The 56,681-nt window shown below is 63.6% G+C and carries 57 protein-coding genes and 3 tRNA genes (2 of these 60 only partly in view); 26 read left to right on the top strand and 34 right to left on the bottom strand.

All coding sequences use genetic code 11. The features are described from left to right. The 7 genes from HBA99_RS08210 to HBA99_RS08180 all read right to left on the bottom strand — a co-directional run. A protein-coding gene (locus HBA99_RS08210; RefSeq protein WP_044104318.1) for a GNAT family N-acetyltransferase crosses the window boundary here: on the bottom strand, positions 1 to 471 show its 5' portion. 69 nt of this gene lie to the left of the window's left edge; only the first 471 of its 540 coding nucleotides appear in the window; the start codon lies at positions 469 to 471; its stop codon lies beyond the left edge, outside the window. Between the two features lie 20 nt (positions 472 to 491). Next, entirely contained in the window at positions 492 to 1,103 is a 612-nt protein-coding gene (locus tag HBA99_RS08205) for a maleylpyruvate isomerase family mycothiol-dependent enzyme (protein WP_057968510.1), read from the bottom strand. Between the two features lie 18 nt (positions 1,104 to 1,121). Further along, positions 1,122 to 2,402 carry an ATP-dependent Clp protease ATP-binding subunit ClpX gene (gene clpX / locus HBA99_RS08200; RefSeq protein WP_030095103.1) on the bottom strand — a complete coding sequence of 427 codons (1,281 nt, stop codon included), beginning with the start codon at positions 2,400 to 2,402 and terminating at the stop codon, positions 1,122 to 1,124. 242 nt (positions 2,403 to 2,644) lie between these two features. After that, entirely contained in the window at positions 2,645 to 3,298 is a 654-nt protein-coding gene (locus HBA99_RS08195; RefSeq protein WP_046253161.1) for an ATP-dependent Clp protease proteolytic subunit, read from the bottom strand. Continuing rightward, a complete protein-coding gene (locus HBA99_RS08190) occupies positions 3,295 to 3,888 on the bottom strand; it encodes an ATP-dependent Clp protease proteolytic subunit (protein WP_109398847.1) in 594 nt (197 codons plus the stop codon). Before HBA99_RS08190 ends, HBA99_RS08195 begins: the two co-directional genes overlap by 4 nt. A 141-nt stretch (positions 3,889 to 4,029) precedes the next feature. Then, positions 4,030 to 5,499, bottom strand: coding sequence for a trigger factor (tig, locus tag HBA99_RS08185; protein WP_057968508.1), 1,470 nt, complete (start codon positions 5,497 to 5,499; stop codon positions 4,030 to 4,032). 66 nt (positions 5,500 to 5,565) lie between these two features. Further along, positions 5,566 to 5,639, bottom strand: a tRNA-Pro gene (locus HBA99_RS08180). A 142-nt stretch (positions 5,640 to 5,781) separates the two neighbouring features. Here HBA99_RS08180 and HBA99_RS08175 point away from each other — a divergent pair. After that, positions 5,782 to 5,855 (top strand) — tRNA-Gly (locus HBA99_RS08175). Positions 5,856 to 5,876: 21 nt separating this feature from the next. Continuing rightward, positions 5,877 to 6,710: a hypothetical protein gene (locus HBA99_RS08170; RefSeq protein ID WP_070951277.1), complete on the top strand. Its 834-nt coding sequence runs from the start codon at positions 5,877 to 5,879 to the stop codon at positions 6,708 to 6,710. Positions 6,711 to 6,716: 6 nt separating this feature from the next. Here the strand turns inward: HBA99_RS08170 and HBA99_RS08165 are convergent, their stop codons facing one another. From HBA99_RS08165 to HBA99_RS08155, 3 genes are all read right to left on the bottom strand, one after another. After that, positions 6,717 to 7,379 (bottom strand): TetR/AcrR family transcriptional regulator, encoded by a 663-nt coding sequence (locus HBA99_RS08165; protein ID WP_030095098.1) that lies wholly within the window; start codon positions 7,377 to 7,379, stop codon positions 6,717 to 6,719. A 78-nt stretch (positions 7,380 to 7,457) separates the two neighbouring features. Further along, positions 7,458 to 8,255 (bottom strand): Fpg/Nei family DNA glycosylase, encoded by a 798-nt coding sequence (locus tag HBA99_RS08160; protein ID WP_057968507.1) that lies wholly within the window; start codon positions 8,253 to 8,255, stop codon positions 7,458 to 7,460. A gap of 6 nt (positions 8,256 to 8,261) precedes the next feature. Beyond that, positions 8,262 to 8,741, bottom strand: a complete 480-nt coding sequence (locus HBA99_RS08155) for a ribose-5-phosphate isomerase (RefSeq protein ID WP_030095096.1) — start codon at positions 8,739 to 8,741, stop codon at positions 8,262 to 8,264. 47 nt (positions 8,742 to 8,788) lie between these two features. On the opposite strand from HBA99_RS08155, the gene HBA99_RS08150 reads away from it, so the two are divergent. Further along, a complete protein-coding gene (locus tag HBA99_RS08150; protein ID WP_057968506.1) occupies positions 8,789 to 9,745 on the top strand; it encodes a M48 family metallopeptidase in 957 nt (318 codons plus the stop codon). Here the strand turns inward: HBA99_RS08150 and HBA99_RS08145 are convergent. Beyond that, positions 9,742 to 10,359, bottom strand: coding sequence for a mycothiol-dependent nitroreductase Rv2466c family protein (locus HBA99_RS08145; protein WP_030095094.1), 618 nt, complete (start codon positions 10,357 to 10,359; stop codon positions 9,742 to 9,744). The two genes, HBA99_RS08150 and HBA99_RS08145, sit on opposite strands and share 4 nt — an antisense overlap. A 103-nt stretch (positions 10,360 to 10,462) precedes the next feature. Here HBA99_RS08145 and pepN point away from each other — a divergent pair, with 103 nt between their 5' ends. After that, positions 10,463 to 13,024 (top strand): aminopeptidase N, encoded by a 2,562-nt coding sequence (gene pepN, locus HBA99_RS08140; protein WP_070923849.1) that lies wholly within the window; start codon positions 10,463 to 10,465, stop codon positions 13,022 to 13,024. A gap of 43 nt (positions 13,025 to 13,067) precedes the next feature. On the opposite strand, the gene HBA99_RS08135 is transcribed toward pepN, so the two are convergent. From HBA99_RS08135 to HBA99_RS08120, 4 genes are all read right to left on the bottom strand, one after another. Further along, positions 13,068 to 13,937, bottom strand: coding sequence for a hypothetical protein (locus tag HBA99_RS08135; RefSeq protein WP_070951278.1), 870 nt, complete (start codon positions 13,935 to 13,937; stop codon positions 13,068 to 13,070). A 112-nt stretch (positions 13,938 to 14,049) separates the two neighbouring features. Further along, the gene (locus HBA99_RS08130; protein ID WP_030095091.1) at positions 14,050 to 14,517 is read right to left on the bottom strand and encodes a DUF5130 domain-containing protein; all 468 of its coding nucleotides are present in this window, start codon (positions 14,515 to 14,517) and stop codon (positions 14,050 to 14,052) included. After that, entirely contained in the window at positions 14,504 to 14,770 is a 267-nt protein-coding gene (gene ctaJ, locus HBA99_RS08125) for an aa3-type cytochrome oxidase subunit CtaJ (protein ID WP_030095090.1), read from the bottom strand. The genes HBA99_RS08130 and ctaJ overlap by 14 nt, the downstream gene beginning before the upstream one ends. A gap of 31 nt (positions 14,771 to 14,801) precedes the next feature. Further along, a complete protein-coding gene (locus HBA99_RS08120; RefSeq protein WP_109418737.1) occupies positions 14,802 to 15,353 on the bottom strand; it encodes an HNH endonuclease in 552 nt (183 codons plus the stop codon). Between the two features lie 237 nt (positions 15,354 to 15,590). On the opposite strand from HBA99_RS08120, the gene HBA99_RS08115 reads away from it, so the two are divergent. Continuing rightward, positions 15,591 to 15,998 (top strand): globin, encoded by a 408-nt coding sequence (locus HBA99_RS08115; protein ID WP_057968502.1) that lies wholly within the window; start codon positions 15,591 to 15,593, stop codon positions 15,996 to 15,998. 52 nt (positions 15,999 to 16,050) lie between these two features. Beyond that, entirely contained in the window at positions 16,051 to 17,640 is a 1,590-nt protein-coding gene (locus HBA99_RS08110) for a glycoside hydrolase family 13 protein (protein ID WP_057964980.1), read from the top strand. Here the strand turns inward: HBA99_RS08110 and HBA99_RS08105 are convergent. The 5 genes from HBA99_RS08105 to ssb all read right to left on the bottom strand — a co-directional run bounded on the left by HBA99_RS08105 (position 17,637) and on the right by ssb (position 25,919). After that, positions 17,637 to 18,284 carry a DUF8185 domain-containing protein gene (locus tag HBA99_RS08105; protein WP_070951279.1) on the bottom strand — a complete coding sequence of 216 codons (648 nt, stop codon included), beginning with the start codon at positions 18,282 to 18,284 and terminating at the stop codon, positions 17,637 to 17,639. The two genes, HBA99_RS08110 and HBA99_RS08105, sit on opposite strands and share 4 nt — an antisense overlap. Beyond that, the gene (locus tag HBA99_RS08100; protein ID WP_070916371.1) at positions 18,281 to 18,709 is read right to left on the bottom strand and encodes an acyl-CoA thioesterase; all 429 of its coding nucleotides are present in this window, start codon (positions 18,707 to 18,709) and stop codon (positions 18,281 to 18,283) included. Before HBA99_RS08100 ends, HBA99_RS08105 begins: the two co-directional genes overlap by 4 nt. Before the next feature lie 37 nt (positions 18,710 to 18,746). Beyond that, the gene (locus tag HBA99_RS08095) at positions 18,747 to 23,417 is read right to left on the bottom strand and encodes an NAD-glutamate dehydrogenase (RefSeq protein WP_070952290.1); all 4,671 of its coding nucleotides are present in this window, start codon (positions 23,415 to 23,417) and stop codon (positions 18,747 to 18,749) included. Positions 23,418 to 23,644: 227 nt separating this feature from the next. Then, positions 23,645 to 25,318: an energy-dependent translational throttle protein EttA gene (gene ettA / locus HBA99_RS08090; protein ID WP_030095083.1), complete on the bottom strand. Its 1,674-nt coding sequence runs from the start codon at positions 25,316 to 25,318 to the stop codon at positions 23,645 to 23,647. 118 nt (positions 25,319 to 25,436) lie between these two features. Continuing rightward, positions 25,437 to 25,919 (bottom strand): single-stranded DNA-binding protein, encoded by a 483-nt coding sequence (gene ssb, locus HBA99_RS08085; RefSeq protein WP_070951280.1) that lies wholly within the window; start codon positions 25,917 to 25,919, stop codon positions 25,437 to 25,439. Between the two features lie 190 nt (positions 25,920 to 26,109). Between ssb and atzF the strand changes: the two genes are divergently transcribed. After that, positions 26,110 to 27,723: an allophanate hydrolase gene (atzF, locus tag HBA99_RS08080; protein ID WP_057968499.1), complete on the top strand. Its 1,614-nt coding sequence runs from the start codon at positions 26,110 to 26,112 to the stop codon at positions 27,721 to 27,723. On the opposite strand, the gene HBA99_RS08075 is transcribed toward atzF, so the two are convergent. Then, positions 27,720 to 29,726 (bottom strand): bifunctional copper resistance protein CopD/cytochrome c oxidase assembly protein, encoded by a 2,007-nt coding sequence (locus tag HBA99_RS08075; protein WP_070951281.1) that lies wholly within the window; start codon positions 29,724 to 29,726, stop codon positions 27,720 to 27,722. The genes atzF and HBA99_RS08075 overlap by 4 nt on opposite strands. A 73-nt stretch (positions 29,727 to 29,799) precedes the next feature. On the opposite strand from HBA99_RS08075, the gene HBA99_RS08070 reads away from it, so the two are divergent. Further along, positions 29,800 to 29,873: transfer RNA gene (locus HBA99_RS08070), tRNA-Arg, on the top strand. Between the two features lie 47 nt (positions 29,874 to 29,920). Here the strand turns inward: HBA99_RS08070 and HBA99_RS24810 are convergent. Beyond that, positions 29,921 to 30,661, bottom strand: coding sequence for a site-specific integrase (locus HBA99_RS24810; protein ID WP_234795993.1), 741 nt, complete (start codon positions 30,659 to 30,661; stop codon positions 29,921 to 29,923). Positions 30,662 to 31,079: 418 nt separating this feature from the next. After that, the gene (locus HBA99_RS08060; protein ID WP_070951282.1) at positions 31,080 to 31,694 is read right to left on the bottom strand and encodes a helix-turn-helix domain-containing protein; all 615 of its coding nucleotides are present in this window, start codon (positions 31,692 to 31,694) and stop codon (positions 31,080 to 31,082) included. A 586-nt stretch (positions 31,695 to 32,280) separates the two neighbouring features. Here HBA99_RS08060 and HBA99_RS08055 point away from each other — a divergent pair. The 12 genes from HBA99_RS08055 (at position 32,281) to HBA99_RS08000 (ending at position 43,828) form a co-directional block, all read left to right on the top strand. After that, positions 32,281 to 32,718, top strand: coding sequence for a hypothetical protein (locus HBA99_RS08055; RefSeq protein WP_070949951.1), 438 nt, complete (start codon positions 32,281 to 32,283; stop codon positions 32,716 to 32,718). A gap of 134 nt (positions 32,719 to 32,852) precedes the next feature. Continuing rightward, positions 32,853 to 33,029, top strand: coding sequence for a hypothetical protein (locus HBA99_RS08050; protein WP_165614025.1), 177 nt, complete (start codon positions 32,853 to 32,855; stop codon positions 33,027 to 33,029). Further along, on the top strand, positions 33,026 to 33,601 hold the full coding sequence (locus HBA99_RS08045; protein ID WP_070949952.1) for a hypothetical protein: 576 nt from the start codon (positions 33,026 to 33,028) through the stop codon (positions 33,599 to 33,601). The genes HBA99_RS08050 and HBA99_RS08045 overlap by 4 nt, the downstream gene beginning before the upstream one ends. 33 nt (positions 33,602 to 33,634) lie before the next feature. Further along, complete coding sequence (locus tag HBA99_RS08040) at positions 33,635 to 34,426, top strand: helix-turn-helix domain-containing protein (protein WP_070951283.1); 792 nt, start codon at positions 33,635 to 33,637, stop codon at positions 34,424 to 34,426. A gap of 346 nt (positions 34,427 to 34,772) precedes the next feature. Beyond that, complete coding sequence (locus tag HBA99_RS08035) at positions 34,773 to 35,006, top strand: hypothetical protein (protein ID WP_131822798.1); 234 nt, start codon at positions 34,773 to 34,775, stop codon at positions 35,004 to 35,006. Then, positions 35,003 to 35,287 carry a hypothetical protein gene (locus HBA99_RS08030; RefSeq protein ID WP_070951285.1) on the top strand — a complete coding sequence of 95 codons (285 nt, stop codon included), beginning with the start codon at positions 35,003 to 35,005 and terminating at the stop codon, positions 35,285 to 35,287. The genes HBA99_RS08035 and HBA99_RS08030 overlap by 4 nt, the downstream gene beginning before the upstream one ends. Before the next feature lie 144 nt (positions 35,288 to 35,431). Next, positions 35,432 to 35,971 (top strand): HK97 family phage prohead protease, encoded by a 540-nt coding sequence (locus HBA99_RS08025; RefSeq protein ID WP_070949956.1) that lies wholly within the window; start codon positions 35,432 to 35,434, stop codon positions 35,969 to 35,971. Positions 35,972 to 35,976: 5 nt separating this feature from the next. Then, positions 35,977 to 37,461 (top strand): phage major capsid protein, encoded by a 1,485-nt coding sequence (locus HBA99_RS08020; RefSeq protein WP_070949957.1) that lies wholly within the window; start codon positions 35,977 to 35,979, stop codon positions 37,459 to 37,461. Between the two features lie 91 nt (positions 37,462 to 37,552). Beyond that, positions 37,553 to 41,602, top strand: a complete 4,050-nt coding sequence (locus HBA99_RS08015; RefSeq protein ID WP_070951286.1) for a phage tail tape measure protein — start codon at positions 37,553 to 37,555, stop codon at positions 41,600 to 41,602. Position 41,603: 1 nt separating this feature from the next. After that, a complete protein-coding gene (locus HBA99_RS08010) occupies positions 41,604 to 42,815 on the top strand; it encodes a hypothetical protein (RefSeq protein WP_070949959.1) in 1,212 nt (403 codons plus the stop codon). After that, positions 42,815 to 43,069 carry a hypothetical protein gene (locus HBA99_RS08005; protein WP_081342951.1) on the top strand — a complete coding sequence of 85 codons (255 nt, stop codon included), beginning with the start codon at positions 42,815 to 42,817 and terminating at the stop codon, positions 43,067 to 43,069. Before HBA99_RS08010 ends, HBA99_RS08005 begins: the two co-directional genes overlap by 1 nt. Positions 43,070 to 43,483: 414 nt before the next feature. After that, complete coding sequence (locus HBA99_RS08000) at positions 43,484 to 43,828, top strand: helix-turn-helix domain-containing protein (RefSeq protein ID WP_070949960.1); 345 nt, start codon at positions 43,484 to 43,486, stop codon at positions 43,826 to 43,828. On the opposite strand, the gene HBA99_RS07995 is transcribed toward HBA99_RS08000, so the two are convergent. Continuing rightward, positions 43,825 to 44,328, bottom strand: coding sequence for a hypothetical protein (locus HBA99_RS07995; RefSeq protein WP_070951287.1), 504 nt, complete (start codon positions 44,326 to 44,328; stop codon positions 43,825 to 43,827). The two genes, HBA99_RS08000 and HBA99_RS07995, sit on opposite strands and share 4 nt — an antisense overlap. A 71-nt stretch (positions 44,329 to 44,399) precedes the next feature. On the opposite strand from HBA99_RS07995, the gene HBA99_RS07990 reads away from it, so the two are divergent. Further along, entirely contained in the window at positions 44,400 to 44,660 is a 261-nt protein-coding gene (locus HBA99_RS07990; RefSeq protein ID WP_070949961.1) for an early set domain-containing protein, read from the top strand. A 7-nt stretch (positions 44,661 to 44,667) separates the two neighbouring features. Beyond that, positions 44,668 to 44,871, top strand: coding sequence for a hypothetical protein (locus HBA99_RS07985; RefSeq protein WP_070949962.1), 204 nt, complete (start codon positions 44,668 to 44,670; stop codon positions 44,869 to 44,871). Positions 44,872 to 45,126: 255 nt separating this feature from the next. Here the strand turns inward: HBA99_RS07985 and HBA99_RS07980 are convergent, their stop codons facing one another. The 8 genes from HBA99_RS07980 to HBA99_RS07945 form a co-directional block, all read right to left on the bottom strand. Next, complete coding sequence (locus HBA99_RS07980) at positions 45,127 to 45,294, bottom strand: hypothetical protein (RefSeq protein ID WP_165614026.1); 168 nt, start codon at positions 45,292 to 45,294, stop codon at positions 45,127 to 45,129. Between the two features lie 42 nt (positions 45,295 to 45,336). Beyond that, positions 45,337 to 45,531: a hypothetical protein gene (locus HBA99_RS07975; protein WP_070952291.1), complete on the bottom strand. Its 195-nt coding sequence runs from the start codon at positions 45,529 to 45,531 to the stop codon at positions 45,337 to 45,339. Positions 45,532 to 45,574: 43 nt separating this feature from the next. Then, entirely contained in the window at positions 45,575 to 45,763 is a 189-nt protein-coding gene (locus HBA99_RS07970) for a hypothetical protein (RefSeq protein ID WP_070951288.1), read from the bottom strand. Positions 45,764 to 46,035: 272 nt separating this feature from the next. Next, complete coding sequence (locus HBA99_RS07965) at positions 46,036 to 46,644, bottom strand: hypothetical protein (protein WP_234798037.1); 609 nt, start codon at positions 46,642 to 46,644, stop codon at positions 46,036 to 46,038. A gap of 104 nt (positions 46,645 to 46,748) precedes the next feature. Beyond that, positions 46,749 to 47,729, bottom strand: a complete 981-nt coding sequence (locus HBA99_RS07960) for a GNAT family N-acetyltransferase (protein ID WP_070951290.1) — start codon at positions 47,727 to 47,729, stop codon at positions 46,749 to 46,751. Positions 47,730 to 47,880: 151 nt separating this feature from the next. Next, a complete protein-coding gene (locus HBA99_RS07955) occupies positions 47,881 to 48,714 on the bottom strand; it encodes an LLM class F420-dependent oxidoreductase (protein ID WP_070951291.1) in 834 nt (277 codons plus the stop codon). Positions 48,715 to 48,718: 4 nt separating this feature from the next. Further along, positions 48,719 to 49,609, bottom strand: a complete 891-nt coding sequence (locus tag HBA99_RS07950; protein ID WP_070951292.1) for an aldo/keto reductase — start codon at positions 49,607 to 49,609, stop codon at positions 48,719 to 48,721. Between the two features lie 77 nt (positions 49,610 to 49,686). After that, the gene (locus tag HBA99_RS07945) at positions 49,687 to 50,517 is read right to left on the bottom strand and encodes a helix-turn-helix domain-containing protein (RefSeq protein WP_070952292.1); all 831 of its coding nucleotides are present in this window, start codon (positions 50,515 to 50,517) and stop codon (positions 49,687 to 49,689) included. Between the two features lie 191 nt (positions 50,518 to 50,708). On the opposite strand from HBA99_RS07945, the gene HBA99_RS07940 reads away from it, so the two are divergent. The 3 genes from HBA99_RS07940 to HBA99_RS07930 all read left to right on the top strand — a co-directional run bounded on the left by HBA99_RS07940 (position 50,709) and on the right by HBA99_RS07930 (position 53,040). Beyond that, positions 50,709 to 51,458, top strand: coding sequence for an SDR family NAD(P)-dependent oxidoreductase (locus HBA99_RS07940; RefSeq protein WP_070951293.1), 750 nt, complete (start codon positions 50,709 to 50,711; stop codon positions 51,456 to 51,458). Between the two features lie 77 nt (positions 51,459 to 51,535). Then, positions 51,536 to 51,880, top strand: coding sequence for a DUF732 domain-containing protein (locus tag HBA99_RS07935; RefSeq protein ID WP_070951294.1), 345 nt, complete (start codon positions 51,536 to 51,538; stop codon positions 51,878 to 51,880). Between the two features lie 98 nt (positions 51,881 to 51,978). Further along, positions 51,979 to 53,040 (top strand): hypothetical protein, encoded by a 1,062-nt coding sequence (locus HBA99_RS07930; protein WP_070951295.1) that lies wholly within the window; start codon positions 51,979 to 51,981, stop codon positions 53,038 to 53,040. A gap of 7 nt (positions 53,041 to 53,047) precedes the next feature. On the opposite strand, the gene HBA99_RS07925 is transcribed toward HBA99_RS07930, so the two are convergent. After that, positions 53,048 to 53,737, bottom strand: a complete 690-nt coding sequence (locus tag HBA99_RS07925; RefSeq protein ID WP_057964991.1) for a hypothetical protein — start codon at positions 53,735 to 53,737, stop codon at positions 53,048 to 53,050. Between the two features lie 45 nt (positions 53,738 to 53,782). Here HBA99_RS07925 and HBA99_RS07920 point away from each other — a divergent pair, with 45 nt between their 5' ends. Beyond that, on the top strand, positions 53,783 to 56,131 hold the full coding sequence (locus HBA99_RS07920) for a Tex family protein (RefSeq protein ID WP_070951296.1): 2,349 nt from the start codon (positions 53,783 to 53,785) through the stop codon (positions 56,129 to 56,131). Positions 56,132 to 56,424: 293 nt separating this feature from the next. Here HBA99_RS07920 and HBA99_RS07915 read toward each other — a convergent pair whose 3' ends face one another. Next, a protein-coding gene (locus HBA99_RS07915) for a hypothetical protein (RefSeq protein WP_070918557.1) crosses the window boundary here: on the bottom strand, positions 56,425 to 56,681 show its 3' portion. 316 nt of this gene lie beyond the right edge of the window; only the last 257 of its 573 coding nucleotides appear in the window; its start codon lies off the right edge, out of view; the stop codon is at positions 56,425 to 56,427.

Below are 56,681 nucleotides of genomic sequence, written 5' to 3'. Positions count from 1 at the left end.
GATCTCACGCTTCTGGCGGTGGTGCTCGTGGGCACCGATCTTGGCGAGCGCCTTCTGCGACCGCAGATTGTCGGCAGCCACGTGGAACCACACCAGGTCGGCGTTGATGAACGCGTAGTCCAGCATGAGCGTCTTGAGCTCAGCATTCACCGTGCCGCCCCAGTACTCGCGAGTGAGGAACGTGTACCCGATCGCGACCTCGCGCTTGTCCGGGTCCCACTCGTAAAAACGGGATGAGCCGATCATCTCCCCGGTGGAGTGATCGATGATGACAAGCGATTTTGCGGCGAGGGCCTCCACAAACCATTTCTCGAAGACCGGCCGCTGGTGACGGTCCGAGCTCGGGTGCTGCGCCCAAATGAGCGGATCGCTGGCCGCACGGTAGAGCGGCTCAAGGTCGTCGTCTGCCAATGGACGCAGGGTGAGCGTTGGCCCCTCCAGCGTCGGCTGGCTCATGAACTCGGTGGACATCACTACCAGCTTACGAGGGTTTACGAAATATGTTGCGCCAGGGTCGATTTACCCGGGCCTTCGAGATCTGCGAGCGCGCAGGGCCGCGCGGCCATCGCCATCAGCAGCGCCTCAGCGGGGCCGGTGACCTCGGGCCCGCTGCCGCGTGACCAGTCGAGGTCGGTAGCCACAAGCCGCACACCGCGGGCGCGCAACGCGCCCCGGATCGGGGGTGCCCAGCGCGCGAAATCCATGGCGACGCGCATCCGCTCCCCCGGAATCTCGCGCGGGATCCCCAGCGGGCGACGGATGTCCTGTTGATGGACGATGCCGTCCAGCAAGGCAATCCGGCCGCCAAATCCCGATGTCAACACTCCCGGTACTTCCGCCGCCCGAACCATTTCCAGCAACTGCGCGGGGGTCCGCCCGGCCAGTTCGGCAACACGGTTCGCGTTGGCCTTATTCGGGTTGAAACCCGCCTTGGCCACGCGCGAGTAGAACTCTGCCCGGCTGAGGTCCTCGTACCCGATCATGTGTGTCACCACATCGCGCACCCGCCACTGGGTACACAGCGACGGCGCATCCCACTGTTCGGGGGTTAGACCCGCCAGAAAATCGGCGAGGTCGATACGTTCGGCCCGCGCCAGCTCCATGGCGCTCAGCACGGCGAACTACGCGGACTTATCGCGCCGTTCGGCACGGGAGGGCTTGCGCGGCACGATCGTCGGCAGCACGTTGTCGATGACGGTCTCCCCGGTCACGACAACCTTGGCGACATCGTCGCGGCTGGGGATGTCGTACATCACCGGCTGCAGCACTTCTTCCATGATGGCGCGCAGACCACGAGCGCCGGTGCCACGATGGATGGCCTGATCGGCGATGGCTTCCAGCGCATCCTGGCTGAACTCCAGCTCGACGCCATCCATGTCGAAGAGGCGGGTGTACTGCTTCACCAACGCGTTCTTCGGCTCTGACAGGATCGTGATGAGCGATTCGCGGTCCAGGTTGGTCACCGAGGCGACGATCGGCAGGCGACCGATGAACTCGGGGATCAGCCCGAACTTGATCAGATCCTCGGGCATGACCTCGGCGAAGTGGTCGGTGGTGTCGATATCGGCCTTCGACTTGACCTCGGCACCAAAGCCCAGGCCGCGCTTGCCGACGCGGTCCGACACGATCTTCTCCAGGCCCGCGAAGGCGCCGGCCACGATGAACAGCACGTTGGTCGTGTCGATCTGGATGAACTCCTGATGCGGGTGCTTGCGGCCGCCTTGCGGGGGCACCGAAGCCTGCGTGCCTTCCAGGATCTTCAGCAGCGCCTGCTGCACACCCTCGCCGGAGACGTCGCGGGTGATCGACGGGTTTTCGCTCTTGCGGGCGATCTTGTCGACCTCGTCGATGTAGATGATGCCGGTCTCGGCACGCTTCACGTCGTAGTCGGCCGCCTGAATCAGCTTGAGGAGAATGTTCTCCACGTCCTCGCCCACGTATCCGGCCTCGGTGAGGGCGGTGGCGTCGGCGATGGCGAACGGCACGTTGAGCATCTTGGCCAGCGTCTGGGCCAGGTAGGTCTTGCCGCAACCGGTGGGGCCGAGCATCAAGATGTTGGATTTGGCCAGCTCAACGGTCTCACCACGGGCGTCGCGGGCCTTATCGCCGGCCTGGATGCGCTTGTAGTGGTTGTAGACGGCGACTGCCAGCGTCTTCTTCGCGGTGTCCTGGCCGATGACGTAGTTCTCCAGGAACTCACGGATCTCCGCGGGCTTGGGCAGCTCATCGAGCTTGACGTCGTCGGCGTCGGCCAGTTCCTCTTCGATGATCTCGTTGCAGAGGTCGATGCATTCATCGCAGATGTACACGCCGGGGCCGGCGATGAGCTTCTTGACCTGCTTCTGGCTCTTTCCGCAGAACGAGCATTTCAGCAGGTCGCCGCCGTCTCCGATACGTGCCATGGTGGCCAGTCCTACTTCCTGTCACATGGTGGTGGATCGTGGTGTCAGCACGTCCTCTGACCTGTTGGTCACGACGCTACCCGCTATACCGGACACCCCGCGACCGATAAACCGAATAGCACCGACGGCATTTACACCCTGCCGTGCTGGAGAACATATCGCCTCGCACCGACCGAAGCCGCCGATGACGCGCACCCGAGACCGGTGTGTTGCAACTGTTATCCGAGCCCGCCGGCAGGCAGCTACGAAGCTGCCTGCGCGGAGAGCTTGCGGTACTCCAGGACGACGTCGATGATCCCGTACTCCTTGGCCTCCTCGGCCGTGAAGATCTTGTCGCGGTCGGTGTCCTTACGGATGATCTCCGCATCCTTACCGGTGTGCCGGGACAGGGTCGTCTCCTGCAGCACCCGCATGCGCTCGATCTCCTTGGCCTGGATCTCCAGGTCGGTGAACTGACCCTGGATCACACCGGACAGCGCGGGCTGATGGATGAGGACGCGCGCGTTCGGCAGCGCCATCCGCTTGCCGGGGGTACCGGCGGCGAGCAGCACCGCGGCGGCCGAGGCGGCCTGGCCCAGCACCACTGTGCGGATGTCGGAGCGGACGTACTGCATGGTGTCGTAGATCGCCATCAACGAGGTGAACGAACCACCCGGGGAGTTGATGTACATGGTGATCTCACGGTCGGGATCCAGCGACTCAAGCACCAGCAGCTGGGCCATGATGTCGTTGGCCGAGGCGTCGTCCACCTGCACGCCGAGGAAGATGATGCGCTCCTCGAACAGCTTGTTGTACGGGTTCGACTCTTTGACACCGAAGCTCGAGTGCTCGATGAACGAGGGCAGGATGTAGCGCGCTTGGGGCGCCAACTCGGGGTTGAGGTGCTTCGAGATCACTTGGATGCTCCCTTGCTGCCGTTGAGATCGCCGCGGGTGATGATCTTGTCGACGAACCCGTACTCCAATGCCTCCGGCGCGGTGAACCAGCGGTCGCGGTCCGAATCGGCCTCGATCTGTTCGACACTCTTGCCGGTGAATTCGGCGTTGAGGCGGAACATTTCCTTCTTGATGACCGTGAACTGCTCGGCCTGGATCGCGATGTCCGAGGCGCTTCCGGTGACACCACCGAGCGGCTGGTGCATGAGGATGCGGGCGTGCGGCAGCGCGTGGCGCTTGCCCTTGGTACCGGCCGCCAACAGGAACTCACCCATCGAGGCCGCCATGCCCATCGCGTAGGTGGCGATATCGCACTCCGACAGCTCCATGGTGTCGAAGATCGCCATGCCGGCGCTGATCGACCCACCCGGAGAGTTGATGTACAGGTGGATGTCCTTGGTGGGGTCCTCGGCCGTCAGCAGCAGAATCTGCGCGCACAGCTTGTTGGCGATGTCGTCGTCCACCTGCTGGCCCAGGAAAATAATGCGCTCGGAGAGCAGACGCTCATACACCGAGTCGATCAGGTTGAGCCCGGCTGTCGCCGAACGCATTTCAGTCACTGTGCAACCTGCCTTCGTCTAGCTCTTCGGGATTTCGCTTAAGAAACCAATTCCGTGTACTGCCGACATTAACCAACATCGGGTGCTGCGCACTCCCCGCCACGGGCGAGTTCGCTCAGAGCGTGACGCGGACTACTCGGCGTCGTCGTCCTTGCTCTTCTTCTTGGCCTTCTTCTCGGCCTTTTCGGACTTGTCTGTTTTCTCGCTGTCCGCGCTCTTCTTGGCCTTGACCGGCTTCTCCTCGGCATCAGGCTCGGCAGCGGCCTCGTCAGCCCCACCGCGACGCGGCCCCAGCACGGAGTCGACGTCCACGTTCGCGCCGGTGGAGTCGGTCACCTTGGCCTGGCGGATGACCTCGGCGATGGCCTTACCGCGGCGCACGTCGACGTACAGGCCGGGCAGCTGCTGCTGCTGGGTCAGGTACTGGATCAGCTGCTGCGGCTCGATGCCGTACTGACGCGACATCAGGACCAGACGCTCGGTGAGGTCCTGCTGGTCGACGTTGATGTCGAACTTGTCGGCGATCACGTCGAGCAGCAGCTCGGTCTTGATCGACTTGGTGGCGGACTCGCGCATGTCCTTGTCGAACTCTTCACGCGAGGTGCCCTGCTCTTCGAGCAGCTCGTTGAGGCGCTCCTCGTTGTGGTCCAGACCGTGGACGGCCTCGTGCAGGCTGTTGCCGATCTGCTCTTCGAGGATCTTCTCGGGCACCGGGATCTCGATCTGGTCGAGCAGCGCGGTGATGGTCTCGTTACGGATCTCGTCGGCCTGCGCGATGCGCTTGCGACCCTTCACCTGCTCGATGAGGCTGTCCTTGAGCTCGCCGATGGTGTCGAATTCGCTTGCCAGCTGGGCGAAATCGTCGTCAGCGGCAGGAAGCTCACGCTCCTTGACGGAGCCGACCTTGACGGTGACCTCGGCATCCTGTCCGGCGAATTCGCCGGCGGCCAGCTTGGTGGTGAACACCTTCTCCTCGCCGGACTTCAGGCCGATGATGGCCTCGTCGAGGCCGTCGATCAGCTGTCCGGAGCCGATCTCATGAGACAGGCCAGTGGTCGAGGCCTCCTCGACCTCCTTGCCGTCCACGGTGGCCGACAGGTCGATCGAGACGAAGTCGCCGTTCTCGGCGGCACGCTCGACACCCTTGAGAGTGCCGAACCGCGCGCGCAGCGCTTCCAGCTCGGCGTCAACCTCGGTGTCCTCGACCGTGACGGGCTCAACCGTGACCGCGACGGTGCTCAGGTCGGGCAGCTCGATCTCGGGACGCACATCCACCTCGGCGGTGAAGGTCAGCTCCTGGCCGTCCTCGATCTTGGTGACCTCGATCTCCGGCTGTCCGAGCGGCTTGACGTCGGACGCGGTGACGGCCTCGCTGTAGCGGCCCGGGAGCGCCGAGTTGACGACCTGCTCCAGCACCGCGGCGCGGCCGACGCGTGCCTCGAGCAGCTTCGCGGGGGCCTTGCCGGGGCGGAAACCGGGCAGGCGGACCTGCTGGGCGAGCTCCTTGTAGGCCTTTGAAAAATCTGGTTCGAGCTCTGCGAAGGGAACCTCGACGTTGATGCGAACCCGGGTCGGGCTCAGCTTTTCGACGGTGCTCTTCACGTGCAGTGCTCCTTTATGGTTCGCGGCAGATCGTCGTGACCTGCGGTTCTTCGTGCTGTCGTGCTGTCGGGGTGACAGGATTTGAACCTGCGACCCTCCGCTCCCAAAGCGGATGCGCTACCAAGCTGCGCTACACCCCGTCGGACCTGCGTCCATACTTCGTCCAAGACTCCGTACGAGACCAAGCGATCTTACGGCCTCGACATGCAACGGCATGAATTGGATTTGATCCGCCCCGGCGCTGTACATTCGTCAGCGCGTGCGGGACAACCTCGCAAGCATGCGGGTGTAGCTCAATGGTAGAGCCCTAGTCTTCCAAACTAGCTACGCGGGTTCGATTCCCGTCACCCGCTCCACACATCAGTACCGTAGGTGCCATGGAAATCATCCTGGGCCTGCTTCTCCTCGGCGTGATCGTCGGCGGCGCGATCATCTACACACAGGGATCGAGCCGCCGTCGTGGCGACCAGCTCGAGGACGCCAAGGCCGACGCCCGCCGCCTCACCGAACGCCTCGGCGGTCAGGTGCTGGGACTGAGCGGGAACGATGACGCGTCCCGGCAGGCACTCGCCGACGCCTCCGAGCGCTATACCGCGGCGTCCTCAGCCATCGAGCAGGCCCGGACCCCCGCGCAGGCAACGCTGGCCAAGGAAAGCGCCATCGAGGGGCTGTACTACGTACGAGCGGCTCGCCTGGCCATGGGCATGGACCCCGGACCCGAACTTCCCTCCACCGCCGGGCAGAGCAAGGCCGGATCCGTCAGCGAGGATCGGCGGATCAACTTCGAGGGACGCGAGATCGAGGCTTCCCCGGAGCCGTCGGGCCGCACCCCCAACTACTACCCCGGCGGCACCGTCGCCGGACGTCCCGTACCCGCGGGCTGGTACTCCGAACCATGGTGGAAGCCCGCTCTTGTCGCCGGTGCCTGGGGCGTGGGTTCGGCGCTGCTGTTCAACTCGCTTTTCTCCGGCATGCACGGCGTCGGGTACGGCGCCTCGGGCTTCGAAAGCGGTTTCGGCCAGGGCTATTCGGACGGATACGACGCCGGCCTGAACGCAGGCAACGACGGCGGCGCAAATCAGGGCGGTTGGGATCAGGGTTCAGGCGGAGCCGATCAAGCCGGCTGGGATCAAAGCGGCGGAGGCTGGGACCAAGGCGGTGGCTGGGACAGCGGCGGCGGCGACTTCGGTGGGGACTTCGGCGACTTCTAGGGCGCGCTATTGCGCGTTGACGGGCACATTGGGCGCCAGCAGGATCGGCGCGAATGTCTCGCGCGCCAGCGCACGCACCTCTTCGGTGTTACCGAGGTCGATCGTTGTCGCGGGCGAGGCCATGTATCCCAACACCAGATGAATCAAGACGTCGACCTGCCGCCTGGAGTCACCCGGCGGAATACGCCCTTCGGCCCGCATCTGGTCGATCTGCGCGGCGAGATAGTTCCGTGCCAGCTCGATGGGGGCAGGGTCGCCCTGAGTGATCGCTTCTATCGCCGTCATCCGGGCGACGAGTGAATCACCGCGCAGCAGAGGGTGATTCACAACCTCGATGCAGACCGCGAACCCCTCGGCGACCCGCTCGCCGATGTCGTCGAAACCGCCCGCGCGTTCCTGCAGTTCGTCCAGGAACTTCTGCATTTCTTGAGCAAGAGCCCGCTCGAACAATTGATCCTTGCTGGAGAATCGCCGAAATACTGTGGCGCGGCCCACTTTCGCCCGCCGCGCTACCTCATCAATAGTGGCCGTCTGTGTGCCTCGCTCGGCCAGTACTTCAATGGCGGCGTCCAGCAACCGGATCTCGATATCGTCGGGTTCGGGGTGCGAACCCAGTCCGCGCACCGCGCGCGCCATGAGCTTTCCCAATGGCGCACCCGGTCGCGTCATGAGCTCCCCTTTCGGGTTATTGGTACTCGCGGTCCCACTCAGTGCAGCTTACAACTCGACACGTCACCGCGGCTGACATCACGCGTTTTGACATGAGGGACACCAGAACAGGTTTCGCGCGTCCATCTCCGCGGTGAGGATCGGAGTGCCGCACACCCGGCACGGCGCACCCGCGCGCCGATACACGTAGGTGCGCGGGCGGTCCGGTGCGTACGAGGGCTCGCCATGGTCGTATTCGGGGTCAACGACAACGATCTTCCCGACGCGCAGCCCGACTCGCATGCGGTCCACAAGGTCATCCCACAACGCGGCGAGTTCCTCGGATTGCAGGTGGCTGCCGGGCCGGTACGGGTCGATCCGCTGGCGGAACAACACCTCGCTGCGATACACATTGCCGACCCCGGCGATGATCTTCTGGTCCATCAGCAGCGCACCGATTGGCCTGTGCGACTTAGCGATCCGCTCGAAGGCGGATGACGGGTCGGATCGGGGGCGCAGCGGGTCGGGACCCAGGCGCGCCAGGATGGCGTCGACCTGCGGCGCGTCGATGAGCTCACATGCCGTCGCGCCCCGCAGATCGGTACCGAACTGCGGGCCCTCGATGCGCATCCGCACCTGCCCCACCGGCACACCCATCGGCACCGGCAGCTCGGTGAACGTGCCGTACAGCCCCAGGTGCACATGCACCACACCGGCCGGGCCGTAATCGTGGAACAGATGCTTGCCCCAGGCATGGGCCTTCACCAAGGTGCGTCCGTTGACCGCGGCCGCCCCTTCAGCGAATCGGCCTTGCGGACTACTGACAGCCACCGCCGAACCGGCGAACCGGCGCTGGTGCAGCCGCGCCAGCCGGTGCAGGGTATGCCCCTCCGGCACAGGCGTTTACGCGTTGGCGCCCGGTACCGGCGGCGCTTCGTGGGTGGTCTCGTACTCGGCCAGGATGTCGATGCGGCGCTGGTGCCTCGGCTCCTCGGACCACTTGGCCGCAAGGAAGGCATCGACGATGGCCAGTGCCTCCGGCACGGTGTGCATGCGGCCGCCGATGCCGATCAGTTGGGCGTTGTTGTGCTCGCGGGCCAGTACCGCAGTCTCCAGGCTCCAGGCCAGCGCACATCGGGCGCCGGGGACCTTGTTGGCCGCGATCTGCTCACCGTTACCCGAACCGCCCAGCACGATGCCGAGGCTGCCCGGATCGGCGACGGTGCGCCGCGCGGCATCGATACAGAACGCCGGGTAGTCGTCCTGCGGGTCCAGCTCAAAGGCACCGCAGTCCACCGGCTCGTGGCCGCGGCCACGAAGATGCTCGATGATCTTCTGCTTCAACTCGTATCCGGCGTGATCGGCTCCGACATAGACGCGCATGCCGCTGATTGTGTCAGGTTGCCCTGCGGTCGGTTACCGTGGCGCGCATGTACCCGGTCGGACTGCCCCAGTACACCTATCCCCCACGTCGACATCCCTGGGAGATCGGGTTGCTCGTCGTCGTGATCCTGTTCACAGTGCTGCTGTACATCGGTGCGATTTTCAGCATCGTCGGGTATCTCGCCGACCCCGAGAACGCCGATCTGAACATCATCATCGTCGCGCTGGCCGCCACCCCCCTGACCTTGTATCTGGGTCGAGGCATTCTCTACGGGCAGCAGCGGGTGAACGGCGTGAAGATGTCCCCCACCCAGTTCCCCGAGGGGTACGCGCTGGTCGCCGAGGCAGCGCAGCGTTTCGGTCTGCAGGAGCTGCCCGACGCTTACGTCGTGCTGGGCAACGGCCAGATTAACGCCTTCGCCAGCGGCCACGGCTTCCGCCGGTTCGTCGTGGTCTACAGCGACCTGTTCGAGATCGGCGGCGAGGCGCGCGATCCGGAGGCCCTGGCCTTCATCATCGGGCACGAGGTCGGCCACATCGCCGCCGGGCACGCCTCCTATTGGCGACAGTTCGCCCAGACCGCGATGAACTTCGTCCCATTCCTGGGCACCTCGCTGTCGCGGTCCATGGAGTACACCGCCGACAACCACGGATACGCCATGCGCCCCACCGGAATTCAGGGAGCCATCGGCGTCATGGCGGCCGGTAAGTACTTGCTCAAGCGGGTCGAGTTCGACACACTGGCCAACCGCGCCACCCTGGAGACGGGGTTCTTCGTCTGGCTGGTCAACATGCTCTCCAGCCACCCTGTGCACACCTGGCGCGCGGCGGCGCTGCGGAATCGGCAGCAGGCCGGGTCGTTGTTCTTCCGTCCCAAGCTGCTGCCGCCGACTCCCATTCCTCCGGTGCCGCCGCTGCTACCGCCCGCGCCGCCGCCGATACCGCACGGCTACCTGCCGCATCAGCAGGCGTACACCTTCGACAATCCGCCGCCGCGCTACTAGTCGAACGTCGGCGGCTCGGTGCGGGTGCGCTTGAGCTCGAAGAAGTGCGGGTACGAGGCAAAGATCACCGACGCATCCCAGAGCTTCCCCGCCTCTTCACCACGCGGGATCTTGGAGATCACCGGACCGAAGAAGGCCACACCATTGACGTGGATCGTCGGGGTGCCCACGTCCGGGCCCACCTTGTCCATGCCGGCGTGGTGGCTCTCGCGTAGCGCCGCGTCGTACTCGGTCGACTCGGCCGCGTCGGCCAGCTCGGCGGGCAGGCCCACCTCGGCAAGGGACTCCGCGATGACCGCCGGGAGGTCCTTGTTGTCCTGGTTGTGGATCCGGGTCCCCAGCGCGGTGTACAGCGGCTCGAGGATCTCGGGGCCCTTGGCCTGCTCGGCGGCGATAGCCACCCGCACCGGTCCCCAGGCCGTCTTCATCAGTTCCTGGTAGCGCTCCGGCAGGTCCTCGCGGCCCTCGTTGAGGACGGCCAGACTCATCACCCGGAATTTCACGTCGATATCGCGAACCTTCTGGACCTCCAGGATCCACCGCGAGGTGATCCAGCACCACGGACATAGCGGGTCGAACCAGAACTCGGCGAGATCCTTCTTGTCTGCAGACATTGCGCGCCTTTCGGATGTGAGTCGGGCAGGGTTAGCTCCAGTTTGTCCCAACTCACGTTCCCGCCGCCGTGTTCCCGACGCGTCTACCGGCTACGTTGGGTACGTGGCACTCCCCAACCTCACCCGTGACCAGGCCGCGGCCCGCGCCGCTGCGATCGATGTCGAGCATTACGCGATAACCCTCGACCTCACCGACGGTAACGGCGGTCCGAGCGAAGAAACCTTTCACTCGTCGACCACCGTCACCTTCACCGCGCAGCCGGGGGCCTCAACGGTTATCGATATCGCGGCCCGCACCGTGCGCCGCGCCGAGCTCAACGGCGTCGAACTAGACGTCAGCGGGTACGACGAGGAGAACGGCATCACGCTCGACGGGCTGGCCGCCACGAACACCGTGGTGGTCGAGGCTGACCTCGAGTACTCGCACACCGGTGAAGGTCTGCACCGCTTCGTGGACCCGGTGGACGACGAGGTGTACCTGTACTCGCAGTTCGAAACCGCCGATGCCAAGCGCATGTTCGCGTGCTTCGATCAGCCCGATCTCAAGGCTGCCTTCGATGTCACGGTGACCGCCCCGGCGCATTGGCAGGTGATCTCCAACGGTGCCCCGCTATCGGTTGCCGACGGTGTGCACACCTTCGCGACCACCGCCAAGATGAGCACCTACCTGGTCGCGCTGATCGCCGGGCCGTACGCGCGATGGAACGACGTGTACTCCGATGACCACGGAACCATCGACCTGGGCATCTACTGCCGCGCCTCACTGTCGGAGTTCATGGACGCCGACCGGCTTTTCACCGAAACCAAGCAGGGATTCGGCTTCTATCACAAGAACTTTGGCACTCCGTACGCGTTCGGCAAGTACGACCAGCTGTTCGTGCCCGAGTTCAACGCCGGCGCCATGGAGAACGCCGGTGCGGTGACCTTCCTGGAGGACTACGTCTTCCGCTCCAAGGTCACCAAGTACTCCTATGAGCGACGTGCCGAGACCGTGCTGCACGAGATGGCGCACATGTGGTTCGGCGATCTGGTCACCATGCGTTGGTGGGATGACCTGTGGCTCAACGAGTCCTTCGCGACCTTCGCCTCGGTGCTGTGCCAGGCGGAGGCCACCGAGTACACCGAGGCATGGACCACGTTCGCCAATGTCGAGAAGTCGTGGGCGTACCGCCAGGATCAGCTGCCGTCGACCCATCCGGTCGCCGCCGACATCCCCGATCTGGCCGCTGTGGAGGTGAACTTCGACGGCATCACCTACGCCAAGGGCGCCAGTGTGCTCAAACAGCTTGTGGCGTATGTCGGTTTGGAGAATTTCTTGGCCGGCCTCCGGTCGTACTTCCGCGACCACGCGTTCGGCAACGCGACGTTCGACGATCTGCTGGGTGCGCTGGAAGAGGCCTCGGGACGCGATCTGTCGGACTGGGGCACGCAGTGGCTCAAGACCACCGGACTGAATACGCTCTCCCCCGACTTCGAGGTGGACGCGGACGGCAGGTTCACCCGGTTCGCCGTCAAGCAGTCCGGGGCCGCCCCGGGTGCCGGCGAGACCCGGGTGCACCGCCTGGCCGTCGGAATCTACGACGACGTGGACGGCAAGCTGGTGCGCGCCCACCGGCTTGAGTTGGACGTCGAAGGACCGTCGACGGATGTGCCCGGGCTGGTTGGTGTTTCCCGAGGGAAGCTGATCATCGTCAACGACGACGATCTGACCTACTGCTCGCTGCGCCTGGACGACGAGTCACTTCAGACGGTGCTCTCGCGGGTAGCCGATATCGCCGAGCCGCTGCCGCGCACGCTCGCGTGGTCGGCGGCCTGGGAGATGACCCGCGAGGCCGAGCTGCGGGCGCGAGACTTCGTGGCACTGGTGTCCTCGGGCGTGCACGCCGAGTCGGAAGTCGGTGTGGCGCAGCGTCTGCTGCTGCAGGCGCAGACGGCGTTGAGCTCGTATGTGGAGCCCGAGTGGGCACGCGAGCATGGCTGGCCGGCGTTCGCCGACCGTCTGCTGGAACTGGCGCGCGCCGCCGAGGCAGGCTCGGATCACCAGCTGGCATTCGTGAATGCCTTCACCAACTCGGTGTTGTCGGCGGGGCATACCGTCGTGCTACAGGCGCTGCTGGACTCCGATCCGGCGTCGCTGGATCTGCCCGGCCTGACGGTGGACACCGACCTACGGTGGCGAATCGTGAACGCGCTGGCGGCCTCCGGAGCACTGGAGCCGGACGCATCGGTGTTCATCGATGCCGAGCTGGAGCGCGACCCGACGGCCGCAGGCAAGCGTCAGGCGGCCCAGGCCCGCGCGGCCAGGCCGGTCGCCGAGGTGAAAGAGGCGGCGTGGAAGCAGGTCATCGACGATGACACGCTGCCGAACATCACCGCGCGTTCGGTCATCGCGGGAATCGTGCAGCCCGGACAGGCTGAGCTGCTGGCACCGTTCGCGGGTCGCTACTTCGATGTCATCGAGGATGTGTGGGCGCGGCGTTCCAGCGAGGTGGCGCAGACCGTGGTGATCGGTTTGTACCCGTCGTGGGACATCTCGCAGCGTGCGGTGGAGTCAGCAGATGGCTTCTTGGCCAAGGAGATCCCGTCGGCGCTGCGTCGTCTGGTCTCCGAGGGGCGCGCGGGCATCGTCCGGTCACTGCGGGCCCGCGAGTTCGACGCCCAGTAGCGGCCCTTCGTTTGACGCCGAGTGCATACCAAGCGCAGGCCTTTCACGCGATTCGCCTGCCTGCGGTATGCGCTCGGCGAGCCAGGGCGTCACGCACGCGCCGGATGATGTCGTCGGGGTGGTCTTCCGCGACCACCCTGACAATCAGCCAGCCCATGCCCTCGAGCATCTCCAGACGCTTGATGTCCTTGAGGTATTGCCGACGGTCGCTGCGGTGCTGGTCTCCGTCGTACTCGACGCCGACCATGAGGTCCTCCCACCCCATGTCGATGTACGCGAGCGCAACGAAGTCGCCGTTATGCACCATGACCTGCGTGGCAGGGCACGGCAACCCGGCCCGTATCAGCAGCAGCCGCAGCCAGGTCTCCTTAGGCGACTGCGCCCCGGCATCCACCAGATCAAGCGCTACATGCGCCCGACGAATGCCACGCATACCCGGGTGTCGCGACGCGAGTTCAGCGACGTCTGACAGTGCGAGTTGCGTAGCGCGCACAAGAGAGTCCAGCGCGGCCACCGCGACGTCCTGCGGATAGCGGCAGGCGAGATCAACCGCGGTGCGAGCCGCAGTCGTGGTCCGCATCCCGCCGATTACACACACCTCGTCGTCCTGGAGGGTGCATCGAAGAGTCACTACGCCTGGCTCGCGACGCCGGTTGTGGTCGTCAACAATCTCCGCCGGTCGAGATGGGTCAACCCACTGCGCCCCGTGCAGTGCTGCCGCAGAGAACCCTGCAAGCACCCCCTGCCTACGCGATCGCAGCCATGCCGCCTCCGCACGGATGGTCGGCGTTACCGCGATGCCCCGCAGAACGTAGACGTCCTTGTGCCTGGCCACGTACGTCGTTGACAGCTCATGCCGGGTCACCAAACCCGCGCGAATCGCCTCGCTCCCAAGGATTACCCCGCTCCCCATCGCCGAATCATGCGACAGGCCACCGACAAAAGCATCGAGCGCATACCAGACGCAACGATTTCAGAGATTTCGCATGCATGCGGTATGCGCTCGGCGCAGAGAGAGGTGGGGATCAGGGGCGCGAGATGGCGGCGCTCATCACGCGCACCGCGCTGATGATCCCGTCGAGCAGATTGCCTTCCTTGAACGACGCCACAGCAGCAGCGACCCCCAGGTCGGCGGCCGACTCGGCACCGCGACCCTTGAGTCCCTCGCCGTAGACGACCTCCACGACATGCTGGTTGGGCGACACCGCGATCAGCACGGCCTCATCCGGCGTCGGCACCTTCAGGAACACGTCGCGTGCTCCGGCGGCGGTGTCCGATCCCAGATCGCCGATGTACACGGAAAATCGCGCCTTCGACTGACGCGACCCGTAGGTCAGCGCATCGTCGAGTGTGGCCAGCTCGTAGTTGGGGAACGGGTACTCAACCGACAGCGCGCCCGGCTCGGTAACCCCCGAGAGACGTCCGCTGATGGTCTCGGCCCACCCGCGCGGCAGATCGGCGGGAGCAGTCTTGATGACTTCACCACTTGCCACTTGCGGACCCTCCAATCGCCTCGGTGCCTGCGTGTCCATGGCCGTGGCCATGCCCGTGCGCGTCACCAATGTTCTCGTCGACAGCGGCCCACAGGATCGGGGCGTGCGTCCAGCCGTCGTTCATATTGAAGGTCGCGGGGTGCGGGCCCTTCTTGCGCATCGTCCACAATCCGACGAGCACAAAGAAGACCGGCGTGATCAGGGCTACCCAGACCGGCATCCCGATGTATGTGGGGCTGTTGAGAAAGCTCACGATGCAAACCGTAGCCGACCGCGCCGGGAAGTCATGCCGCGCCCTCCCCTAGATATCGGACCCATGCCGGGTCGAGTTCCTTGACCGACGACAGCAGCCGCCAGTGCTGGCCCTTCGGCGGCATCGGTGTGGTGTGCAACGCCCAGCCCAAGTCCGCCAGCAGCCGGTCGGCCTTGCGGTGATTACACGACGAACAGCAGGCCACGCAGTTCTCCCAGGAATGCGCGCCGCCCTTACTGCGCGGGATGACGTGATCGATGGTGTCGGCACGTCCACCGCAGTACGCGCAGCGGAACCGATCGCGATGCATCAGCGCGGCCCGCGTCATCGGAACCCGGGCCCGGTAAGGCACACGCACGAAGGTCCTGAGCCTGATCACCGAGGGCACCGCCACCGACTTGGTGGCCGAATGGATGACGGGAGCACCCGGATCGTCGTGCACCACATCGGCCTTGCCGCACAGCAGCATGATCACCGCACGGCGCATCGGCAGCGCTGTGAGCGGCTCATATGTGGAGTTCAGCAATAACACACGACGCCGGCCCCATAGGGAACCGGCGTCGTTGGATTGCTGTGGGGGGATGGCCCCGGGGACCCTCGTCCCTGGGACACTGTGCAGTATTCGGGCCGACCCGTTCTGGGTCGGCCCAGCGCTGGCACTGTTATGCCGGTGCCCGCGGCTCTTCTTGTGTTGCACCATTACAACCAGTGCACCACGATTCGGCGGTCTTCGCACGACAATTTGCGCCGTGTTCGCAGGTCAATCCAATGAACATCGCGTAACCAACCCGGCTGACCAACCCAAGTGCGTACCGGCACAATGGACGACGTGGCAGCCCCCACCCCTGAAAACTTCTACGACGCCGTCGGTGGCGCCGCCACTTTCCATGCGATCGTGGCTCGTTTCTACGAGCTTGTCGCCGACGATGAGGTGCTGCGGCCCCTGTATCCGGAGGAAGACCTCACCGGTGCCGAGGATCGCCTGCGGATGTTTCTGGAACAGTATTGGGGCGGCCCACGCACCTACTCCGACCAGCGCGGACATCCTCGACTGCGGATGCGCCACGCGCCGTATCGGATCGGCCCCATCGAGCGAGACGCGTGGCTGCGCTGCATGCGGACCGCCGTTGACTCCATCGACCGGAACACCCTTGACGACGACCATCGCACCCAGCTGTGGAGCTACCTGGAGATGGCGGCGCAGTCGATGGTCAACTCACCCTTCTGATACGTCGATCGCGATTCGAGGCCAGCGCTGTCGTGGTGCAGAATGATCAACCGTGACCGCCGCCTACTTGGGCCAACATGACGACCCCTGGTGGTCGCGAGCCGTCTTCTACCAGATCTACCCACGCTCGTTCGGCGACAGCGACGGCGATGGCGTAGGTGATCTCGATGGCATATCAGCAAAACTCGGCTACCTTGATTTGCTCGGCATCCAAGGGATCTGGCTAAATCCCGTTACCAAATCTCCAATGGCCGACCACGGCTACGACGTGTCGAACCCCCGGGAGATCGACCCGTTGTTCGGTGGATCGATCGCGATGCACCGGCTCATCGCCTCCGCCCACCGCCACAACATCAAGGTCATCATGGACCTGGTGCCCAATCACACCAGCTCCGAGCATCGCTGGTTCATCGAGGCCCTCGCCGCCGAACCTGGCAGTGAGGCTCGCTCGCGTTACATCTTCCGCGACGGCAAGGGCGTCAACGGCGAACTGCCGCCTAACAATTGGCCCTCGGTGTTCGGCGGTCCGGCCTGGACCCGGGTGACCGAGCCCGATGGCACACCCGGCCAGTGGTACCTGCATTTGTTCGCCCCGGAACAGCCAGATGTCAACTGGGACAACCCGGAAGTGTTCGATGACTTCGCCGAGACCCTGCGGTTCTGGCTGGACCGTGGCATTGACGGCTTCCGGCTCGATGTCGCCCATGGCATGGCCAAGCCGCCGGGCCTCCCCGATATCGAGGACACCGAAACCTCGATGCTGCACATCGCCGATGAGGACCCACGTTTCAACAACGAGGGCGTACACGAGTACCACCGCAAGATCCGCAAGGTGCTCGACCAGTACCGCGATGTTGTTGCCGTCGGCGAGATCTGGGTCAACGACAACACTCGCTTCGCCGAGTACGTCAGGCCCGACGAGCTGCATCTCGGATTCAACTTCAAGCTGGTAGAGGCTGACTTCGACGCGGACAAGATCCGCGCCGCCATCGAAAATTCGCTTGCTGCAGTCGATTCCGTAGGCGCAACCCCCACCTGGACGCTGTCCAACCATGACGTGGAGCGCGAGGTGACGCGCTACGGCAACGGCCAGATCGGCCAATGGCGGGCCCGGGCTATGGCCCTGGTGATGCTGGCACTGCCCGGAACTGTGTTCATCTACAACGGTTCCGAACTGGGGCTGCCGAATGTGGATCTACCCGACGAGGCCCTGCAGGACCCGGTATGGGAACGCTCCGGCCACACCGAACGGGGTCGCGACGGCTGCCGGGTTCCGATCCCTTGGGAGGGCACCGATCCCCCGTATGGCTTCTCGTCCAACGATCAGACCTGGCTGCCGATGCCTCACGGCTGGGCAGACTTCACCGTCGAACATCAGCTGGAACAGGCCGATTCCACGCTGTCGCTGTACCGGCGTGCCATCGAATTACGCAAGAACCGAAAAGAATTCAACGGCACCAGCCTGGAGTGGTATGGCAGCCCGCCGGGCGCGCTGGCGTTCCGCGTCAAGGGCGGCGGGCTGACCTGCGCCCTGAATGTCAGCAGTGACCTGGTGGACTTGCCTGCGGGCGAGGTCATCCTGACCAGCGGACCGCTCGTCAACGGCAAGCTGCCACGCAATACCGCGGCCTGGATCGTCTAGCGGACCGATAGCGACAGATCGGTCCGGCGGCGGTACACCGACCCGAAGCGGGCGTCCAGCCGTAACCATGCGGGCACGGCGCGCACCCGCACCGGTTCATCCTCTGCGGGGTTGGTGGGCACAAATCCCATTGCTGCCAAAGCAAATACGCATCGCATCGGCACGTCGACCGGTCGGCCATCGGTTCCATCGACCGTCACGACGGATTGGTCCAGCAGCGACACCGGTGGACCATGGGCACTACCGTGTTCGCGTGCCAGCTCTCCCCCGCGCTGCGCCAGTTCGAGCACTGTCCGTGCCGGAATGTCGTCCAGATACTCAAATCCGCTATCGGCGGGCAACGCACCCCGCCACACCGAGTCCATCGGGAAACCCGTGTGCACGTAGCCGTCTGCGTCCGGGGCCTGTAGGCCACGCAGCACTTCGTCGACGGCGGCGGTGATATCGGGGGTTCTCAGCTCACCGCGCACGGCGCGGCAGGCCAGCACGTCGAATTGTGTTGCGGTCCAGACGACTATCCGGCCGTCGTCTCGAAGACGCAGCCGCACCACTGCGGACTCGTCCAGTCGTGCGGCGCGGGTAAGGAACGTCGCCAGGTCCTTGCGGTCGTAGGCGTCGGGCACCCGCAGCGGGGCCTCGGTCACGGTCGCGACCAGCGTTGCAGGTACTCGCGATGGGTATCGGTGAGACGCAACAGGGTTTGGCTGTCCAGGTGAAAAGTCACCAGCTGGGTGTCCGCGATCACCGCGGGTTTGGAATCCGGCGCCGCGTTCACCGAACGCACCTCGTAGTTGATCGTGAAGTCCACCGCTCTGATCTTCGAGACCCACATGGTCACCTGCAGTGGAGAGTCGGCGAGCCGCACCTGCCCCTTGTATTTCACGTGGACATCGGCGATGAGCAGGCCAGTGGTGGTGATCTCGGCGCCAAACACGTCCCGCAGGAACGGCACTCGCGCTTCTTCCAGGATCGTCACCATCGTCGCGTGGTTCACGTGCTGGTACATGTCGATATCGGACCAGCGGACCGGCACCGCCGCGACATAACCTGGCTTGTCGTCGATGCTCATCGGTGTCTGCTGCTCTTCGCTAACGCTCATCGCACCATCATGCAGGACCGCTGATGCTGCTCCTGATCATCCCTCTGATCTGGCGTGCTGCCACCGACAACGTCGCCAGGTCCGGTTCACCCGACGCGAAGATCTCCGCGAGCGTGCCTCGGGCCCGTTCCAGGCGCGAGGCATTGGTGAACTCCCACTCGGCGATCTTCTGCTCGCCGGTCTCATCGGGCTCGCCGACGGAGAGCACATCCATGGTGAGCGCCCGCAACGAGGAGTAGATGTCGTCACGGATCGCCAACCGGGCCAGGGAATGCCAACGGTCATTGCGCTCGAGCTGGGAGACCGCAGTCAGCAGATCGTCCACCCGCAGGTCGTCCATCAGGGTGAAGTACAGATCGGCAACCTCCGCACCGTCACGATCGGCGATGTCGGCGATGTCGATGATGTCCAGCAGGCTGAAGCCGTACAGGCAGCCGGCCACATCACGGGCAAGATCGGCCGGAACGCCCAGCTCCATCAGGTCTTCGGCCTGCTTGGTGACGATCTCCAGGTCGTGACCACGCAGCCACGTGGTGAGCATTGGGGTCAGCTCGGCGATACCCTGCGCGAACCGGTTGATCTCGGCGCCGACAGCCAGAGGCTGCGGCCGGTAGCTGATGAGCCACCGCGAGGCGCGGTCCAGCAGGCGCCGCATGTCCAGCGTCAGCCGATCCGAAACCGCCACTGGCACATCGGCATGCCGGATGCGGTCCCACAATGAGCGCAGTCCGAAGATGGCCTCCACGGCCACATACGTCTTGAGCCCGTCCACCGAACCCGTTCCGGCGTCCTCGAAGAGCCGGTACACGTAGGTGATTCCGCCGCAGTCGACCACCGAGTTGACCAGCATGGTGGCGTAGATCTCTTTGCGCAGCGGATGCTGGCGGATCTCCGCGTCGAATCGTTCACGCAGCACGTTCGGGAAGTAGTGCACCATGCGGCGCAGCGTGACCTCTTGATCCGGGGCGTCGCTGGCCAGCAGATCGTCCTTGAGCCCGAGCTTGACGTGTGCCATGAGGGTCGCCAATTCCGGTGAGGTCAAACCGATCCCGAGTGCCGCGCGGCGCTCGATCTCCTTCTCGGAAGGCAACGCCTCCAGTTCACGATCGAGTCCACGTTCGGCAACCAGGTAGGCGATCTGGCGCGCGTGCACGCTCAGCAGTGAGGCCGCGTTGGCCCGGCTGGTGCCCATGAGGTTGTTCTGGGATTCGTTGTCGGCCAACACAAGGGTGGCAACATCGTCGGTCATCGACTCCAGCAATGCCGTCCGTTCGGAGGCTTCGACCTTGCCGGCGCTGACCAGCGAATCGATCAGGATCTTGATGTTGACCTCGTGGTCCGAGCAGTCCACTCCGGCGGAGTTGTCCAGTGCGTCGGTGTTGACCCGACCGCCGTTGAGTTCGAACTCGATACGGCCCCGCGATGTCAGGCCAAGGTTGCCACCTTCGCCGATCACTCGGGCGCGCACTTGGTTTCCATTGACGCGCACGGCATCGTTGGCCTTGTCCCCCACGTCGGCGTGCGATTCGCTCTCGGCCTTGACGTAGGTGCCGATGCCGCCGTTGAAGAACAGATCGACCGGGGCCAGCAGGATCGCGCGGACGAGCTGCGGAGGTGTCATCTCCTTGACGTCGCTGTCGATTCCGAGCGCGTCACGAACCTCGGGGCTGATCGGTATGGATTTTTGTGCCTTACTGAAGACACCGCCACCTGGGCTGATGAGCGCCGAGTTGTAGTCGGCCCAGCTGGAGCGTTCCAGCGCGAACATCCTCTTACGTTCAGCCCAGGACGATGCCGGATCGGGGTTCGGGTCTAAGAAGATGTCCCGGTGGTCGAAGGCGGCCACCAGCTTGATGTGCTGGGACAGCAGCATGCCGTTGCCGAAGACGTCTCCGCTCATGTCGCCGACGCCGGCGACAGTGAAATCCTGTGTCTGGGTGTCGATCCCCATTTCCAGGAAGTGGCGTTTCACGCTCTCCCAGGCGCCGCGGGCGGTGATGCCCATGGCCTTGTGGTCGTAGCCGACGGAGCCGCCCGAGGCGAACGCGTCGCCGAGCCAGAACCCGTACGACAGGGCGACATCGTTGGCGATATCGGAGAAGGTGGCGGTGCCCTTGTCCGCGGCGACAACGAGGTAGGGGTCGTCGCCGTCGCGGCGCCGCACTCCCTCGGGAGGCACGACCGCATTGGTGGCGCGGTCGCGGTTGTCGGTGATATCGAGCAGACCGCTGATAAAGCGCCGGTAGCACTCGACGCCCTCGGCGCGGAACGCGTCGCGGTCGACGGCGGCGTCGCCGGTGCTGGCTGGCGGATTCTTGACGACGAATCCGCCCTTGGCGCCAACCGGAACGATGACCGCGTTCTTCACGGCCTGTGCCTTGACCAGACCCAGGATCTCGGTGCGGAAGTCCTCGCGGCGGTCCGACCAGCGCAGCCCGCCGCGGGCGACCGGGCCGAAGCGCAGGTGCACTCCCTCCACCCTTGGGGAGTACACGAAGATCTCGAAACGGGGCCGTGGCTCGGGCAGCTCGGTGATCTCGCGCGGGTTGAGCTTGAAAGACAGCACACCGTTGGCACGCGCCGAATCCGGCTTGGTCACAAAGTAGTTGGTACGCAAAGTGGCCTGGATCAGGCCGAAGAACGCGCGCAGCACCCGGTCGGTATCCAGACTGACCACTTTGTCGATCTCGGCGAGCACTTGGGCGGCCTTGGCATCGGCCAGCGTGTCGTCGGTCACGGCGGGGTCGAACCGGGCTTCGAACAGTTCGACGAAATCGCGTGCGGTCTGGGAGTTATCGGCCAGGACCGTCTCGATATGCGCCTGGCTGTAGGGGAAGCCGGCCTGCCGGAGGTACTTGGCATAACCGCGCAGGATGGTGATCTGTCCAGCCGTGAGCCCGGCGCGCAGCACCAACTCGTTGAATCTGTCGATTTCGACACGGCCGTGCCACACATCGTCGATGGCGTTGGTGAGCAGTTCGGCGCGGCGCGCGGTGCCCTCGGCATCGAAGGTGCGGGTGATCGCCGGGTGCACCACGATGCGGAATGCGTACAGCGAGACCGCCAGACCGTCCGGCCGGGTGAAGTGATACGGGCGTTCTTCGAGCACATCGACACCCATGCTGTGCAACACCGGCAGCACCTGGCTCAGGGAGGCCGAGCGACCACCGAGGTACATGCTGAGCACGCCGGCGCCCAGCTCGTCGGCGTCATAGGCCAGGTCGATGGAGTTCTCTTGCAGCCCTTCGATTCTTGCGATATCGGCAATGGCCTCTGCGGGCGGCACATTCGTCTTGAAGACCTCAGGCAGGATGACCGAGTACCGCTCCGCGCAGGCGCGGTCGATCGGTGAATCGGGGCGCACCGCGCGGACCAGACGATCACTCCAGGTCCGGGTGGTCTGGGTGAGCAACGCCTGGATGCGTACCCGGTTGGCTTCCGAGGTGTCGACGCTGCCGTGCAGGCTGTTCTCCGGCATGCGGACGGTGAAATGGACCAATGCCCAGGGTGATTCACTGACACGAGCGGTGTAGTCGATACCGGTACCGCCGAGTTCGCGCACCAAGATGTCTTGCATGGCCAGCCGCACGGTGGTGGTGTAGCGGTCGCGAGGCAGGTACACCAGCGCCGTGACGAAGTTCCCCAACTCGTCGGCGCGCAGGAACAGTAGCGAACCCGGATGCGCGCCAATGTTTCTCACGGCGGTCACCACGTCGTAGAGCCGATCGACACTCGATGCGAATAGCTCGGCACGAGGCAGGTTCTGCATGAACTCGATCAGCATGTGGCCCGCCAACGAGTCCTGGCTGGCATCTGAGCGGCCGAGCACCTGATGCACGCGGTCGGAGATCACCGGGATGGCCAGCACATCGGCGTTGGTCGCGGCGACAGTGAAGACACCGACAAGGCGATGCTCGACGGCCGGACCGTTGCCGTCTTCTTGTCTGATCACCACGATGTTCGGATAGATGGCGTATCGCAGATAGGTGGGTGTGGTGGCCTGCGCGAGGACCAGTAGCTGGTCGTTGTGGGTGAGCTGCGGCAGTACCTCTTCGCGGCGTTTGAGCAGGCCAAGCCGACTCGACTCGTCAGCGGTTGCGCGACCGTTCTCGACGGTGCAGCGCTGGTAGCCCAATATGGTGAAGTTTCCGTCGACGAGCCAGCGCAGCAGGTTGGCGACCTCAGTCAGCTCGGCGGACGAGAACCTGGCGCTACCGGCCGAGGCGTCCAGAGCGCCGGCCAGCTCGACAACCGCATCGCGCATGGCATCGGTATCCGCCGCGACGTGGCTGCCGTCCTCCAGGGTGTGCGGTAGCTGCGTTTCGATGAATCCCAGACGCTCGGCGTCGATGGAGGGCGGCAGCTGCAGGTGGATCCAGCACTCGGTATCGGGCGCGATATCGCTTTGCAGGTTTTCCACCGGGACCGCCGACAGCAGCGTGCCGTCGGCGGCACGTTTCACGGTGAAGACCGGGTCCATCAGGTCGACGATCGCCACACCTTGACGGCGCAGCAGCACCGTGATGGATTCGGTCAGCAACGGCGTGTAATCGGTGACCAGTTGTAGAGCGGTTCCCAGCCCCGCGTCGTCACCGTTGCGGTAGGTGGCCATCGTTATCTCGTGCGGCGCTCGCCGTGCGGCCAGCCGCAGCAGCGCGCGCATGAGGGCCTCGCGCACCGGCGGCGCCGGTGTCGCGGTGTGCCCATCTGCGTCGACCACCTCGTCCCAATCCATCTCCCCCGCATACCGGGCGTGGCTGAACGCAGCGCTCAGCGCCTCGATGGTGGGCACGCCAGATCCATTGGCAGATGGCGTGTTTTCGGAAGTTGTGGTCCCTGTGTTAACAGTCACGCAGAACGCTCCTGGCCGAGTTTGCGTACCGGGTTTCGGCACGCAATCTCACCCTAGTCGCGTGTCAGGCGGCGGTGGGTAACTCTATGAGGTCTGGCTGCATCGATACCCAAACGTTCCACTTTGTTCTCTTCGTAGGCCTGGAAGTTGCCTTCAAACCAGAACCAGGAAGCAGGGTTATCGTCGCTTCCCTCCCACGCCAGGATGTGCGTACAGGTGCGGTCCAGGAACCACCGGTCGTGCGAGATGACGACCGCGCAGCCCGGGAACTGCTCAAGCGCGTTTTCCAGTGAGCTCAGGGTTTCGACGTCCAGGTCGTTGGTGGGCTCGTCGAGCAGGATCAGATTGCCGCCCTGCTTGAGGGTCAACGCCAGGTTCAGACGGTTGCGCTCACCGCCGGAGAGTACGCCCGCAGGCTTCTGCTGATCCGGCCCCTTGAAGCCGAATGCGGAAACATAAGCCCGCGAAGGCATTTCATTCTGACCGACCACAATGTGGTCGAGCCCATCGGAAACAACCTCCCAGACGTTCTTCTTGGGATCGATACCGGCACGGCTCTGGTCGACGTAGCTCAGCTTGACGGTCTCGCCCACCTTGACCTCGCCGCCATCGGGATTCTCCAACCCGACGATGGTCTTGAACAGGGTGGTCTTACCGACACCGTTGGGGCCGATCACGCCGACGATGCCGTTACGGGGCAGCGTGAACGAGAGATCTTTGATGAGGGCGCGTTCCTCGAATCCCTTGTCGAGATGACTCACCTCGACCACCACATTGCCCAGGCGCGGGCCGGTGGGAATCTGGATTTCCTCGAAGTCGAGCTTCCGCGTCTTCTCCGCCTCGGCGGCCATCTCCTCGTAGCGCCCGAGCCGTGCCTTGTTCTTGGCTTGACGGGCCTTGGCGCCTGAACGCACCCATGCGAGCTCTTCCTGCAGGCGCTTGTGCAGCTTGGCGTCCTTGCGCCCCTGTACGGCGATGCGCTCGGCCTTCTTCTCCAGGTAGGTGGAGTAGTTGCCCTCATAGGGGTACGCGCGGCCGCGGTCCAGCTCGAGGATCCACTCGGCCACGTTGTCCAGGAAGTACCGGTCGTGGGTGACGGCCAGGATGGCACCCGGGTAGCTGGCCAGGTGCTGTTCAAGCCACAGCACGCTTTCGGCGTCCAAGTGGTTGGTGGGCTCGTCGAGCAGCAGCAGATCAGGCTTGGACAGCAGCAGCTTGCACAGCGCGACCCGGCGGCGCTCGCCCCCGGACAGATGTGTCACGGGCTCGTCCGGTGGCGGGCAGCGCAGCGCGTCCATGGCCTGCTCCAGCTGCGAGTCAATGTCCCAGGCATCGGCGGCGTCCAGCTCTTCCTGGAGCTTGCCCATCTCTTCCATGAGTTCATCGGAGTAGTCGGTGGCCATCAATTCGGCGACCTCGTTGTACCGATTCAGCTTGCCCTTGAGCGCGACGCCGGCCTCGACGTTCTCGCGCACCGTCTTCGTTTCGTCCAGCTCCGGCTCCTGCATCAGGATTCCGACGCTGGCCCCGTTGGCCAGGAATGCTTCGCCGTTGTTCGGCTTGTCCAGCCCGGCCATGATCTTCAGGACGCTGGATTTACCGGCACCGTTAGGACCGACCACACCAATCTTGGCGCCGGGCAGGAAGTTCAGGGTGACATCGTCGAGGATGACCTTGTCGCCATGCGCCTTGCGGACTTTCATCATCGTGTAGATGTACTCAGCCATTGCCGCGCTGTCGCCTCTCCTCTAAGTTCTTTAGCCGCAGCTCACGACCATTCTGGTGGGCTGCCCGAACCATCCTAGGTGAGAGGCGACCGCGCGGTCGCCGGTGTCAGCTCGCAGATCACGCGCTAAGGCGCAGGTTCACCGACTCCTCGCTGCTCTCGTCGGTTTCCGAGAGCTCCGGGGTGGCGTCTTCGGCGCCGGGATCGGGTTGCTCCGGCGCCTCAGCGCCCTCCTGCTTGCCGGTGTAGCCGACCTTCTCGATCCGCGCGATGGTCCGCGATAGATCAGGCCCGACGGCGATCGCCTTCATCTCCGTGACCTGACGGCGGTTGCCGTCCTTGTCCTCGAACTCGCTGGTGTGCAGATGACCGTGCACGATCACCGGTGCTCCCTTCCCCAGCGCGGCACCCACCCCGGTGACCAGACGTCCCCAGCAGGTGACATTGACGAAGAGAGAGTTCGAATTCACCCAACTGCCGTCGTCACGCCGTCGGCGTGCATTACTGGCGACGCGGAACTTGATCATTTCGTCGGAGCCGACCTGGCGCCGCTTGAGGTCTCCGACGATGGAGCCGATCACAGTCACTGGAGTTTCAAACATGGTTCGTGCCTTTCCTCAATCTCTATATCTCTTCTCGGCACCGCCGAACGGGTGCCCTTGGCCACTCCAGTAACCCGCCACGCACCGACACCGCGGACCGACATGTGGGCACGTTCCGGTGACAGCTGTGGATGGATGCGAGATTGGGGACAACTGGCCGATGAGTCCGGCCCCCCGTACCTTGCTTGACATGACGGTTTGGATCATGCAGCGCCCCGAGGACGACATCGCCGCCGAATTGCATGCCTCATCAGGGACGTTGGCCGGTATTCGGCTCGCGGTGAAGGACAACGTAGACGTCGGTGGCGTGCCGACCACGGCCGCCTGTCCGGAGTACGCCTACATTCCCGAGCACGATGCACCGGTGGTCGCGGCCTTGCGCGCGGCCGGTGCCGTTGTCGTCGGCAAGACCAACCTGGACCAGTTCGCGACCGGGCTCGTCGGTACGCGCTCCCCGTACGGCCCGGTGCCGGATTCACGCCGTCCCGAATACATCAGCGGTGGCTCCAGCTCGGGTTCCGCCGTAGCCGTAGCCACCGGCGAGGCCGATATCGCGATCGGTACCGACACCGCCGGCTCGGGGCGCGTCCCGGCGGGGCTGCAGGGCATTGTCGGGATCAAACCGACCGTCGGCGTCATCTCCACCGAAGGCGTGGTCCCGGCCTGTGAATCATATGACTGTGTAACTATTTTCGCCGCGTCACTGGCTACCGCCAATCGGGCGATGGCCGCCATGGGTGCCGCGTCAGGGCCCCGGCTCTGGCCCGCCAACACCCGGCTTGCGGCGCCTCCTCAGCCCACCGTCGCCGTCCCGCGTGAGCTGCCCGCACTCGACAAGTTGTGGGGCAACGCTTTTCAGGCGGCCGTAGAGCGTCTACGCGCGGCGGGCGCGACGATCGTCGAGATCGATCTGGCCCCGTTCCTTGCCGCCGCGAAATTGCTGTACGAGGGCGCTCTGGTCAGTGAGCGTTACGCGGCCGTCGGCGAGTTCATCGACGCCAATCCCGGGGCGGCACTCGATCCCACTGTTGCGCAGATTGTTTCCGGTGCACGTGATATCCCCGCACACCGCTTGGTGCGCGATCGCGCCGAGGTGCAGCGCCTGCGCGACGAGGCCATGGCCACCCTGGCGGGCGCGGATGCGCTGTTGGTACCCACGGCGCCGCTGCATCCGACGATCGAACAGGTGCAGGCCGACCCGATCGGTGTCAACGCGACGATGGGCACCTACACCAACTTCTGCAACCTGTTCGACCTGTGCGCGGTCGCGGTGCCCGCCGGTACCGCCGGTGACGCCCAGTTCGGGGTGACGGTCCTGGCACGCGCCTTCGATGATGCGGCGGCCTTGGACATCGCCGCTCTGATCACCGGAGATGCTGCAGAACAAGATGTTTGGCCGACCGCGATCACCTTGTCCTATGAGCTTGCGGTGTTCGGCGCGCATCTCAAGGGCGGTCCCTTGGAGTTTCAGCTCACCGATCTGGGTGCCCGCTGGGTAGGTCCGGTCCGTACCGCTTCGAAGTACCGGATGGCGGCGCTGCGCACCACTCCCCCTAAGCCTGGCCTGACCCGCTCGGAAGAGGACGGGGTGAGCATCGGCGGAGAAATCTGGCGCCTATCCCCTGCCGCACTGGGCACTTTCCTCGCGCAGCTGCCCGAGCCCATGCTGCTGGGCAAGGTGGAGTGCGAAGACGGCGTGTGGCGCACCGGCTTTGGGTGTGACGGTGCCGCCGCGCAGGCAGGTATCGACATCAGCGAACATGGCAGCTGGCCGGCGGCCATCGCTGCGGGCGCGGTGAGCTAACGCGAGTTCTCGTCCAGCTGGGCCATTTTGGCGAGCATGGCGTTGTAGGCGGCCAGGTCTGCGTCGTCGTCACGGTCGGCGGCGCGGTCCTGTCTGCGGGCCAGCCGTTCGTCCGAACGCGACCACTGGATGACCAGGGCGATCATGACCACCAGCAACGGCAGCTCTCCCGTTGCCCAGGTGATGGCGCCGCCCATGTGTTGGTCGGAGGCCAGGTCGATCCGCCACGGCAGTGCCAGATTGCTGTAGAACTTTTCGCCCAGAATCGATTTCGTGCCCATCAAGATGACGCCGAAGAAGGCATGCAGCGGCAGCGACACCAGCACGATGCCCAGCTTGGCCACTGGCGGCAGGCGCCGCGGCGACGGGTCGATGCCGATGACCACCCAATAGAACAGGTATCCGCTGAGCAGGAAGTGCAGATTCATCGCCAGGTGCGCAGCATGCACATCGACGGCGGCGTCGTAGAGCCCGCTGAGATACAGGCCGTAGAACCCGCCGATGAACAGCGATGTCGCCACCAGTGGATGGGTCAGGAAGCGAGAGAAGCTGCTGTGCAACAGCAGCTGCACCCATTCACGCAGACCCGGCGGATCCCCCTTGCCTGCAGCGGGTAACACGCGAAGTAGCAGCGTGATGGGGCCACCGAGGACCAGCAGCACGGGCACCAGCATCGAGAGCATCATGTGCGCCACCATGTGCATGCTGAACATCGCGGGCATGTACCGGCCGACACCCGAGGATGTGGCGATGAGCAGAAAGGCACAGCCGGACAGCCAGGCGATGGTGCGCCCCACGGGCCATGCGTCGCCACGGGCCTTGAGGCGACGGACACCCACCAAGTAGGTGACCGCGAAAACGATGGCGGCCGTTCCGAAGATGAGATCGAAGCGCCAGTCGAACAGCAGTCGCTGCGGGGTCGGCGGCCCGTCGAGCGTATAGCCGATAGCGACCTCGACCGGTGAAGGGTTGAGATTGACCGGAGGCGGCGGTGGGGTGCGGCCCAGTCCGACGGCGATACCGAACGTGACCGCGAAGATGACGGCCTCCATCCCGGCGAGCCGGATCAGCGGTCGACGGTTCTGCGGTTCCTCACTCAGTGCCGTGATCGCCGATCGCCGCTGTAGATACCCCAAGACACCGAGAACCAGCAGCGCGGTGGCCTTGCCCACCAGCAGCCAGCCGTAGCGGGTGGTGAACAGGTCCGAAAGCTGCACCCGGATAAGCGCGTTGATGATTCCGCTGAGCCCGATCGCGACATAGCACCACAGGGCCAGCGTGGAGAACCGGCGTGTGGCCACGTCCAGATAACCGCCGCCGCGCAGCGCGTGGATCAGTAGTGCGACCAGACCGCCGGCCCACAACGCGGCCGATACCAAATGGATGATGAGGCTGTTGGTGCCCAGGTCATGTGCGCCGCCGGTGGCCGAATGCCCCACCAGGGCCAGCGGCATCAGCGTCGCCACCGACCCGACCACGAGCAGCGGTGTCCACGACCAGCGCAGCACCACCCGGCTGGCGATCGCGACCCCGGCAGCGATGAAGGCCATCCAGCGCCAGGCATTCACGGTTTCGATCTCACCGGCGAGCGTCCACAGCTCCCCGAGCCCGAAATCCCTCACCGGCTGGCCGGCCACATCGGAGATCGACAACGGCACCATGACCGCCGAGAGCACCGCAAGCGCAGTCGATGCCGCGGTGCCGACGCGCAGCGAGCGGTAGCCATCCACGTCGAGCACGCCGGTGGACTGCGGTGGGACGAAGAAGGCCGTGAGCAGGAACGCACCGACGGCAACTACGGCGACGATTTCGGCGGTCGCGCGCACGAACGGCAGACCGTACGAGGTGACGGGGCCAGGGTTGGGCAGACCCGTCGCGAGCAGGGCCTCTGCCAGTGACAACGCGCCGATAGCGGCCGCGACCAGGCCCGCCAGTGCCGCAAGGCCGACGACGATCGTCCAGATCGGCGAATCGGTCTTGCTGGCCGTGGAGGTGGTGGTCACCAGTCAAGGGTATGGCGAGATGCGATCCGCACGGTCACCGGTTCGATAGACTGCGGTCCGGCTAGCGCCGCATGCCTCCGTAGCTCAGTTGGATAGAGCAAGGGCCTTCTAATCCCTAGGTCGCAGGTTCGATTCCTGCCGGGGGCGCAGCTCAGAACATATTTCTAGAAGCGTATATAGATGCAATCCATCGCTTATTCATCGCTTATGCCAAGCTCTCGATCGAGCATCTCGGCAACCTCTTTGTGCACACGTCCACGAACCATGTAGCGGTCTTGCGTCATCGATACCTTGGAGTGTCCCAGCTGGTCAGCCCCCACGCGGGCCGACATCCCGTCTTCATCGATCAGGGTACCGATGGACTTTCGGAATGAGTGGCTGGTGACATCAGCTACCCCGAGGTCATCACGCACCTTGCGCCACTGCGCACCGAAGTTGTCCGGGTCTCGGAGCGTTCCTGTCGACGACGCGAAGATCACATCCTGCTCCCCTACGAACGGAACCTGACGGCGCCGGCATAGGACCTCAACAGCGAATTTGGGCAGCGACACGGTTCTTCGACTCAGCTTGGTCTTCGCACCGTCGAACCGAACCAACCCTTTACCCGCAACCCTGACCACATTGCCGCTGACGGTGAGGGTTCTTTGCTTCTCATTGAAATCCGCCCACCGTAGGCCCAAGAGTTCCGACCGCCGCAGGCCTGTGGCGATGAAGATGACGATGGGGTCAGATAGGTCTCGAGATCGACAGTACTCAGACTCACGGATGCTAGACAGCAGTCCTTTCAGTTGCTCACGGGTAAGCCCAGCGGCCCCCTTGGTCGATTCCCCCGCGCTGATCGGTGACACATCGCGGACCGGATTGGCACCCAGCACAGTCGCCATCACCGCAAGCTGCAGGCCGCCCTTCATGATCGTCCGTGACTGCCGTGCCATGGTTGGGCCGTGCGCTGTCTTCATTGACCTAATCGCTGCGTCGCATCGAGCAGCCGTCGCCTCCCCCACCCGGACACCACCTAGAAACTTGGACAACTTGGATGATGCATAGCGATACGTGTCGACGGTCCGCGTTGCTCGTCCGTCTTCTTCGAGGCGATCGATATGAGCATTCACAAGATCAATCACCTTCGAGTCGAGTGTGATCTCATCCGCGGACCCCGGCGGCCTACGTGTGGCCAGAGCCTCAATGAGTGCATCCTCAGCGCCCTTGCCGCGCTGATCGCCCTCAGGGCCGCGCCTCTCCACAATTCTAGTAACCCCATCGGAGTCCCGGAATCGGCAGCGCGCCAACCACACTCCCCCGCCCAATGCCGTTCGCGTGATCTTTCCGTGCTGCCCAATCCGCAGCGGAGGCCTACCCGCCATCGCCTTCCATCCCAGCCATCTCGCGAAGATCGCTCAAGTGACCCCGCAGGAATTCGATCTGCTCAAACAGCGCCCCCGCAACGGGGTCATCGGCTCCATACTGAGTAAACCTGTCCGCGTAGTGAGCTGACGACTCCGCTAATTGCCTCTCAAGCGAAGGAATTTCGCCGGCAGCCCGGAAGGCCTGGACATTCTCTTTTAGTCCATTCTTGTCGCCACCGACGACCACCCTATGGACCATCTCGGCGGTGGGCTCGTTCCCCGAGAACCATTCAACAGCATCATGTTTCGGCAACCCAGCAGATAACTGTTCCGGTCGCCCGGCTGCCACATTCGGCAGGATCCGCACCAGTTCTCCGTATGGGGGCGGATACAACAGGGCGATTGGATAGGTATCCAGCGCCGCAGCCAAGACGATCAGCTCAGCGATTGTCACGTACTTCCGGCGACCGTTCTCCAGGTCCGTAATAACAGACCGGGTGACGGTATGGCCGAGCTCCATCGTCCGGTCGGACAACCACTGCGCTGACCTCTTTCCCCGGAGCCGTCGAACCTCGGCCGCGATCTGTGCCGCCTGGCCTTCCGCCCAACTTGGTTGCGTCATGACACGCAGCTTACCGGGATATTGCGGGACTGTACGCGATCGGCGTAGCCTGAGTGAACATACGCGGAATCGATACGAACTGCGTATGTACCCACAACAGCCAAATCCAGGAAGGCCAGAATCCAGATGACAGGCGCGGAGAAGAGGGCGGTAGAGACACCGCCCGAAGACACCTGGCTCACACGAGTCGAGCTGGGTGTCAGAAACAAAATCAGCCCAAAGACGCTCGCACAGTGGTCGTCGCAAGGCCGCGGACCAAAGTTTTACAAGTTCGGCGGACACGTGCGCTACCGACTGTCCGACGTTATCGCTTGGGAGAACGCTTCATTCACCGGCGGAAGTGTCGCCTGATGCGGACATACCCGCACGAGCACTTTCCCGACATGGGACTGATCGACGACGACCGCACCGAAGACCTAAAGAAAACGGACCCCGTTGTCCCCGGCGTTGGCGCGCCGGGCGAGGCCCGTTTCGAATCCCGATTCCAAAATCAAGGAGTTCTCTAATGAACGCTACATCCCAAACTAGTCAACGGCAAGATGCCCGGCCGACTGACGTACCGCTCCCCGCTGGCGCTGACGCGGAGATGAGCGAGGCACAGTTCGAGGACCACGGCGACGGGCTGCTGGCCCGCCTGATCTGGTCCAACGACATGCCCTTGCCTGATCATCTGGCAGACCGCAACATTCAGGCCGTTATTGCTCAGCGCCCGGACGGAACTGTCGTCACCGACGACCCCAGTTTGTCGCCGCGCGTCTACCTCTATGACAGCGCACTGACCGTTACCGACGCCCGAGTACTGGCGAAGGCATTGACGGACGCCGCCAATCTGGCGGACCAGTGGTGCGGCTCCCTCGACCTCACCGAGATGACCGACCGAGAGCTGCTGGAAATCCTCCCTGATCTGGATTTCAAGGACAACGACATGCGAGCCACAGTGCAGTCGCTTATCCATCTCGGTGAGGCCACGCGCAATCTGGCTCAGATTCACATCATCGCCCGCGCAATGGAACTGGGGCGGTGAACGCCGTGTCGACATGTACATACAGCTGGTGCACATCACCACATAACCGCCGAGACGAGGAGCACTGGAGCGACACCCTCACGACACTCGCTCAACACCGCGGCGGTGAAAGAACCGAGATCGGCGTTTGGGCGATGGTCGATCTCGCCGGGCAGTTCGATGACGAGATCCTGTTGTCGGCCAACGTGGACGGTGAGCGAGTGCTGGATGTCGCCCTGACAGTGGAGCAGGCGGAGCAAGTTCGTGACTCCATAGATACCGCCATCAACAACCGCGCCGACGCTCGGGATGGGGCGAGGCGAGCTGGATGACAGATGCAAGGGTGCCTGATCGCTGGCTGCATGACCGGCGCCTTACCCGGCTGTCCGATGGGCACTACAGGTCGTTTGTCACCTCGCTCGTCTATGCGGTGTCCAACCGCACAGACGGGGTGATCGAACCGGAAGACCTCGCCTCTATACCGAAATTCGCAGCCGGTGCCACACAGGCATTCGTGGACAACGGGCTGTGGAGCCCACTGGATAAGGGCTGGGTGATCATCGATTTCAAGGCCACCCAAAGCTCCCGCGAAGCGCTGGAGGCGGCAGAACAGGCACGCATCCATAACCGTGTTGCCGACCGGGAACGGAAGGCCAAGCAGCGTGCTGAAGCCAAGGCCCGTGCCGAAGCCAAGGCCGCAGAGGCTGAGTCCCACCCGGACAGTCCGCAGGATGTCCCACCGGATGTCCGGGTGGAAGTCCGACCGGAATCCAGACCGGACACACAGGCTAGGCCAGTTGCTAGGCGAGGCAAGGACAAGGGCGACCACCAGAGCGCCTTGCCGTTGGCTGCGGGCGACGAGTGGCACGGGGTCGGAGAGAACCCATTCCTTGAATACAAGTAGTTCCCCCACAACATCTTTCAGAGGAGTAGATCAATGAGTGAAGTAGCAGCAGTAGACGAGCATGAGGTCGAGGTCATCGTCCCCCTGGATGACGCCAAGGCCAAGGTGCTGGACAACCGGATCAAGAGCACCGTCGAGAACATCGGTGACCGTCTCACCATCCTGCACAGGCTGCTGGATGAGGCGCAGCAGGGGCAAGTCCATCTGACGATGGGGTTCCGTTCGTGGACAGAGTATCTGGCTGACCGCATCGGCAACCGCTGGCAGATCGGCGGCGACGAGCGTAGGGAGATGGCGCAGCTGCTGGCCGATCGGGGTATGGGTGTGCGGAGTATCGCAACCATCACCGGCGCATCGAAATCGACCGTCTCGCGTGTCCTGTCGAAGGTGTCCCAAGATGGGACACCTGATCCTGAACCGGTTGTGGTGGAGGGTGATTCTGTCGAGGTGTCCCATAGTGGGACACCTGACTGTGGCGGCACTGCGCCGACGGACAAGACAGTTGGACCCGACGGGAAGCTGTACCCGAGACCCAAGCCGCGCAAGAAGCCAGAGCCCAAGCCACTAGATGAGACCGCACCAACCGAGGACACTCCCCCGGCACGTGCAGTCCAAGTACCCACCGCCCTAAGGCAGCTCACGGTGACGCTCAAGGGCGCGACTGACGAACTCACGGCACTGACCTACGACAAGCGTTGGGACAAGGCGTTGGGCCGTCTCACCGATGCGGACGCCGAAGCACTACAGACCATCGCAGTCACCATCGCTGACATACACGCCGCCATCGCCGCTGCCCTACTGGCTCGGACGGAGGTGCCCGCGTGATCAAGGGCCTACCTATGGCCATGCCCAGTACCCCCGTCACCACGTCGTGATGCCAGTGAGTGGCCACGACACAAAGCCAAGGCACGACGAGCACGCCGCGACCGACTCAAGGAGAACAAGCGATGATCACCACACCCCCGGGGGCACCATGCTCACAAGACGCGTGGCGCCAGGGCGACCCCAGCTTCCAGTCACGAATCTCTCTCCGAAGTTTTTTCCACACCACCACACCCGTCCGAAATCCCCAGACCCGTACAGAACGCGAGGCTGACTGGGCGTCGGGGTCATGCGGATCCACTGGTGACGATGCCCTAACCGCCCCCGGTGGTGCGCGGTGAGCGGGCCGGTGAGTGCCGCCGTAGCGGTGATCCGCGCGGCTAAGGCTGGTCTCAGCACTGACGAGGGAACGGCGTGCCTGAACGACTTGGACCGTGACGAGCTGGTCTCGGTGTTCCGTCTGACCTTCCCGCTGCTGGCCGAGTTATTCCACACCGTGCAGGCGTCTCAGCGTGCCATGCAGGCCCGCACAGACCGGGCGTTCGGGGAGATGGTGCAGCGCCTCACTGAGGGGGGTCTATGACTGCGATCAATCGACCGCTGACCGACGACGAGCGGCGGCTGATGATGGAGCTTGCCGTCGGGGTGGTGGCACGACAGACCGGTGTGTCCCAAGGGGTTGCGTTCGATGTCCTGGACGGGATGACGCTGACGCTGGAGGGCGATTCGCAAGACGCCTACCTGTCGGCTGCCGGGGCGGTCCTGGTGCACGTTGAGCGGGACTGGCTGGCATTCCATGCCGCCCATCCGGGGTGTGATCCTGCGGGCGATGGCCAGCGGATGCAACACGGCGGTGGTCGGTGATCGGTGGGATTGTCGGTGCCGCAGAGTATCCTGTATCTAGCTCGGTATCACCAGGGCGCCGAACGCGGCAGGGGCCGCCACCTCGGACAATGGGTCACCATGCGACGCAAGCGATTACGCACGTCCTAATTAGGTGAACCTCATATGAACTACGAAGTCAAATTCCGTACAGCTGAATTGTCCAGCGGCGCAGGCCGAACGATTTTCGGTATCGCAGTGCCGTATGGCCAGGTGACTGAAATCAACGACTACGGCGGCCAGTTCCGCGAGCGCTTCGAGTACGGCGCTTTCCGTAAGTCCATCGCTGAACGCGGGCACAAGGTCAGACTGCTGACGAGTCACGACTCTCGCACATTGGCTATCGGCAGAGCTGTCGAGCTGGTTGAGAAGCCAGATGGGTTGCATGCCAGCTTTGAAGTGGCAGAGACCCGTGCTGGCGATGAAGCGCTGGAACTCGTGCGCTCGGGCACGGTCGACAGCTTCTCTGTCGGTTTCTCGCTGATGCGCGAGCGGGTTGACGATGACAACGTTCACACGGTCACCGAAGCGATTCTGCGGGAAGTCAGCCTGGTCAATTTCCCCGCATACGAGGGCGCCGTCGTCGGTGGCGTGCGCTCAGCAGCCCATTCCCTAGTGATCCCCCGATCCGTGGCGCAAGCCTGGATCGACCTAATGAATTGGTAAAACACATGAGCTACAAAGACATCGAATCCATGACTGACGTGGAGCAGGTGCGCACCGCAGCGCAGCAGCTTCTCGACAGCACTGACGGAGACCTCACAGACGCCCAAGCACTCCGCTTCAAGGCCCTCAAAGACCGTGGTGAAGTCCTGCGGGAAGAGGGGCTCCGGCACGACGCCGCTCTGGACGAGGTACGGCGGGCAGCCTCGGGGCGGATGCTACTGGAGCGCGGCGCCGCTGGCGACTACGACCGCGACCCGGTGGGCGATCCGCGAAGCGCCGAGGACTTCCGGTCCCGCAAGTACAAAAACCCGTGGGATCTACGCGGTGTGCAGCCGTTCGGACTCGAACGGCACCAGCTGACCGCCGAATACCGCTCCCGCGCACTATCTGCCGTCGAGGCCATGCCCGGTGCCAGCGACCGTGTACGGTCTGCTGCTACCGAGATCATCGAGCGCTTTGACGACGAGGACGGGCGCCTGTCTCAGCAGGTCTTGGCCACCAGTACCCCGGAGTACCTCCGGGCGTGGTCCAAGCTTGCGAGAAACCGTCGAGAAACCCTCACCCCCGGAGAATCTCAGGCAATCCGCGATGTCGAGTACGCCGCGCGCGCTATGTCGCTGACGGACTCGTCGGGCGGCTACCTGGTGCCGTTCCAGCTAGACCCGACCGTCATTCTGACCTCTGCCGGATCACGCAACGATATGCGTCAGTTCGCCCGTCAGGTTGTCGCCACAGGCGATGAGTGGCACGGTGTTTCGGCGGGCGCGGTGCAGTGGTCCTGGGACGCGGAAGCTGTCGAAGTGTCGGATGACTCGCCCACCCTCGGACAGCCAGCCATCCCGAACTACAAGGCAGCCGGTTTTGTCCCGATCTCGATCGAGGCCTTCGAGGATGGCGCCAACGTCACAGAAGAGGTCGCCAATCTGCTTGCAGCCGGTAAGGACGCCTTGGAGGCAGAGGCGTTTATCAACGGCACGGGTATCGGACAGCCCACGGGCCTTGTGACCGCTCTGGACGGTACGTCTGCGGAAACCGCCGCACTCACGCCAGAGACCTTCTCGCTAGCTGATCTGTACAACATTCAGGGCGCTCTACCGGCGCGGCACCGCGTCAATGCGTCGTGGATGGCGAACAACTTGCTTTACAACAAGATTCGTCAGTTCGACACCAATGGCGGTGCGGCACTGTGGGAGTACTTGGGCGGCGACCGCCCCGTACGCCTGCTCGGAAAGCCTGTTGGTGAGGCAGAGGCGATGAAGGGCACCTGGAACGCAGCGGCCACCGCCGACAACTTCGTCTTGGCGTACGGGGACTACGAGAACTTCGTGATCACGGACCGAATTGGGTTCCGTGTCGAATTTCTGCCCCATTTGTTCGGCGCCAACCGTCGCCCGACCGGTCAGCGCGGCTGGTACGCGTACTACCGCGTGGGTTCGGATGTAGTGGATCCGGGCGCGTTCAAGATCCTGAACATCGCCACCACTGCCTAGTTAGACCACTCGCCTGGCGGGGTTGCCTCCTCTCAGCCCCGCCGGGTGAGTCCCTTGTAAGCCAAGTCAGCCCAGATGTGGTCACGATGCAATGTCCGTATTACTACCCATTGAGGCACGGCCCGACGCCCAGTCATTCAAGCGGGCCGCAGATCAGGCTGAGCGGATCTTCGGCAATGCAGGCAGGGACTCGTCCGCTGCGTTCGCCCGCCAATTCACTGCCGGGTCAAGCAAAATGCAGTCCGCGACCCGTGCCTATGAAAAGGCTTACGATTCAATCGCAGACTCAGCAGGGAAAGCTAAAGCCGCAGAAGCACAATTGCAGCAGCAGCGCGATAAAGCCGCATCATTGGGCGAAAAGATCGCCTCAGATGAAAAGCGGATCGCGGCAGCGCGTAAGTCCGGAGACACATCCGCAATTGCATCGGCTGAGAAATCGCTTACCCAAGCGCGAGAGCAGCAGGCCCGCACTAATACTCAGATCGTCCGCACTGCGGAGAACCTAAATCGCAGCCGACGCGAAGAGGTCCGCAATCTCAAAGACGCCGTTGCCGCCTACCGCCAATTGCAGGATACGCAAGGCTCACGCGGGCAGGGCGTCTTCTCTGGCCTTACTAGCCAAAGCTCAGGGATAGTAGGCCAATTCGCCAGTATCGGATCCGTTGCGGGCAAGGGATTCGTAGCCGGTGCTGCCACGGCAATTGTGGCAGGCGGGTTGATTCAGGCGGGGGTCAAGGCCGCTGAAATGGTGTTGTCCGGATTCAAGTCCGTCATGGACACGGGCATTGACTTCTCTCGCTCGGTCAACAACTTCAAGGGCGTCACCGAGTCCAACGATGCCCAAACAAGGCAAATGGCCACCGCTGCACGCGCTCTCGGGGCGGATACGACCATGGCTGGTGTGTCGGCATCGGATGCGGCACGCGCTATGACCGAGCTCGCTAAAGCGGGCTTTACCGTAGACCAGGCAATTGGCTCGGCCCGAGGAACAATGCAGCTGGCCACCGCCGCACAGGTCGACGCCGCGCAGGCTGCCGAAATTCAAGCCAACGCTATGAACGCCTTCGGGCTCAAGGCGGGCGACGCGGCACATATCGCGGACGTGCTCGCTAATGCCGCCAACGGATCATCCGCCGATATCGCAGGCATCGGACTGTCACTGGCCCAAGTCGGCGGTGTTGCAGCAGGTTTCGGGCAATCGATCGAAGAGACCGCAACAGCTATCGCGATGCTCGCCAAGATGGGCATTAAGGGCAGCGATGCAGGCACGTCACTCAAGACGATGCTTGTTCAGCTGCGCAATCCCAGCGACCAATCGGCACAGGCCATGGACGAGTTGGGACTAAAGGTCAACGACGCCAACGGCCAGTTGATCAGCATGCGAGAGCTGTTCCGGCAACTCGGGGACGCTAAGAGCCGCATGCCCACCGACGTGTTCCAACAGGATCTAGCCACACTGTTCGGTACAGACGCAATCCGGGCACCCCTACTCGGTTCCGTGCAGGTGTTTGACGAACTCTATGGGGTAGTCAACCGGGTTGGCACAGCAGCTTCCACCGCACGAACCCAGATGGAGGGATGGCCCGGTGTCGTCGAGGGAGTGAAGAACTCCACCGAGGCGCTGAAACTCTCACTGTTCGACGTATTCAACACGCCCGCCGGCCAGAACCTCGGCAACAAGCTAGTCTCCGGGCTCGACGGGATGGTGCAGTGGGTCAATACCCACCAGCCCGAAATCATCGGGTTCGTCACCGATTTCACCTCCGCCATGGCTACCGGGGCGGATGCGTTCCTTGGATTCACGGCACGGATACTTGACGCCGGTAGTTATCTAGCTGATGCGCTGGGGATTGTCTTCGGAAACATCGGCAAGGCCATCGGTGGCGTGGTGCAGGCGGTTGGTTCTGTCTCCAAACATATTCCGGGCATGAAGGCCACCGGTGAAGCGATGGAGACCGCGGGCGGGGCACTGTTGAAGTGGTCAAATGTTATGACCAGCGCCGGTACGAATATGCGCTCCGCCGCCGACGGAATAGACCACCTCCGCGAGGGTGTTCGCGGATTGCGGGACGGATTCACCGACTCGATGCGGGAAGCCCAAGCGCAGGAAGAGATGTACCGACGCAACGGCGAAGCCATTAAGGATCTCAAGGGCAAGATCGAGGAATTGCCCGATCGGCCGAAAGACTTTGTCATTAAGGACAACTCAGACGAGGTCAAAAATCGGCTAAAGGCCCTCGGAGCGGAGGCTAAGCAGCTTCCCGATGGACGCATGGTCGTCCACCTCGAATACCGGGATGCCAACTCGCCCACAGCACTCACAACGCCGCAACAGCTCGGCGCTACCGGATCAGCCCTCAACGCATTCGGCAGCCCACTCGGCAGTGTCATTGCCACGCTGGGGAACCTGCCACCAGCACCACGGGTGGGTGTATCGAACACGCCCCTCAAGCCCAAGAAGGGCAGCGGAGCCGACTCCAACGCATACGTTGATCCATCACAGTTCCAGGTAGGCGGCAATACCTCATTCGTAACCCCCGGAATGGTCCCCGGCCCCGGCGGGGTGGTAGGCGGCGCCGTCAACTCACAGGCGGTGTTCGACGCCGAGTCCAGCGTGCTCCGCGCTAAGAACACTCTCGAGCAGGACCGGCTGAAAGTGATCCAGCTCGAGCAGAAGGGCAACGCGGACCAGCTCGAGCTGATGCGCGCCAAAAACCAGGTCCAGGAAGACGAGCGCGCCTACACCTCGGCACAGATGAAACTCGTAGAGGCGCAGCGCGGCTCGGTGCAGAAGATGAAGGGCTTCACCGAGGATATGGGCGAGATCGGCGCCAAACTGGACGCCGACTTCGGCGCATCCAAGGGCCTCGGTGGACTTGCGGAGAACCTGGTGAAGTTCGTCGCAAACCTCGCATTCGCACCAATGATGGGCCAGCTCAGTGCAATCGCAGCCGCCAACCCGTCCAAGGGTGGATACGGAATGATGGGCATCCTGGGAGCACAGGGCGCATTCGGACCCCAATTCACCGGAGTAAGTGATACTTTCACGGGAGCCCAGGGCATCGGGTCAATGGCATTACAGCCCGGGTTGAACCCGAACCTTGCCGCCATGTACGCACTCGCGGGACATGGCGGGAAGTACGCCCCTGCATCGGATCTGCAGAACGGCTTAGCCGACTGCTCGGGCGCCGTGTCGGACCTAGTCGAGGTACTTCAGCGCGGGCAATCGTCCCCGGCGAGACTGTTCGACACCACCGCATTCGCCACTGATGCCAGCGCTGCAAAGCTCGGGTTCCTGCCCGGATACCAACCTGGCGCGTTCAACGTCGGGGTGAACCCGCTGCCGGGTCAACAGGGCCACATGGCCGCGACCCTGCCCAACGGCATGAACTTCGAATCAGGTGGCGGCCACGGCCCCATGCTCGGAGGCGCCGCAGCAGGCGCCCTAGACAAGCAATTCCCCAAGCAGTACTACATGCCCGTCGGTGGCGGCATGACTACACCGTCTCTGGTCGCCCCCGCAACGCAATACGCGACACCAGGCATGGACAACACCAACCCCGGTCTAACCAACCCCGTACCGGTCGGTGGTGGTACGGGCGGCATGACCGGCCCCTCGCAAGGCTGGAGCCCATCGCAGACCGCTTCCCAGATCGGCGGTGTAGCACCAGCATCCGGTGTCGGTAAGGGCGGGATGGGAATGACGCCAGGCGGCACCATTGACACCGCCATGGGTCTAGCGGCCAGCGGCCTAGACCTACTAGCCCCCGGTGCCGGACAGGCCGCACAGACCGGCATGAAGCTCGCGAACCGCGCTATCGAGTACGCCGGTCAGACAGCGGGTATCGGTGTTCAGGGCCTCATGGAGACGTTCCTACCGACGGGCGGCTCCGAACTGGCCAACAAGTCGTGGATTTCGCGCATAGCGGGCGGTATCGCTGGCGCCGCTCCGGCTCTGCCGAACATGGCGGGCAAGTCAACCGCACCACAGAACCAGAACCAAGGTGACCCGAACGCGCCAAATGGCCAGGGCGGTAACACCACGAACATCACCGTGAACAATCAGCGCGCCACCGAAGATGGCACGGGCCGGGACATCGCCTTCCACCAGATGGCCCAACACCAGATGCCGGGGCAGTGACATGGCCGTAACAGGTTGGTTTGCAGAGCTGATCTGCGACGTTGAACCGGCAACGATCACCATCACCGGCAGCACCCCGAATGTTGTGTCAACGACCGACGTTCATATCTTCCCCGAGCCCGCGATGCTCACGGTGATTGGTGAGCGGCCCGGTGTGAACGGTCCCCCGGTCAGTCCCTTGGCCGCGCAGCTGACCATCACGGGCGGTACGCCGTCGCTCAGGGAGACCATCGCTCCGGCAGGTGCGGGCGTCACGGTCACCGGATCCACCCCCGAGATTGTGCAGACCGCCAACCACCTGCTCCAGCCGACAGCTGGGACAGTCACGGTCACTGGTGGTACGCCGACGATCATCACGGGCAAGATCCTCCAACCGACCGGCGCCACAGCCACGGTGACGGGTGGGACGCCACGGATCATCCAGACCATCGCACCCACAGCGGGCGCAGTCACGATTACCGGTGGCCGACCGCTGATCAACGTCACCTACCCGCCCCCCACCGCGCAGCTCACGATCACGGGTGGGCGCCCATTGATCCACACAACCGTGGTACCCACAGCTGCCACGATCACCGTGACGGGTGGCACCCCGATTGTCACGAACAACACCCTGATCTCGTTTGTCTCTGCCAACTCCAGCACGACAGGCTCGGTCACCATTCCGACCCATTCGATTGGGGACCTGATTGTGTTGTGCGCGTTCGATTCTCAGAACACCGCACCTATCAAGCCTTCGGCCGGCGGTACGGTTCCGAACTGGAACTACATCGACAACACCAACACCTCTGCAGGCCAAGGTGCTTTGACAACGGCATGGTTCATCGCCACTGCCACTAACACCACCTCGGGTACGTGGACGTGGGCAGAGCAGATGATCGCCGCCGTGGTGACAGGCCCCGTCGGTACAACGCCCATCGGTGGACATGCTGCTGTGGGTGGTGCGGGCGCCAACGTCACAGCCCCCGCAGTGACCATGACCCACACCGACGGATCGTCGATCCTGATGCACTTTCACAGCACCGCGTTTATCAACGGTGGTGGGTGGAGTTCGGCGCCCGCTGGCTACACGCACCGCGTCGTCGCGGGGCCTGCTAGCTCACGGTCCCTGCTACTGAACACCAAGGACACCACGACCTCGGACGGTGCGGTCACCCAGCCTGACGGCTCCTCGGGATGGGCATTCGCCGCTGCGACAGTGGAGGTGATCAACTGATGCCCAAGAAGGGAACCACCACCCAGCGCGGGTACGGTTACCACCACCGGCGGCTCCGCAAGCACTGGGAGACCGTAGTCAGAGCAGGCGAGGCCATCTGCTGGCGCTGCGGGAAACCCATCGCAGCTGACGCCGACTTCGACCTTGGACACGATGACGACGACCGGACGCGGCACCAAGGCCCGGAACACGTGGGCTGCAACCGCGCCACGGCTGGACGCCGCCAGTCGTGTAAGCCGTCGCGCCAATGGTGAGGGGGGCCGTTCCCTCCCTTGGGGCACGCTCGCCGCGCGACCCCGCTTGCAGTCGCCATTTCTCTCCCGTGACAATTTTTATGTCACGCTACATCCACAAAAACGGCCTGATCTGCGGAAATTAGTAAAGTAGCGTAACAAGCGGGACACCCCCCCTGGTCTCGAGATCCGGTACCCGCCCCCTACCGATATATCGCCCAATCTCCCAGATTCCGTACACACCGCGAGATTGACTGGTCGTCGGGGTCATGCGGCCGTGGTGCCCTTAGTGAGGGGAGGGCCCCCGCCACCACGTGCATGAAGCGGTGGTGAACCGCCCCACTGGCTCGTGATCAAAGACACTACTTTCGACCGTGGCATTTATGTTACGGTCTCGGTGTTGGTATACCGCACAGCAGATAGAGAGGGGAAGCCATGAACGAAGCATTCAACACGCTGCTCGAACTCGAGGCCCGTAACCCCGAGTTCGCTCGTGCATACGCCGCGGAGTCCGCGCGCATTGAGGCGATCGACTCCATCATCAATGCGCTCGACGAGGCTCGCGGTTCGGAGAACCTGAGTAAGGCGGCGCTAGCACGTGCGATCGGCTCTGACGCGAGCACCGTTCGGCGTCTACTCTCCTCGGAGTCGGTGAACCCGACTCTCAGCACCGTCGCAGAGGTAGCCGCCGCACTGGGCATGAAGCTGACACTCACCCCGATGTCAGAGGACGAGCGCACCCGCATCACCGAGCCTATGCGGGCCTGCGCCTGCGCCTAGTTCGCGCTCATCATCGCGGTGATTTCTTCCGCCGCGGCCAGTGATCGCGGGTTGCGCTTCAAATACTCGTCACCCAGCTCGCGAACCGTGACGTAGCGGGAAGCCGGCAACGTGGTTTGGTAGCGCTTCGCGGCGCCGTCGATCACCGCAAGCAGCGCTGCGGTCTTTCCCTCGGCAGTGTCGTCGAGGATGCAGAACAACCGGTAGTGCCATTTCCCGTTCGGGGTGCCAGAGGTGACACGGGCCTCGAAGTAGCCCGTCATGTCCCCGTGCATAGCTTCCCACTGGCCTCCGCCTGCGAACCGCTTCGGCGGGGCCTTGGCCACCGCGACGAGCGTTGCAAGCAGCCGTGCCCGCACATTCACCGGGAACCCGAGGAGCGCATCGAGTCCGGGAGCAGCCTGCGCCGCGTCGTCGTCACAGTGCCGCCTGAAGAACTCCACCTCATGCGGAGCATCGGACGGTAGGGGATCTACCTGCGGCGGTTTACTGCGGCCCACCCGGTCATCTCATCACGGCGGTGTCACGTGCCGGAGGGGCTTTGTCATACCCGACGTCTAGCGTCCGGGGTGTGGTCAAGCTCCACGTCGACAAGAGCACAACCGGTCAGACAACGTGCACCGTGCTGCACAACTGGGGCCGCGGCGTCTGGACGGAAACCATCGCCGGCGACCTGCGTGAAGGCAAGGAGTACGCCCGGTTTGAGGTCGAGCCTGGTGTGGAGGTCCGCATCCGGTATCTCGGCGGCGAGCTGATAGCGGAGAGCCGGAGCCGCGGAGAGGTTTACATCATCAAATCCACTCCGACGCCCTGGCAGTATCGGCGAGAATAGGAAGCTCATGCGTACCTACGACATTCAAGTAACCCGCGACGGCAAGTGGTGGATGATCAACGTCCCCGAGATTGACCAACTAACCCAAGCGCGCCACGAAGGCGAAGTAGAAGAGATGGCACGCGATCTCATCGCGGTTCATCAAGACATACCCATCGAAGACGTTGCGGTACGGATCATTCTGGGTTTTGACAGTCCTTTTGTGTCTTAGGCTGCCGACCACGACGCCCCTGCACGTTCAGCTTCCCCTTGATGGCGTATCTCTCGAGTCGCGATCTAGATGTTCGCGTGAGGCTGTCTGTATTGGGTCGGGTTATGTCCGTGCGCACGTCATCAACGAGTTTGACCAGCCCAGTCAGAGCTTTCACCGGGTCTTTATCCAGCCACGACAGGGACGGAAACTCTGCGACCACGGCGACGTATTCGTCGTCCTCGGGTGACCACTGAACGCTGTAGCCGTAGTGGTTCACTCGTCGCTCTCCGACCGCCGCTGACGCTGCCGGCGGCGGTCGATGCGGTGTGACCGCTTCTTGAGCTTCTTGCGGACGCCAGCGCGCCGCATGCTGATGAGCATGTGCCGCGCGGCGGTGAACGCATCCCATTCATCGCCGTTGGACTTGTGCTCGCTGCGCATCAGTCCACGGTGGCACGTACCGAATCCTGCCGCAACAGAGATTTAGCCCCTGCTTGGCGGTTCAGACGGCAATGCATCCAGCCAGCGCTGCAGCTCCCCAATTGGATAGATCGGCTTGGTCCCGACGTATTTGGGGCAGATATTGCCGGCGCGCTTCTCGCGATCCAGCAGCACCCTCGAGATACCCAGGTGTTTTGCAGCGTTCTCTGAGTCCAGAGCAAGAGGTGAGTCATCCACCTCCACATCATCGGACGACGGTGATGTCTTTCGAGAAACGGGGCTAGCGCCGGTTGGGCGGTTCCGATGGCAGCCCCGCAAAGAAGGCATCCAGTTCCTCCTTGGGGTACAACGGCACGGTGCCGTCATACCGAGGGCACAAGTGGCCAGCGCGTTTGTGCTCGTCCAGCTTGTAGAGGCTGATGCCGAGGTACCCGGCGGCTTCCTTGCGGTTGTAAGAACGCTTGTCCATGCGTTCCTACACAACCGCAGCTTCATGAGCACCTGAAAATCCATCGTTTATTCATCGGAAATGAGCGAGAATCGCCGGGAAATCGGCAGAAAGATAGAGAAGCCAACGGCGAGGTAATCAGCTGTGCCACAGTAATTTACGAGACACAGAGAGAACCTCCGAGCAGGCCCCACCACTAATCCCTAGGTCGCAGGTTCGATCCCTGCCGGGCGCGCCTGGTAGATCCTCACTGCAAAGTGTTACCTGCAGCTCTATCCAGACGGCGGCGCAATCTAGTCTGCAAGTCGGGCGAGGTGCTGCCCCTCAGCGATCAATCGAGGTCGAATGCTCGCTGGTTCTGGCACTGTAATACCGCACTCCATTCGGTCCAGATCGGATTCGATGTAGCCGAGAGTCGCGGCAAGAATCGGCGCGCACGTAATATCAGTCACATACTCGATCTCGTTACGGTGCAAAACAAGGTCCGCCAGGTTGAACAGACTTTCTGCTGCGTAATACGCACTCTCCGAGCTTGTCGCAACAGAGCCAGTTAGAGCACTGATTGCATATGCCGTCGCGGCCACAGCATCATTGACAACCGAATTGTAAAACGAATACTCCTCTTCTTCTTCAGGAATTATCCGTTGAAGCAACCCAGGAACGTGTGCTGCTAGGTCAGCACTCAAGATCCCTTTGACCTCATTCCAGGAGGCCTCTAGAGCGGCATCAATAATCACCTTCTCGGGCTCAGCAAGGCCTCCAAGAACCTCAGCTCCAAACGTCACCGCACGCTGTGCACTCGACAGCCCATAAACAAACAACTGTCTTAACGAAGCGGCTTTTGTGGCGGCTTCGATGCGATCCTTCGGAAACGGATTTGGGTATCGCGTTACTGGGGCCACGTTGCTCCTAATCCATTTGGCAGGGTCGAGTCATCTGACGCCAGAGTAGGACTGTGGTGCCCCTGGAGCGCTGGGGGTTCAAGCTCTGAGCCTCCGTCAGACCATCAACACAACGTTTGCACCACCTGCCGCGTAGCGACGTGGATCTGCCGGAACAGCTGGGAAGAAAGACTGAGTTCCCTCAGATGGGGAACATCGATGACTGTGGTGACCACCCCTGGACCATCCGATTCCCACTGCGCACCGTACCGATTCAGGATGCTGCGCATCGCGTAGTTCTCCGAGAGCACCGAGGCCGTGAATCTGTGGACACCGTCGGCATGCGCCGACACCGCCAACGCCTCCATCAGCAGTGTTCCGATCCCACGGCCCTGGTAGTCGTCACCGACCGTGAAAGCCAGTTCGGCACTATCGGGCTCATCGAGGTGGCGGATGAATCGAGCATCGGCCACGACAAGACCGCCGGGTCCAGCGGTGAGTGCCCATGCGAAGTGGTCGCGGTAGTCCACTTCGAAGAGGTAGGTAATCATCCGCTTGTTCGGCACTCCCAGAAACCGGCGGTACACCGTGCGTCGCGACATCCTCGCCAGCCGCCTCCTGTCACCGGGAAGGATCGGCCGCAGGTAGAACTGGGCGCCGTCGCGTAGCCGCACCGGAATAGGTGTGACGAATGCGGCTAGCCGTTGACGCGCAGTCGATACCAATGCATCTGACACACCAGGGATTTCTAGCATCGCGGTGAACGCATCACCGCCACCGGCCCAGCCGCGAAGCGGTTCGGTCGCCACAACGGTCGCCGTCCGGGCGTTCCCACGCAGGAGCGCAATCTCACCGACGACCATGCCGGGCACCAGATGCGCGACGACCGAATCTCCGTTGTCGCCGGCGTGAAGGATCTCGCCGCCACCCGAGCCGACGAGCAGGAACCAATCGGCCGGCTCGCGCTGACGCATCAGCACCTGCCCGGGAGCCGCTTCAAGGGGCGAAAGAAGCTCGGCCAACGGAGCAAGCGCACTGGCCGGATTACCTGCGAAAAACTCCAACTCCGCGAGTTCGATGGCGTCTACACCCGCGGATCCGGCCATCTCTTACAGGACCTTCGAGCAATTCAGCGATGCCCCGGTGGCCCATACTGCGTCCACTGTGTACACCGCCCTTAGCTCGAATAGCTGAGTCTGTTCGCATCGTAATCATCACCGGCATATCCGATGAGGTATTGACGGAACCACGACATTCTCACGCCGCCAGCGCGGCCAAGCGGTCCAGCGTGCGCAAAGTGGTGTCGCGGGACTCCACCGGCAGCCCCAACAGCACACGATGCACGCCAAGGTCGGCGCGGCGTTCGATATCTCCAGGCCGGGGCGCCAGGATGGTCGCGGTCACCGGAACCGTCGGCTTGCCCATCTGCGCTGCCAGCAGGTTGAGTTCGCCGATCCCCTTCTGAAGCTCTTCGACTCCAAGCATTGTCGGTGCCATCCAGCCGTCGGCGTGGTCAAGTATCCGCTCGTGGGTAGACGGCCCCCAGCCTCCTAACCACACCGGCGGGTGTGGTCGTTGAACAGGCTTGGGCCAGGAACGGATCGGACCGAAAGCCACATACTTGCCGTGGAATTCGGCCTCTTCTTCCGTCCAGATCTTCTTGACCGCTTGGATGCGCTCGCTCTGCAATGCCACCCGCGTGCGCGGGTCGGTGCCGTGATTTCGTATCTCCTCGCGCAGCCACCCGACGCCGATTCCCAGTTCCAGCCGTCCGCCCGATGCCCTGTCCAGGGTCGCGGCTTCTTTGGCGAACGTGATCGGATCTCGCTGGACAAGCAGCGCCACAGCGGTACCGATGCGCAGATCCCTCGTCGCGGCCGCCGCGAAGGACAACGCTACGAACGGGTCGAGGGTGCGGCAATAGTCGTGGGGTATCTCATCCCAACCGTCATGGATCGCTTCGATCGTCACGGGAATGTGCGTGTGCTCTGGCACGAAAAGGGATTCGAAACCGCGCGTCTCGATCTCGACCGCTAGTTCACCGGGCTCCAGGCTTTCGTCAGTGAGCGCGGTGAAAACACCAATCCGCATGAAGCTAAATCTCTTTGTCGTCCAGCGGCGGTACCGCCGCGGAAAGGGCCTCGAACTCGGCATCGCTCAGAGTGATGTCTGCGGCGGCAACGTTCTGCGCGAGGTGCGCTTCCGACGATGTTCCCGGGATCGGCAACACAATCGGTGAACGGCGAAGCAGCCATGCCAGGGCAATCTGCGCTGGGGTACGGCCGTGGGCATGCGCCACGAGATCCAGAGCACCGCCGGGACCTTCCAGGCCCCCGGTAGCCAGCGGGAAGTATGGGATGAACGCGATGCCGTGGGCAGTGGCGTAGTCCACCACGTCAGCCGCTGACCGATTGGCGAGGTTGAACAGGTTTTGCACTGACGCAATGGGCACGATCTGCCGTGCTGCGTGCAACTGGCTCACCGAGACTTCTGAGAGCCCGATATGCCGGATCTTGCCTTCGTCTCGCAGGAGCTTGAGTTCGCCGACCTGGTCTTCGAAGGGAACAGTGGGATCGACTCGATGCAACTGAAGTAGGTCGATGCGCTCTAGCTTCAGGCGCCGCAGGCTCATTTCCGTCTGCTGGCGCAAGTATTCGGGCCGCCCCAACGGAATCCAGCCCCACTCGGCCGGACCAGTGCGTGCGATACCCACTTTTGTGGCGATCACGAGATCACGGGAGTACGGGTGCAGCGCTTCGGTGATCAAGTCTTCGACGGTCTGCGGTCCGTACGCATCGGCGGTGTCCAGGAAATTCACTCCCAGCTCAACCACGCGTTTCAGCAGCCGCACCGCCGATGCCGGATCTCGCGGCGACCCCCACACACCTGGTCCGGTCAGCTGCATCGTGCCGTAGCCGAGCCTGTTGACGATGATGTCGCCACCGATGGTGAGTGTTCCCGCATTAGCGGTCTGCTGTGACGTCACGAAATCTATCCTGCGCAATCTGAACTCAAGAGGCGACGAATATCATTTGCCTCAAATGGATTTGGATGTGTTTTCCGCTATTCGGGCTGCTGGTCCAGCGCAAGCCGGGCCAGCAGCTCAAGCCCATCGGCATCGGCGCTGCCAGGGTCGCCCGAGTAGATGAGCAGCTGCTGCCCCGGTGCCCCACCTACCGCGAAACTGTCGTAGTGAAGGTTGATGTCCCCGACCTGGCTGTGGCGGAAGCGTTTGGTCCCGCTCGTGCGCGGCCGGACATCATGCTGCATCCACACGAAGGTGAAGACGTCGCTCTGAATCGTCAACTCACCCACGACTTCTGCCACGCGGGGGTCTTCGCGAAACGACACCGACATCGCGCGCAGATTCCGGGCGGTATCCCGCGCAACGTCGTCCCATTCTGCGTAGAACTGCCTGGCCACCGGGTCGAGGAAGACCATGTACGCCAAGTTGTCCACTTCCGAGAAGTCACTGTAAAGAGCCTGCGCGCGAGTGTTCATGGCCAGAATGTCCAGCGCCGGGCTGATTACCAATGCCGGGGCGTGCACCACGTTGTTGACGATCCTCATGGTCCCCTCGCTGGCATCGCGTAGGCCAGCCGCATCGGGTGCTGCTCCAGACGGCCGGGCAAGGCTGGCCAGATGTTCAGCCGCGTGCGTATCCAGCTGCAGCGCCCGGGAAATCGCCCGCAGCACCTGCTCTGAGGGATGCCGCTCACGCCCCTGCTCAAGCCTGCTGTAGTAGTCGGCACTCACCCCCGCCAGGGCCGCAACCTCTTCTCGGCGCAGGCCCAGAACGCGGCGCGGCTCGTCCTCCGGCAGACCCACTTGTCGCGGCGAAACCAGAGCACGGCGCGCCTTCAGAAAGTCGCCCAACTCATTTCGCCGATCCATCTCCTCAACATACTCACGGCGGCTGGCACCAACCAGGGTGTAACACACCCACCCAGTGACGCATCGCTTCAGCCGCACGGGATGCCAGGTAGGAGTAGCGCACCCTTCCAGGACGGCGCCCGCGAATCTACGCTCGAGAAGCAACCAGATATGAATGAAATATGTTGCGGTCAAATGAAAGACGGAAATCCATGAGCATTCTGGCAGGCAAGACGGCACTTGTTACGGGCGCGTCGAAGGGAATCGGCGCGGCCATCGCGCGCGACCTGGCTTCCGCGGGAGCACGTGTGGCAGTCCACTACTCGTCAAGCAAGAGCGGCGCTGATCATGTCGTGAAGTCAATACACGACGCCGGCGGACAGGCCTTCGCACTCCAGGCCGATATCTCCGACCCGGCCAGCATCAAAGGACTGTTCGCCGAACTCAGCACCCGGATCGACAAGCTCGACATCCTCGTCAACAACGCCGGGGTGTACGAGATGGGCGCGGTTGAATCAGTGACCGCGGAGGAACTTCAGCGCCAGTTCGGCCTGAACGTCTTCGGCCTGGCCATCACAATCACCGAAGCGCTCGGCAGCGCCCTTGGACCCGGCTCGAGCATCGTCAACATCGGATCGAGTGTCACCAGCTTCACGCCCGCCAACTCGCTGGTGTACACCGCCTCGAAGGGGGCGGTGGACGCGATTACCGGCACCCTTGCCAAGGAGCTGGGCCCACGGGGCATCAGGGTGAACTCGGTCAATCCCGGCTTGACCGTGACCGACGGCATGCAATCCAGCGCCTTCTCAAGCCGCGAGTTCCGTACCGAGATTGAGAACATCACACCCCTTGGCCGGATCGGCATCCCGGAGGACATCGCACCAGCAGTGACATTCCTGGCCTCGGACCGCGCCTCGTGGATCACTGGAGAGATCCTGGTCATCGGCGGCGGCCTGAACTAAACGGCCCTTCTTCGTCCGTTCGCCGATGTAGAGCCCGCTCCCCTGACAATAATGCTGGTGGCCGGAAGGAATCAACGATGGGCAAGCTCTGCACCAGGATCGTCGTCGGGATCACTGCCGCTGGCATGTCGGCTGGCGGCCTGTTCGGCATGGGGACTGCGCAGGCTAATGACCACACATTCCTGGACAGCCTGCGCGCCGCGGGAGTCTTCATCCACAAGGACGCAGAACCGTATGTGGTTCAGGCGGGACACCAGGCCTGCCGCGATCTACGCAACGGTGTGCCACCCGAAGAAGTGGGATCGCAGTTCCCGGTGGGTTCCGGTGTCGCGCCCGCGCCTGCTCCCAACGTGTATGTCGACATTCTGCAAAGCGAGCTATGCCCGAATGCGCTGAACCCCGCGCCACCCCAGCGGGCATAACCGTTCTCTGCGACCTTGCTGGCCCAGCAGCGGCCTCCTTGATGTAGCAGCGGCTACCCGGACACACAACAACCATTCGACCTGTCAGAATGTTTGCTGTGAACATTCGGTTGCTACTGGCTCCGCGGTGGGTGCGCTGGTTGGTGATGGTCGCCCTCATGACAGCAATCGGCGGCCCGCTGTGGATCTTCCTCATGCCCGACGACGGATCGGACTGGACAGCCCGCGCGGTGCAGATACCGGTGCTCAGCATCGGTGTTGCAACCCTGCTGATCGTTGTTCAGGAACGATTCCGCCAGTCCTTTCTCGCCGTCCTTGATGGGTTAGACGCGACGCAGCGACGCCAGGCCATCGAGGCAAGCCAGCGCGGTGCCGCACCCACCGAGGCGCCGGTGCTGTCGGCGGCTGTGCGGCTGTGCACGCTCCTTGTTGGCACCAGGCTGCGGACGCCCACATGGGCGCGATGGGTCGCATACCTAGTTCCAGCGGGTGCAGCGCTCATCGCAGTCGCCCGCCTCGTTGATCACGATGTCTGGCGCGCCATGGCGTGGCTTGCGGTGGCCGTGCTGATGGCAGTGATTTTTTGGTGGGATGCACGCACATTGCGTCGGCTGCAACAACAGCTGAACCTGTTACGTGCCACAGCTGCCTCGTCACTCGGAGAGGTTCCCACCCTTGCCGAGTCCGAGTACCCAGCCGTCACGCCGTCACGGAAGGTGTGGCTGATCGTCGTCGGCGTCGTGATCGCCATGTCCGTAATCGCCAGTGCCGCTGCCTATCTGATGGAGCGCGCACAGCCCGGACACGGCATCACCGGGCGCAGCGAATGCGGTAAGGCAATAGCAACCCTGGCTGTCTTCAGCGAACGCGAGGATCTCACGGACTCTCAATCGATCGTCCCGGGCGGCCCAAGCCTGGCCGACTACGAGAAGTGGTCCAACGAGATTCGCACTCGCGCGGCTCAGGTGACCAGATCCGATCTCGCACCGAGGGCACAACACATTGCCGAGCTATCCGGTCAAGCCGTCTCCGTTGTTCGTGAAACCCGCAAAGTGCCAGGAACGCAACGAGAGCAGCTACAGCAGCAAGTTGTCTACGCCAAGCTCATCGCCCACATGTATGACGAAGCAGCGGTAGTTCTTGACGTATGCCATAGCTGACCGGCACTCACCCGCAGTCGTACTGCACTCCGATACCGCGCGGCGGAGTTGCCCGCTTGGTGCATCCGTACACCGAAAGCTCGTCGCTCATTCGGATAGCCGAGTGATGCGGGTAGTTCACGCAATACAGACCCTTCTGGTCCGATCTGCATTGGTAGTCACCAAATTTCAGCCGCTTGCCGTGTTCTAACGGCAGGCCTACCCCCTCACTGAACGGCCCGGGGTCTCCATGCAGGCTCCCTACGGTGACGGTCGCTCCGTCGAAACTCACCCAGCCCGAGATCCATTGGCCGGGCAAATCGGGAGGACGGGGCGGCGCATTGTGAATCCCCGGCAGACAGGACAGCGGCATCTTGTACTTGAACGCTGTGATGCATCCCCCGATGATCCGGGGACCGAGCTCACCGGGTGAGCGGAACGCCACCTCACCTTCAGACAGCTGAGACGGTGCGCCGTCCTGATCGACCGTGCGAAATTCCTCGGCGTCGACGGGCGCACCCGCCTCGATCCAACGGGTCACCGACTCCACGGACGCCTCCGGCCCCGGGGCTGTCGTGGCCGTCGACGTCGTTGTTGCCGGCGCCGTGGACGGTGCACTGGCGGATGGAGATGTGGAGGAGGTCGGCGCCTGCTGCTGCGTGTGTGCGACACAACCCGCGACCAGGAAGATCAGGCACAACACGCTCCAGACACGCACCCGGTGAGCGTAGCTTGTCCTCCGCATTGGGTAGGGTCCCTCGGCGTGACTCAGAGCGTGACCGTGAAATCTGTAAATGCCCGCCTCGCTGCTGAACTGGAGGTCGCCGAGGCCCAGGTCGCAGCGGCTGTGCGGCTGCTCGACGAGGGCGCGACGGTCCCGTTCATCGCGCGTTACCGCAAGGAAGTCACCGGCAGCCTGGACGATGGCCAGCTGCGCAGTCTGGAAGAGCGGCTGCGCTACCTGCGGGAACTCGATGAGCGCCGCGCCGCGGTGCTGTCCTCCATCGAGGAACAGGGCAAGCTCACCGACGAGCTCAAGGCGGCACTGCTCTCGGCCGATACCAAGGCGCGTGTCGAAGACATCTATCTGCCGTACAAGCCCAAGCGACGCACCAAGGCGCAGATAGCCCGCGAGGCCGGTCTGGAGCCGCTCGCCGACCGGCTGCTGGCAGACCCGAACCTGGTGCCCGATGAGGTGGCCTCCGAGTTCCTCACCGAGGAGGTCGCCGACACCAACGCCGCCCTCGACGGCGCGCGCCACATCCTGATCGAGCGCGCGTCCGAGGATGCCGAGCTCGTCGGCGCCACCCGCACCAAGTTCTGGGCAGACGGCGCGCTGCGCACCGCCCCGTGGTCGGAGGACGCCGCGAAAACCGAAGCGGCACAGAAGTACCGCGATTATTTCGAATTCTCCGAATCCCTGGAGACCATGCCCTCGCACCGCGTGCTCGCCGTCATGCGCGGCGAGAAGGAGCAGGTTCTGGCCCTGAACTTCGACGGCGGCGACGACGCACCGTATGAGGCCATGGTCGCGCAGTCGCTCGGGGTCAACCTGACCGCCAAGACCCCGGCAACGCCGTGGCTGGCCGGTACCGTCCGGGTCGCCTGGCGGGCCAAGCTCATGTTCTCTGCCTCCGTCGATGCCCGCCTCAAACTGCGTCAACGCGCTGAGGAAGACGCCGTCGGCGTCTTCGCACGCAACCTCAAGGATCTGCTGCTCGCGGCCCCCGCCGGCACGCGTGCCACCCTCGGCCTGGACCCCGGGTTCCGGACCGGCGTCAAGGTGGCCGTGGTGGACGGCACCGGCAAGGTGGTCGACACCTGCGCGGTCTACCCACACCAGCCGCAGAAGAAGTGGGACGAGGCCAAGGCCACGCTCGCCGCGTTTGTCGCTCGCCATGGTGTCGAGCTGATCGCCGTCGGCAACGGCACGGCCTCACGCGAAACCGATTCCCTGGCAGCCGAACTCATCGCCGATATCAAGGCCGCCGGTGCCAAGGCCCCGACGAAGGCGATGGTCAGCGAGGCGGGCGCATCGGTCTATTCGGCCTCCGCTTACGCCGCGCATGAGCTCCCCGAACTCGACGTGACGCTGCGGGGTGCGGTCTCGATCGCGCGGCGCCTGCAGGATCCGCTGGCCGAGCTCGTGAAGATCGAGCCCAAATCGATCGGCGTCGGACAGTACCAGCACGACGTCACACCCGGCACCCTCGCGCGCAGCCTCAATGCCGTCGTCGAAGACGCCGTCAATGCCGTTGGTGTCGACCTGAACACCGCCTCGGTACCGCTACTGGCGCGAGTCTCCGGGGTGACGGAATCCCTGGCAGAGTCCATCGTCGCGCACCGCGAGAAGGTAGGTGCCTTCCGGAGCCGCAAGGGCCTGTTGGAGGTTCCCCGCCTGGGCCCCAAAGCCTTCGAACAGTGCGCCGGGTTCCTGCGTATCCGTGAAGGCGACGACCCGCTCGATGCGTCCGGCGTGCATCCCGAGTCCTACCCGGTGGTGCGCAAGATTCTGGACCGCTCCGGTGTCACCCTCGCCGAACTGATCGGCAACGAGCGCTCGCTGCGCTCACTCAAACCCGCCGATTTCGCCGACGACCGGTTCGGGATCCCTACCGTGACAGACATTCTCGGCGAGCTGGAGAAGCCCGGACGCGACCCGCGGCCCGCGTTCACCACGGCCACCTTCGCCGCGGGCGTCGAAAAGGTGTCGGACCTGAAGGTCGGCATGGTTCTGGAGGGCGTCGTGACGAATGTGGCCGCCTTCGGCGCGTTTGTTGACGTCGGTGTGCATCAGGACGGCCTCGTGCACGTGTCGGCGATGTCGGATCGGTATGTCTCCGACCCCCACGAGGTGGTCAAGTCCGGCCAGGTGGTGCGGGTCAAGGTCACCGACGTCGACATTCCGCGTCAGCGGATCGGGCTGAGCCTGCGCCTCAACGACGACCCGCAGCAGGGCAAGCGTCCCGACCGCGCCAGCACTCCCCGACGCGACGACAGGAATCAGGGACGGCCAAACCAGAACCGCAGCAAGAATTCCCGTCCGCGAGAAGAGACCCGGCCCGGTGGCGCCATGGCCGATGCGTTGCGCAACGCAGGTTTCGGGCGGTAGGAGCGCGGGGGATCCTCGCCTGGCCTCCCGATCACGAGGCCTACGGGGATCACACCTGGCTCGATATCGAGAATTCGTGGAGCGCTGTCGATGTACCAAATCACACACTCGGTACCATCAATCAGCGCATGGTCCCCTTCGTAAATTGTCCGATCGCCAAGTTGCGCCCCATCCACGATCGCGGCCTCCCCATGCCCGGTGATAGTGAAGCGGTGCATCGAAGTCAGCTCGATCATCTACCGCCCTCAATGATCTCGTGGCGGCGCAGAAGCGATCTTGCGCTTCATCGCCCCTCAGAACACCCAGCTGCCGGAAGCGGCCAGCACAAAGCCGTGCGGAGGGAAATCAGCCTGGCCAAGGCTTTGCCAGGCATGGCAGGCGAAGATGAAATCGTCCCCATTGCCGCTACCGCACGACATCAGAATGCTCCGAGTATTGAGGAACACCTGTAATTGTTTCCCGGCAGAAAAGTGCGGGTACGTATTGAGGTCCCCCAAAGAGTTAGATCCTTTGAGGAATCTTGCGTAAGGGGCGCCTGAGGTGCCGATAT

This window comes from Mycobacteroides chelonae, assembly GCF_016767715.1.
Taxonomy (GTDB): domain Bacteria; phylum Actinomycetota; class Actinomycetes; order Mycobacteriales; family Mycobacteriaceae; genus Mycobacterium; species Mycobacterium gwanakae.
The sequence above is the reverse complement of the archived record's forward strand: the minus strand, read 5'-3'. Positions and strand labels throughout refer to the sequence as shown.

Coding starts and splice junctions, on each gene's coding strand:
- HBA99_RS07940 (WP_070951293.1), top strand. CDS start 50,709: ATGAGCATTCTGGCAGGCAAGACGGCACTTGTTACGGGCGCGTCGAAG.
- HBA99_RS08055 (WP_070949951.1), top strand. CDS start 32,281: ATGAGCGAGGCACAGTTCGAGGACCACGGCGACGGGCTGCTGGCCCGC.
- ettA (WP_030095083.1), bottom strand. CDS start 25,318: ATGGCTGAGTACATCTACACGATGATGAAAGTCCGCAAGGCGCATGGC.
- HBA99_RS08145 (WP_030095094.1), bottom strand. CDS start 10,359: ATGTCTGCAGACAAGAAGGATCTCGCCGAGTTCTGGTTCGACCCGCTA.
- HBA99_RS08015 (WP_070951286.1), top strand. CDS start 37,553: ATGTCCGTATTACTACCCATTGAGGCACGGCCCGACGCCCAGTCATTC.
- HBA99_RS07935 (WP_070951294.1), top strand. CDS start 51,536: ATGGGCAAGCTCTGCACCAGGATCGTCGTCGGGATCACTGCCGCTGGC.
- HBA99_RS08115 (WP_057968502.1), top strand. CDS start 15,591: ATGGACGACGTGGCAGCCCCCACCCCTGAAAACTTCTACGACGCCGTC.
- HBA99_RS08150 (WP_057968506.1), top strand. CDS start 8,789: ATGTACCCGGTCGGACTGCCCCAGTACACCTATCCCCCACGTCGACAT.
- HBA99_RS08025 (WP_070949956.1), top strand. CDS start 35,432: ATGAACTACGAAGTCAAATTCCGTACAGCTGAATTGTCCAGCGGCGCA.
- HBA99_RS08020 (WP_070949957.1), top strand. CDS start 35,977: ATGAGCTACAAAGACATCGAATCCATGACTGACGTGGAGCAGGTGCGC.
- HBA99_RS08030 (WP_070951285.1), top strand. CDS start 35,003: ATGACTGCGATCAATCGACCGCTGACCGACGACGAGCGGCGGCTGATG.
- HBA99_RS07960 (WP_070951290.1), bottom strand. CDS start 47,729: ATGGCCGGATCCGCGGGTGTAGACGCCATCGAACTCGCGGAGTTGGAG.
- HBA99_RS08190 (WP_109398847.1), bottom strand. CDS start 3,888: ATGCGTTCGGCGACAGCCGGGCTCAACCTGATCGACTCGGTGTATGAG.
- HBA99_RS07970 (WP_070951288.1), bottom strand. CDS start 45,763: ATGGACAAGCGTTCTTACAACCGCAAGGAAGCCGCCGGGTACCTCGGC.
- clpX (WP_030095103.1), bottom strand. CDS start 2,402: ATGGCACGTATCGGAGACGGCGGCGACCTGCTGAAATGCTCGTTCTGC.
- HBA99_RS07985 (WP_070949962.1), top strand. CDS start 44,668: ATGCGTACCTACGACATTCAAGTAACCCGCGACGGCAAGTGGTGGATG.
- HBA99_RS08040 (WP_070951283.1), top strand. CDS start 33,635: ATGAGTGAAGTAGCAGCAGTAGACGAGCATGAGGTCGAGGTCATCGTC.
- HBA99_RS08060 (WP_070951282.1), bottom strand. CDS start 31,694: ATGACGCAACCAAGTTGGGCGGAAGGCCAGGCGGCACAGATCGCGGCC.
- HBA99_RS07945 (WP_070952292.1), bottom strand. CDS start 50,517: ATGGATCGGCGAAATGAGTTGGGCGACTTTCTGAAGGCGCGCCGTGCT.
- HBA99_RS07980 (WP_165614026.1), bottom strand. CDS start 45,294: ATGCGCAGCGAGCACAAGTCCAACGGCGATGAATGGGATGCGTTCACC.
- HBA99_RS08050 (WP_165614025.1), top strand. CDS start 32,853: ATGGTCGATCTCGCCGGGCAGTTCGATGACGAGATCCTGTTGTCGGCC.
- HBA99_RS08170 (WP_070951277.1), top strand. CDS start 5,877: ATGGAAATCATCCTGGGCCTGCTTCTCCTCGGCGTGATCGTCGGCGGC.
- HBA99_RS08135 (WP_070951278.1), bottom strand. CDS start 13,937: ATGGGGAGCGGGGTAATCCTTGGGAGCGAGGCGATTCGCGCGGGTTTG.
- HBA99_RS08045 (WP_070949952.1), top strand. CDS start 33,026: ATGACAGATGCAAGGGTGCCTGATCGCTGGCTGCATGACCGGCGCCTT.
- ssb (WP_070951280.1), bottom strand. CDS start 25,919: ATGTTTGAAACTCCAGTGACTGTGATCGGCTCCATCGTCGGAGACCTC.
- atzF (WP_057968499.1), top strand. CDS start 26,110: ATGACGGTTTGGATCATGCAGCGCCCCGAGGACGACATCGCCGCCGAA.
- HBA99_RS08165 (WP_030095098.1), bottom strand. CDS start 7,379: ATGACGCGACCGGGTGCGCCATTGGGAAAGCTCATGGCGCGCGCGGTG.
- HBA99_RS08010 (WP_070949959.1), top strand. CDS start 41,604: ATGGCCGTAACAGGTTGGTTTGCAGAGCTGATCTGCGACGTTGAACCG.
- HBA99_RS07955 (WP_070951291.1), bottom strand. CDS start 48,714: ATGCGGATTGGTGTTTTCACCGCGCTCACTGACGAAAGCCTGGAGCCC.
- HBA99_RS24810 (WP_234795993.1), bottom strand. CDS start 30,661: ATGGCACGGCAGTCACGGACGATCATGAAGGGCGGCCTGCAGCTTGCG.
- HBA99_RS08100 (WP_070916371.1), bottom strand. CDS start 18,709: ATGAGCATCGACGACAAGCCAGGTTATGTCGCGGCGGTGCCGGTCCGC.
- HBA99_RS08005 (WP_081342951.1), top strand. CDS start 42,815: ATGCCCAAGAAGGGAACCACCACCCAGCGCGGGTACGGTTACCACCAC.
- HBA99_RS08205 (WP_057968510.1), bottom strand. CDS start 1,103: ATGGAGCTGGCGCGGGCCGAACGTATCGACCTCGCCGATTTTCTGGCG.
- HBA99_RS08000 (WP_070949960.1), top strand. CDS start 43,484: ATGAACGAAGCATTCAACACGCTGCTCGAACTCGAGGCCCGTAACCCC.
- HBA99_RS08155 (WP_030095096.1), bottom strand. CDS start 8,741: ATGCGCGTCTATGTCGGAGCCGATCACGCCGGATACGAGTTGAAGCAG.